At 35.5% G+C, this 49906-nt stretch carries 50 protein-coding genes, 1 pseudogene and 4 other annotated features; of the genes and pseudogenes, 37 read left to right on the top strand and 14 right to left on the bottom strand.

What is annotated here, in order from left to right; genetic code table 11:
• Positions 1-156: 156 nt before the first annotated feature.
• Genes Q0Y84_RS05875 through Q0Y84_RS05855 form a run of 5 tightly spaced genes read left to right on the top strand, consistent with a single transcriptional unit; the run spans position 157 to position 4544 of the window.
• Entirely contained in the window at positions 157-1038 is an 882-nt protein-coding gene (locus Q0Y84_RS05875; RefSeq protein WP_297951608.1) for a hypothetical protein, read from the top strand.
• Between the two features lie 6 nt (positions 1039-1044).
• Positions 1045-1779: an SDR family oxidoreductase gene (locus Q0Y84_RS05870; protein ID WP_297951607.1), complete on the top strand. Its 735-nt coding sequence runs from the start codon at positions 1045-1047 to the stop codon at positions 1777-1779.
• A 10-nt stretch (positions 1780-1789) separates the two neighbouring features.
• A complete protein-coding gene (locus Q0Y84_RS05865) occupies positions 1790-2893 on the top strand; it encodes a beta-ketoacyl-[acyl-carrier-protein] synthase family protein (RefSeq protein ID WP_297951606.1) in 1104 nt (367 codons plus the stop codon).
• Between the two features lie 12 nt (positions 2894-2905).
• Positions 2906-3343, top strand: a complete 438-nt coding sequence (locus Q0Y84_RS05860) for a 3-hydroxyacyl-ACP dehydratase FabZ family protein (RefSeq protein ID WP_297951605.1) — start codon at positions 2906-2908, stop codon at positions 3341-3343.
• Position 3344: 1 nt separating this feature from the next.
• Positions 3345-4544: an MFS transporter gene (locus Q0Y84_RS05855; protein WP_297951604.1), complete on the top strand. Its 1200-nt coding sequence runs from the start codon at positions 3345-3347 to the stop codon at positions 4542-4544.
• Here the strand turns inward: Q0Y84_RS05855 and Q0Y84_RS05850 are convergent.
• From Q0Y84_RS05850 to Q0Y84_RS05830, 5 genes are all read right to left on the bottom strand, one after another.
• Positions 4533-5333: a hypothetical protein gene (locus Q0Y84_RS05850; protein WP_297951603.1), complete on the bottom strand. Its 801-nt coding sequence runs from the start codon at positions 5331-5333 to the stop codon at positions 4533-4535. The genes Q0Y84_RS05855 and Q0Y84_RS05850 overlap by 12 nt on opposite strands.
• A complete protein-coding gene (locus Q0Y84_RS05845) occupies positions 5326-6087 on the bottom strand; it encodes a hypothetical protein (RefSeq protein WP_297951602.1) in 762 nt (253 codons plus the stop codon). The genes Q0Y84_RS05850 and Q0Y84_RS05845 overlap by 8 nt, the downstream gene beginning before the upstream one ends.
• The gene (locus Q0Y84_RS05840) at positions 6077-6331 is read right to left on the bottom strand and encodes an acyl carrier protein (RefSeq protein WP_297951600.1); all 255 of its coding nucleotides are present in this window, start codon (positions 6329-6331) and stop codon (positions 6077-6079) included. The genes Q0Y84_RS05845 and Q0Y84_RS05840 overlap by 11 nt, the downstream gene beginning before the upstream one ends.
• Positions 6332-6402: 71 nt before the next feature.
• Positions 6403-7305, bottom strand: coding sequence for an ACP S-malonyltransferase (locus Q0Y84_RS05835; protein ID WP_297951599.1), 903 nt, complete (start codon positions 7303-7305; stop codon positions 6403-6405).
• Between the two features lie 529 nt (positions 7306-7834).
• Complete coding sequence (locus tag Q0Y84_RS05830; RefSeq protein WP_297951598.1) at positions 7835-8320, bottom strand: hypothetical protein; 486 nt, start codon at positions 8318-8320, stop codon at positions 7835-7837.
• A gap of 102 nt (positions 8321-8422) precedes the next feature.
• Positions 8423-8630 (top strand) — a binding site (T-box leader).
• 40 nt (positions 8631-8670) lie between these two features.
• Here Q0Y84_RS05830 and pheS point away from each other — a divergent pair.
• The 4 genes from pheS (at position 8671) to Q0Y84_RS05810 (ending at position 13671) form a co-directional block, all read left to right on the top strand.
• A complete protein-coding gene (gene pheS / locus Q0Y84_RS05825; RefSeq protein WP_023488239.1) occupies positions 8671-9720 on the top strand; it encodes a phenylalanine--tRNA ligase subunit alpha in 1050 nt (349 codons plus the stop codon).
• A gap of 3 nt (positions 9721-9723) precedes the next feature.
• Positions 9724-12144, top strand: coding sequence for a phenylalanine--tRNA ligase subunit beta (pheT, locus tag Q0Y84_RS05820; RefSeq protein ID WP_297951597.1), 2421 nt, complete (start codon positions 9724-9726; stop codon positions 12142-12144).
• A 78-nt stretch (positions 12145-12222) separates the two neighbouring features.
• Entirely contained in the window at positions 12223-12699 is a 477-nt protein-coding gene (greA, locus tag Q0Y84_RS05815) for a transcription elongation factor GreA (protein ID WP_297951596.1), read from the top strand.
• 60 nt (positions 12700-12759) lie between these two features.
• Entirely contained in the window at positions 12760-13671 is a 912-nt protein-coding gene (locus Q0Y84_RS05810; protein ID WP_297951595.1) for an L-lactate dehydrogenase, read from the top strand.
• A gap of 60 nt (positions 13672-13731) precedes the next feature.
• On the opposite strand, the gene Q0Y84_RS05805 is transcribed toward Q0Y84_RS05810, so the two are convergent.
• From Q0Y84_RS05805 to Q0Y84_RS05795, 3 genes are all read right to left on the bottom strand, one after another.
• Positions 13732-14583: a lipoprotein gene (locus tag Q0Y84_RS05805; protein WP_297951594.1), complete on the bottom strand. Its 852-nt coding sequence runs from the start codon at positions 14581-14583 to the stop codon at positions 13732-13734.
• A 41-nt stretch (positions 14584-14624) separates the two neighbouring features.
• Positions 14625-14863, bottom strand: a binding site (T-box leader).
• Positions 14864-14952: 89 nt separating this feature from the next.
• Complete coding sequence (locus Q0Y84_RS05800; RefSeq protein ID WP_297951593.1) at positions 14953-15129, bottom strand: hypothetical protein; 177 nt, start codon at positions 15127-15129, stop codon at positions 14953-14955.
• 11 nt (positions 15130-15140) lie between these two features.
• A complete protein-coding gene (locus Q0Y84_RS05795) occupies positions 15141-16694 on the bottom strand; it encodes a multicopper oxidase domain-containing protein (protein WP_297951592.1) in 1554 nt (517 codons plus the stop codon).
• A gap of 234 nt (positions 16695-16928) precedes the next feature.
• Here Q0Y84_RS05795 and Q0Y84_RS05790 point away from each other — a divergent pair, with 234 nt between their 5' ends.
• The 3 genes from Q0Y84_RS05790 to Q0Y84_RS05780 all read left to right on the top strand — a co-directional run bounded on the left by Q0Y84_RS05790 (position 16929) and on the right by Q0Y84_RS05780 (position 20997).
• Entirely contained in the window at positions 16929-17744 is an 816-nt protein-coding gene (locus Q0Y84_RS05790) for a Cof-type HAD-IIB family hydrolase (RefSeq protein WP_297951591.1), read from the top strand.
• A gap of 71 nt (positions 17745-17815) precedes the next feature.
• Positions 17816-18071: a binding site (T-box leader), on the top strand.
• Between the two features lie 77 nt (positions 18072-18148).
• On the top strand, positions 18149-19780 hold the full coding sequence (locus Q0Y84_RS05785; RefSeq protein ID WP_297951590.1) for a peptide ABC transporter substrate-binding protein: 1632 nt from the start codon (positions 18149-18151) through the stop codon (positions 19778-19780).
• Positions 19781-19791: 11 nt separating this feature from the next.
• Positions 19792-20997 carry an amidohydrolase family protein gene (locus Q0Y84_RS05780; protein ID WP_297951589.1) on the top strand — a complete coding sequence of 402 codons (1206 nt, stop codon included), beginning with the start codon at positions 19792-19794 and terminating at the stop codon, positions 20995-20997.
• 411 nt (positions 20998-21408) lie between these two features.
• Here the strand turns inward: Q0Y84_RS05780 and Q0Y84_RS05775 are convergent, their stop codons facing one another.
• The gene (locus Q0Y84_RS05775) at positions 21409-22167 is read right to left on the bottom strand and encodes an SLAP domain-containing protein (RefSeq protein ID WP_297951588.1); all 759 of its coding nucleotides are present in this window, start codon (positions 22165-22167) and stop codon (positions 21409-21411) included.
• A gap of 211 nt (positions 22168-22378) precedes the next feature.
• Here Q0Y84_RS05775 and Q0Y84_RS05770 point away from each other — a divergent pair, with 211 nt between their 5' ends.
• The 6 genes from Q0Y84_RS05770 (at position 22379) to Q0Y84_RS05745 (ending at position 27005) form a co-directional block, all read left to right on the top strand.
• Positions 22379-22969, top strand: a complete 591-nt coding sequence (locus tag Q0Y84_RS05770; RefSeq protein ID WP_297951587.1) for a hypothetical protein — start codon at positions 22379-22381, stop codon at positions 22967-22969.
• A gap of 124 nt (positions 22970-23093) precedes the next feature.
• Entirely contained in the window at positions 23094-23714 is a 621-nt protein-coding gene (locus tag Q0Y84_RS05765) for a hypothetical protein (protein ID WP_297951586.1), read from the top strand.
• Positions 23702-24424, top strand: a complete 723-nt coding sequence (locus tag Q0Y84_RS05760) for an NEAT domain-containing protein (RefSeq protein WP_297951585.1) — start codon at positions 23702-23704, stop codon at positions 24422-24424. Before Q0Y84_RS05765 ends, Q0Y84_RS05760 begins: the two co-directional genes overlap by 13 nt.
• On the top strand, positions 24425-25306 hold the full coding sequence (gene isdE / locus Q0Y84_RS05755) for a heme ABC transporter substrate-binding protein IsdE (protein ID WP_297951584.1): 882 nt from the start codon (positions 24425-24427) through the stop codon (positions 25304-25306).
• A gap of 6 nt (positions 25307-25312) precedes the next feature.
• Entirely contained in the window at positions 25313-26239 is a 927-nt protein-coding gene (locus Q0Y84_RS05750; RefSeq protein ID WP_297951583.1) for an iron ABC transporter permease, read from the top strand.
• Positions 26232-27005, top strand: a complete 774-nt coding sequence (locus Q0Y84_RS05745; protein WP_297951582.1) for an ABC transporter ATP-binding protein — start codon at positions 26232-26234, stop codon at positions 27003-27005. The genes Q0Y84_RS05750 and Q0Y84_RS05745 overlap by 8 nt, the downstream gene beginning before the upstream one ends.
• 41 nt (positions 27006-27046) lie before the next feature.
• Here the strand turns inward: Q0Y84_RS05745 and Q0Y84_RS05740 are convergent, their stop codons facing one another.
• Positions 27047-27331: an HU family DNA-binding protein gene (locus Q0Y84_RS05740; RefSeq protein WP_005719832.1), complete on the bottom strand. Its 285-nt coding sequence runs from the start codon at positions 27329-27331 to the stop codon at positions 27047-27049.
• A 372-nt stretch (positions 27332-27703) separates the two neighbouring features.
• Between Q0Y84_RS05740 and Q0Y84_RS05735 the strand changes: the two genes are divergently transcribed.
• From Q0Y84_RS05735 to Q0Y84_RS05715, 5 genes are all read left to right on the top strand, one after another.
• On the top strand, positions 27704-28099 hold the full coding sequence (locus tag Q0Y84_RS05735; RefSeq protein WP_297951579.1) for a MaoC/PaaZ C-terminal domain-containing protein: 396 nt from the start codon (positions 27704-27706) through the stop codon (positions 28097-28099).
• Positions 28086-28808 (top strand): enoyl-ACP reductase FabI, encoded by a 723-nt coding sequence (gene fabI / locus Q0Y84_RS05730; RefSeq protein WP_297951578.1) that lies wholly within the window; start codon positions 28086-28088, stop codon positions 28806-28808. Before Q0Y84_RS05735 ends, fabI begins: the two co-directional genes overlap by 14 nt.
• The gene (locus tag Q0Y84_RS05725; RefSeq protein WP_297951577.1) at positions 28808-29044 is read left to right on the top strand and encodes a hypothetical protein; all 237 of its coding nucleotides are present in this window, start codon (positions 28808-28810) and stop codon (positions 29042-29044) included. Before fabI ends, Q0Y84_RS05725 begins: the two co-directional genes overlap by 1 nt.
• Before the next feature lie 103 nt (positions 29045-29147).
• Positions 29148-29519, top strand: a complete 372-nt coding sequence (locus Q0Y84_RS05720; RefSeq protein ID WP_297951576.1) for a hypothetical protein — start codon at positions 29148-29150, stop codon at positions 29517-29519.
• Between the two features lie 41 nt (positions 29520-29560).
• The gene (locus Q0Y84_RS05715) at positions 29561-29827 is read left to right on the top strand and encodes a hypothetical protein (protein ID WP_297951574.1); all 267 of its coding nucleotides are present in this window, start codon (positions 29561-29563) and stop codon (positions 29825-29827) included.
• Between the two features lie 68 nt (positions 29828-29895).
• Here the strand turns inward: Q0Y84_RS05715 and Q0Y84_RS05710 are convergent, their stop codons facing one another.
• Together Q0Y84_RS05710 and Q0Y84_RS05705 are read right to left on the bottom strand one after the other, a co-directional pair.
• Positions 29896-30819: a BadF/BadG/BcrA/BcrD ATPase family protein gene (locus Q0Y84_RS05710; protein WP_297951573.1), complete on the bottom strand. Its 924-nt coding sequence runs from the start codon at positions 30817-30819 to the stop codon at positions 29896-29898.
• Between the two features lie 100 nt (positions 30820-30919).
• Positions 30920-33520 (bottom strand): YfhO family protein, encoded by a 2601-nt coding sequence (locus tag Q0Y84_RS05705; protein WP_297951609.1) that lies wholly within the window; start codon positions 33518-33520, stop codon positions 30920-30922.
• A gap of 90 nt (positions 33521-33610) precedes the next feature.
• On the opposite strand from Q0Y84_RS05705, the gene Q0Y84_RS05700 reads away from it, so the two are divergent.
• The 14 genes and pseudogenes from Q0Y84_RS05700 to Q0Y84_RS05635 all read left to right on the top strand — a co-directional run bounded on the left by Q0Y84_RS05700 (position 33611) and on the right by Q0Y84_RS05635 (position 48909).
• On the top strand, positions 33611-35719 hold the full coding sequence (locus Q0Y84_RS05700) for a penicillin-binding protein 2 (RefSeq protein WP_297951572.1): 2109 nt from the start codon (positions 33611-33613) through the stop codon (positions 35717-35719).
• A 75-nt stretch (positions 35720-35794) separates the two neighbouring features.
• Positions 35795-35944, top strand: coding sequence for a 50S ribosomal protein L33 (gene rpmG / locus Q0Y84_RS05695; RefSeq protein WP_003548272.1), 150 nt, complete (start codon positions 35795-35797; stop codon positions 35942-35944).
• 54 nt (positions 35945-35998) lie between these two features.
• Positions 35999-36562, top strand: a complete 564-nt coding sequence (locus Q0Y84_RS05690; protein ID WP_297951568.1) for a 5-formyltetrahydrofolate cyclo-ligase — start codon at positions 35999-36001, stop codon at positions 36560-36562.
• Between the two features lie 33 nt (positions 36563-36595).
• Complete coding sequence (locus Q0Y84_RS05685) at positions 36596-37282, top strand: rhomboid family intramembrane serine protease (protein WP_297951567.1); 687 nt, start codon at positions 36596-36598, stop codon at positions 37280-37282.
• Positions 37282-37521 carry a YqgQ family protein gene (locus Q0Y84_RS05680; RefSeq protein ID WP_297951566.1) on the top strand — a complete coding sequence of 80 codons (240 nt, stop codon included), beginning with the start codon at positions 37282-37284 and terminating at the stop codon, positions 37519-37521. The genes Q0Y84_RS05685 and Q0Y84_RS05680 overlap by 1 nt, the downstream gene beginning before the upstream one ends.
• Before the next feature lie 58 nt (positions 37522-37579).
• Positions 37580-37981, top strand: coding sequence for a rhodanese-like domain-containing protein (locus Q0Y84_RS05675; RefSeq protein WP_297951565.1), 402 nt, complete (start codon positions 37580-37582; stop codon positions 37979-37981).
• Between the two features lie 78 nt (positions 37982-38059).
• Complete coding sequence (gene miaA / locus Q0Y84_RS05670; protein WP_297951564.1) at positions 38060-38980, top strand: tRNA (adenosine(37)-N6)-dimethylallyltransferase MiaA; 921 nt, start codon at positions 38060-38062, stop codon at positions 38978-38980.
• Positions 38973-40223, top strand: a complete 1251-nt coding sequence (locus tag Q0Y84_RS05665) for an aminotransferase class V-fold PLP-dependent enzyme (RefSeq protein ID WP_297951563.1) — start codon at positions 38973-38975, stop codon at positions 40221-40223. Before miaA ends, Q0Y84_RS05665 begins: the two co-directional genes overlap by 8 nt.
• Before the next feature lie 136 nt (positions 40224-40359).
• Positions 40360-41697 carry a type I glutamate--ammonia ligase gene (gene glnA, locus Q0Y84_RS05660; RefSeq protein ID WP_297951562.1) on the top strand — a complete coding sequence of 446 codons (1338 nt, stop codon included), beginning with the start codon at positions 40360-40362 and terminating at the stop codon, positions 41695-41697.
• 271 nt (positions 41698-41968) lie between these two features.
• Positions 41969-42880 (top strand): ABC transporter, encoded by a 912-nt coding sequence (locus Q0Y84_RS05655; RefSeq protein ID WP_297951561.1) that lies wholly within the window; start codon positions 41969-41971, stop codon positions 42878-42880.
• A 142-nt stretch (positions 42881-43022) separates the two neighbouring features.
• Positions 43023-44006: a hypothetical protein gene (locus Q0Y84_RS05650; RefSeq protein WP_297951560.1), complete on the top strand. Its 984-nt coding sequence runs from the start codon at positions 43023-43025 to the stop codon at positions 44004-44006.
• A gap of 143 nt (positions 44007-44149) precedes the next feature.
• A complete protein-coding gene (locus Q0Y84_RS05645) occupies positions 44150-45565 on the top strand; it encodes a DHA2 family efflux MFS transporter permease subunit (protein WP_297951559.1) in 1416 nt (471 codons plus the stop codon).
• 320 nt (positions 45566-45885) lie between these two features.
• Positions 45886-46185, top strand: a pseudogene (locus Q0Y84_RS05640) (endonuclease); the annotation flags it as partial.
• A gap of 796 nt (positions 46186-46981) precedes the next feature.
• Positions 46982-47215, top strand: a binding site (T-box leader).
• 59 nt (positions 47216-47274) lie between these two features.
• On the top strand, positions 47275-48909 hold the full coding sequence (locus tag Q0Y84_RS05635; protein ID WP_297951558.1) for a peptide ABC transporter substrate-binding protein: 1635 nt from the start codon (positions 47275-47277) through the stop codon (positions 48907-48909).
• Positions 48910-49016: 107 nt separating this feature from the next.
• On the opposite strand, the gene Q0Y84_RS05630 is transcribed toward Q0Y84_RS05635, so the two are convergent.
• Positions 49017-49418 (bottom strand): substrate-binding domain-containing protein, encoded by a 402-nt coding sequence (locus tag Q0Y84_RS05630; RefSeq protein ID WP_297951557.1) that lies wholly within the window; start codon positions 49416-49418, stop codon positions 49017-49019.
• A 230-nt stretch (positions 49419-49648) separates the two neighbouring features.
• On the bottom strand, positions 49649-49819 hold the full coding sequence (locus Q0Y84_RS12320; RefSeq protein WP_366791528.1) for a hypothetical protein: 171 nt from the start codon (positions 49817-49819) through the stop codon (positions 49649-49651).
• Positions 49820-49906: the final 87 nt, after the last annotated feature.

Below are 49906 nucleotides of genomic sequence, written 5' to 3'. Positions count from 1 at the left end.
GGAACTCCTTTTTCTAATGTTTAAAGAAATAAATTTAAGGAATCATTCATCCTTACACAAACTATTTTACAGTCTCTTGAAAAAAGTAAGAGTAAGACTAGAATAAGATCTGTAATACAAAATTAATTAGTGCTTAAGATACTTCAAGGGGGATTTATGCAGAATAAAACAATATATATTTCAGGTGTCTCAGTACAAAACGCAAATTTAAAGTCCACGAGTCAAGAATGTGATCTTCTTAAATCAAATTATAATAATACCAGATTTTTGAGACGTCATGATAGATTAACTTTGCTATTATTTACTAACTTGTCTGAGCTTTTAAAATTTAAAAAGGTAAGTTCTTTAATATTAGAGACTTATAATAATTCGTTGAATTCAGTTAGGAAGTATGCATTGGAATTAAGAAAAGGTGGTTTTAATTTAGCTAATCCGATTGATTTTGTAAATTTATCTAGTAATACTGCTTTAGGATATGCAGCAAAAGAATTTTCTTTAAGTGGTATGACTCAGCAAGTATCTACTAATGGGTTAGAGTATGCGTATCAAATAGTTAAAGGTGGTATTGTTGATGCCATTGCATCGATAGGGATAGATGAAGCAATACCTGTGAATCATTTAAGTGAAGGTGCTGCTGGATTTATACTATCAGATAAGGGGCAAGAAAATAGCTTTCAGGTAAAAGATATATATACAAGCAATATGATTATTAACTTGAAAAATGAAGAAAACATTATTGCGAATTTGACAAAGAAATTTTTGCTAAAAAATTCTTTGTCAAATTATGGGATAAAAATATATACAAATCAATGTAAATTATCATCAGATTTAGCAGTATTATCAGGTGATAATTTAAAAGTATTATGTAATATATTTTCGAAAATTAATATGTTTTCTGTGAAAACAGGTCAATCTAGAGCGGCATCGTTGTACCAGGGCATAGCATTAATTGTCAAGAATGGTAGAAGCGGAAAATATTTAATAAGTAATGTAAATTCAGATAGAACAATTACTTTAGTTTTTTTGCAAAAGGATTAGTATTGTATGAGCTATTATGATAATAAGACAATTTTAATATCAGGCGCTACAGGTGGAATTGGTAGAGAAGTAGTGAAAAAATTTCTAAATTATAAATGTAATATAATCCTGATACATAGGCATAAAACTTTGAGTTCTGAACATTTTATGGATAGTATTCATGATAAATGTGCTAATATAATTGAGGTAGTTATTGATTTGACAGAACCAACACAACTCAAAGAAATTGAAAATATATTACAAAGTCAACATTTAAGGGTAAATTATATAATCAATTGCATAGGCATATTTGAGCCGTCACTTGTTACAACTATGGATTTGGAAATACTAAAGAAATTAATTAGTGCTAATCTATATGCACCTATAAATTTAGTAAATATAGCATTACCGTTTTTAGAAATGAATAATACTAGTAGAATTATAAATGTTAGTTCAGTAGCGGCAAAAATAGCTAATGTAGGTCAAGGAGCTTATGCCATTTCTAAAAGTGCATTAAACACTTATACTAAATGTTTAGCGCAAGAACTGTCAAGATTTAAAGTTCCTGTAAATTCTATTAGTCCAGGATTTGTAAAAACGTCAATGAGTGAGAAATATGAAGATGAATTTATGAAGCAAGTACCATTAAAAAGATTTGCTACCCCTTTAGAGATAGCAAGCTTTATATTTTATCTAACTTCAGATCAAAGTACATATATTACTGGGGAAAACATAGTAATAGATGGCGGTTTTTCAATATAAGGGGAGAAAAATGGATATTGTAATTAAAGGCATGGGAGTTTGTTCACCTTTAGGCACAAATGATGAATTTTTTTCTAATATTTTTGAGGGGAAGGTAGCTTGGCGGAAAATTACGAAATATGAAAACAAATGGAAAATTCCGCCATTCATTGCTTGTGCATTTAAATCACAGATATCTTTCAAATCTATGATCGATCGGTCACTTAGAATGGCTTGTAAAGATGCAAATATAAATAAGTTAGATGATAAAAGTACTTTAGTGTGTTTTGCTTCAAGTAATGGACTCAATGACGTGTTCCTGAGTGGTTTTGATGATAGAATAACTCAAGATAGTAATCCAATAAAAATGCTAACGAAAATTATTTCTAAATTTTTTTCTAATTTTAAAATTATTTGTTTTAATACAGCCTGTGCATCTGGTGGGGATGCTATTGCATATGCGTGCAGAGAACTGTCATTAAAAAAATATACAAGGGCAATAGTAATAGGCGGTGACGTATTATCACCAATAACGGCTAGCGGTTTTATGTCATTAGGTGCAATGAGCTTGAACGGTTGTAAACCTTTTACGAAAAATCGAGATGGAATGTCCCTTGGTGAAGGAGTAGCAACGTTAATATTGACTAATAATGAGATGGACAAAAGTGGATATGCTTCAATTGTAGGAATTGGGCAAGCAAATGATCACTATCATATAACAGCTCCTAATCCTCAAGGGGTGGCGGTAATAAATACTATGAAGGAGGCAATAGAGGTAGCAGAAATCAAGTCAGATGATATTAGCTATATTAATGCCCATGGTACAGGTACTAAATTAAATGATGCTATGGAACTGACTGCTTTCCATACTTTGTTTGCACATTTACCTTATATAAGTTCATCAAAAGGTCAAGTTGGTCATACATTAGGTGCAGCCGGAGTGATTGAAGCAGCTATTACTGCTGTTGCAATGAAACGACAAATTATTCCGCCGCTTGTAATTGGAAATACCAAAGTAATGGAAAAAAGTAATTTTATAATTAACACAGGAAAAAGAGAGTGCATTAAATATGCTTTGAGTAACTCTATAGGCTTTGGTGGTAATGCTGTAACTATTTGTTTTAGTAAAGCATAATGAAAGGAAAATATGAATAATAGTAGTTTTTTGCAAATTAAAAAGATTCTAAAACAACGATATCCAATGCTATTAGTAGATAAAGTGGTGACTACTGACAGCGTTATGACTACAACAATCAAATATTTTACTAATTCGGATCCTTTTATGAGAGGTCATTTTAAAGATTTTCCTATCTATCCAGCTGTTTTGTTAATAGAATTAATGGCACAGTCTGTTAGTTTTTCTTTGTATGATAGATATGGAAAAATTGATAATATTTGGTTTTTAAGCATACAAAGGTGCCATTACCATGGCTATTTTGTCCCTGGAGATATAGCAGAAACAAAGGCAGAAATTGTTGAAGTAGATGCCAACGGATTAATCAATTGTAAAGGTAAAATAGTAAATCAAAATCATAAAAAAATAGTAGAATGTAATTTTGTGTTGATTAGAAAAGATTTAAAATAATATGTTTTTAAAACGTGAAAAAACAAGCCAAAAATTACTTGTAGGTTACGCAATCTCAGGCTTTGGTGACCAATTTTATACATTTGCTATTCCTTTACTGCTGCTCACACGCTCTAGATCTGCTATTTTGATGGGACTTTTAACGGCCATGGAATACTTACCTACTGCCTTATTTGGATTAGTTATTGGTTCTATATTTGATAAGTATTCCAGAAAAAAAATCATGTTCTTTTCCTTAATCATGCAAGCAGTATTAATCTTGATTATTCCATTATTAATATTGCATGATTTTCCAATAGCTTTGGTTTTATTCATGATTTTTTTTATTGGGACATTTGATTTAATGTCTTGGACTGGGTATCAGATTCTAATTTCAGAGTCTGTTTCTGAAAATGAATTATCAAAGATTTCTGGGACTGTTGGTTTGATCAGTTCAATTCAAAAAACATTTGGACCAGGTATAGCAGCTATTATTGTCAACCTCTTTAACTATCTCGGTGGCTTCATACTAGATGCGATCAGTTTTGGCTATTTAACCTATGTTGTTAAAGATATTGAGACTATAAATAACAAAAACAATGATAAAAAAAAGAAGAGTATACAGCAAACTCTATCACAAGGTCTAAAATTCGTTTTGAAAGAACATGATATCAAATGGTTAATTATTAGCTTTTTTGCTGCCAATGTTGGCTTTCAAGTAGTAATTCCGATGTTAACTTTCTTATTAAAAGTACAGACGCGTGCTTCAATAAATGAAATTAGTATATTTTTTACCATCTCATCAGTTGCTAGCATACTGGGTAACTTCGTTTATTTACGCTTTAGTAAAAAAATAAAGCTAGGCACTCAGTTAATAGTTATTGGATTAATTATTACCGTAGGATTCACTATTATGCTAGCCATTAAATCTTTATTAATATTCACCATGGGATATGCAATAGTATCATTTGGTAGTGTATGGGCTCAAGCTAATTTCTTTACCATTATTCAATTTAAAACACCTGACCAATATAAAGGCATGGTAACCGCTACTTCAACGTCTTTGACAAGAATTACAGGTCCATTAATGGCAGCGCTAAGTGGCATACTAGTAAAAGTATCTCCTTCCTTAATCTTTCTCGTAGCTATTATGTGCTTAGTTGTATCTGTATTAATAACCCTGATTAGTGGTTTACGACAACTAGGTAAGTTAGCCAACTAAAACGAAATCATAGTTCATATATAGGGCACCTATGTAACCGTAAATGCTGATCTTATAAGTGGAACACAAGCTGAAGAAGAGAAGATTATGAGATGGAATAGCTACTAAAATATTGTGTTGTTTTATAAATTTAAAAATAAGAGCAGTCTTCTTTATACCTATTTGTGAGAGATCTTTATAAATAAAAAATAAATTATTTTTTATGAAATATTTATCTTCATTAAGATTGGGAGTATTTTTGTATAATCTCTTGAATTTTTGTAGTGTAAGCTTAAATGGAATATATTTAGGAGAACGTTTATTATTGTAAATAATATCTACAGTTACTGTGGGAATGTTCATGTTATATTCTGGTATAAATTGAGATAAATTAATGCCGACTATTTTGCCATGCAAATAGGACAGCCTATAAAGATCAGTTCTGGAATTTGCACAAACATCAAGGATAGTATGATTAAATCCCTGACGTAATGTATTGTTAAAAGAATATAGCATTAAGCGAAAAATAAGATGATCTGCATAATTTAAGTTAAGATTAGTTCGTATATTTTGTTGATAAACTGTAATTAATTGATCATTTCTTTGCCTTCTTATATCATAGGCAATAACTTGATTATAATTTGTATCTTTTATTAGTGAAATAAAAAAGTCTTTTTTATAACCAGTTAGATCATTTTTTATTTCTGAAAAATGTTTTTTTTGTTTAAACTGTATAAAAAAAGAAGAATTATGTATTTTTTTAAGATCTGAAAGATCTCCTTGTGTAAAGTTAAAATTTTTATTATTCATTTTCGATATGTAAAATTATAAATTTTTGATTATGATTTATATAAAATCCATCGATTGTATAGTTTAGCTTGCGCATAGTTGATAGCACTAAGGGGTATAAGCTGATATTTAATATTATAAACTTTATTTTGCATTTGTTGATAATATTTCGAATGTTTGAGATTTTATCGATACTAATAACATCTTCTTTATAAGAAGATGTTATTAGTATTATGGATCTGTAATTTGAGCTATTTGTATATCTACACGTAGGTGCTAGTGGAATCTTAAAATATAATGCATTAATTGGTAAAACGATATCTTTATAATGATTTAACCACCTATTCTTTTGATATCCGATCAAATTAGATTTTAATTGTATAATATACGACACTGTTCTTTTGAAAGAATCTTGAATATGAGTATAAAGGTACTGGTATCCATGCTGAGCAGAGTCAATTAATAAAGAATTTCTAAATGCTTGCGATAAAAAAGAATATTCTAATAGAATTCCATCTTCATGTAGGCATAAAGATGTCTTATTAATTTCATACCTTATATCAAAGCCTATTGCTCTTTTTTGTTCGTCTTCAAGTATATAAATATAATAAGTTTTGTTTTTAAAAAAGGAAAGATACGTGTGAATCGACACATGCATATCCGGTTGAATTTGTTTTATTAGTGAGCAAATTTGTTTAAGATCAACGATATCTCCTTGACGTATAAAATAAATTTTATTATTAATCTTAAACTTATTAATTTGTTTAAATGGCATATTTTTTCTCTTTTAACCAATTCGTGGTTGCTTCAATAGAAATTATATTATCTAATGTAATGTTTTGATCATTAGGGATATTGAACTCTCTTCTTAATCCAGCGATATATGCCATAGCATCGATAGAATCGAATCCTGTTTCGGTTAATGGACCGAATAAAATAGTATTTGAATTAATTGTACGTAACGTATCATCATCGATTTCAAGATTTTCTTTTAAAATTTCAATTAATTTGTTTTCCATAATAAAACCTTCCTAACTTTTTTACTAACACAACTTGTAGTATATGCTTTCACTAAGCTAATATCAATTATCTACATGAGCATTATATTTTTCTCAAAAATAAATTCTTTCTTTATGTTACTGGTAGTAGGAAGAAATCTAAGTAGGGTTTTCTTAGGTCCAAACTCTATATAGTTATTAATAGATTTTGAACTTGCATTGTCCATAATCGTAGTCCACTTAACAGGAGAGTTTATCTGCTTTATTAATAATTCCTTTATAGTATTTTCATCCTGAGGATAGATCTCACCAGTTACATTTGAATATACAGGAATATGAGGTTGATTAAAGTGTATAGAGTTAATCAAATTCCTATATTCAGGAATTATGTCATTCATATATGGAGAATGAAAGGCACCAGTAACATTTAACGATATAGGTATGGAATTTGCTTGTATAATATCTTTACTGAAAGCTAAAAGTTCAGCTGTATTACCTGAAAATACTGTTTGCAAAGCGGAATTGTAGTTTGCAACGTATACATTAGAATATTTTTTTTGTAATTTATAAATTGAACTATTCATGTTTAAAACAGCTAACATAGAACCATCATGGTTATCTGAGCATTTTTGCATAAGCTCACCTCTCTTTTTTACGATTATTAATAAATCTTTAAAAGAGAGTGCTCCAGAAACAGCTAGTGCAACAAGCTCACCCAAACTATGACCAGCTAAATAATTAGGATGTATTTTATTATTTTTAGACCACAATTTATATAGGATATACTCGTAAACGACTATTGCTATTTGGGAGTACCTAGTATTCTGTAAAAAATCGGTTTCCTTTCCAAAACAAACATTCGCTAAATCTATGCTTGTTACTTTAGAGGCTATTTGAAAATATTTTTTGGCATCTTCACATCTTGTGACTATAGTTTGGAGCATACCAGGGTATTGTGATCCTTGTCCTGTAAATAAACACATTGTTTTTTCCATTATTGCTGTCCTCTTAACATATTGGAATATTAATCTTAATATGATAGTAACTCTTTAGTTGAACTTTTTAAAGTCTCACTAAAGAGTTTTTAACAACAAATTAAAATAATAATGGAGTACTATCATCACGTAGACAAATAGTTTATTAGATTATATACGTAAAAAATTAAGTTTAGTTGTTAGTATATTATAGAAGAGATCACAATACATCTTTTTTAACCGAATTATGTCGAAACCAAAAAATGGTATCTGTCGAGGAATGGCTAAAGTATGTGGCTTATGGCCATAAGTATCATAATGTAAATATATGATATAACAGATAAAAATGTTTAATACAGAGAATATTGGGGAACTTTAGCAGCGACTTTTATGTAAAAAACAACAGATAGATGATACTTTAGTCAACATTGTCAAATCAAATAATGCAAAGATACTTTCATGGTTGATGGAGACCAAAAGAAATTAATTTAGTATAGGTTTGACATAAAAAGCTAAAGCATTCAAAATGTGATTTGTCGTCTTATTTATTTTATTTCAGCTCTTTGTCAGGTAATAATGATAGTCCTTCTTTATTTACAAGCTTTTCTACATAGTCTTTTTGTTCAGGTATCATATTGTAAAAGTCAACGTTATTCATGTACCCGCGAATGCTTAGTAAAAATTGATAATTATTACTATCAGTGAATAAAATATTTAGTTCAGCATCCCCTCTGTTTAGTACATGGTTAATAATTTCATCAATTTTATCAGGACCTAGACTTCTGATGTTTTTATCAGTATATTTTTGGTATTTATCAGCCTCATTTTCAGTAAAATAAAAAATTTTACTATCATAAATACTAATTAAAATCATACTAATAAAAGTGATACTATCAATGTATTTGGGTAACCAACGTGTTTGAAAGTAAACATCAAATTCGTTATCAGTCATGTAGCCATCATTACCGATAGTTACATAATAATCTTGAGTATGCTTTTTCATCCAATTGAGTAAGTTAAGTTCTTGAGTATTCATAATTATTAAATGATACTTTATTTTTCGCATAAGTCAAAACAATCAAGAATTGAATAAAACAAAAAAACTTGCAAGAAACAGGTAAAAGAAATATCATATTAATTAATTACTGAGATCAAGACTAGTAGCAGATATTTTTTCTGAACAGAGAGTCTTCTTTCAAAAGCTGCAAGAGAAGATAGAAAGAACGCTGTGAATTTCATCTTGGGAGTAGGATCTAATCAATTCCGGTATTTCACCGTTAACGAAAACTTAAGTGTGGGCGTATTGCGTCCAAACTAGGGTGGTACCGCGACGCTTCGTCCCTATTGAGGGGGCGGAGCTTTTTTTGTTTTGAAAGGAAAGATTTAATGGACTTATTTGATAAGTTAAAAGAGCTCCACGAAGAAGGGCTTAACCAAATCAACAAGGCTAAAGATGAAAAGACTTTAAACGATGTTAGAGTTGAACTTGTTGGTCGTAAAGGTGAATTAACTAAGATTTTGCACTCAATGCGCGAAGTTGCACCAGAAAACAGACGTGAAGTTGGACAAAAGGTTAACGAATTACGTGACCTGTTCAATGCTCAATTAGACGAAGCTAAGGAAAAGATTGTCAAGGCTGTTTTGGCTAAGAAGCTTGAAGATGAAAAAATTGATGTTACTTTGCCAGGACGTGAAGCACACCTTGGTTCTAAGCACCCAATCAACATCATCTTGGATGATCTTGAAAGCTACTTCATCGGCATGGGATACCGGGTAGTGCAAGGTCCAGAAATTGAAACCGATCACTACTGTTTTGAAATGATGAACATCCCTAAGGATCACCCAGCTCGTGACATGCAAGCTACTTTCTATATTGATAGTGAAGACTTGCTTAGAACCCAAACTTCAGGTGACCAAGCCAGAGTTTTAGAAAAGCATGACTTCTCAAAGGGTCCACTTAAGATGGTTGGTCCAGGTAAGGTATACCGTCGTGATGATGATGATGCTACTCACTCACACCAATTCATGCAAATGGAAGGTTTAGTAGTAGATAAGAACATCACGATGAGTGACTTAAAGGGTACCTTGGAAATGATTTCTAAGCATGTCTTTGGTCAAGATCGTGAAACTCGTTTGCGTCCAAGCTACTTTCCATTTACTGAGCCATCAGTTGAAATGGACGTTTCATGCTTTAACTGTGATGGTAAGGGCTGCCCAATTTGTAAGTACACTGGCTGGATCGAAGTTTTAGGTGCCGGAATGGTTCACCCTAATGTTTTGGAAAATGCTGGCATTGATTCAACTGTTTATGGTGGTTTTGCCTTCGGTGTTGGTCTTGATCGTTTCGCTATTTTGAAATACGGTATCGATGATATTCGTGACTTCTACACCAATGACGTACGTTTCTTAGAACAATTCCGTAAGGAGGAAAGATAATAGATGTTAGTTTCATATAACTGGTTAAAAGATTTTCTTGATTTAGATGGTCAAGATCCATACGAATTAGCAGAAGAAATTACTCGTAGCGGGGTTGAAATTCCTGACCGTATTCACCCAATGGATGGCTTAAAGAAATTAGTTGTCGGTCATGTCCTTGATTGTGAAGGCGTTGAAGGTACTCACTTACATTTAACTCACGTTGATGTCGGCGAAGATGAACCTTTACAAATTGTTTGTGGTGCACCTAATGTTGCTGCAGGCGAAGATGTGATTGTTGCTCTTCATGGTGCTCGCATTGCTGGCAATGAAAAGATCAAGAAGGGTAAGATCCGCGGCATGGAAAGCTACGGCATGATCTGTGGCTTACAAGAAATTGGTTTCAGCGACAGCGTTGTGCCAGAGAAATATGCGGATGGTATTTATGTCTTCTCAGAGGATGCGGAAGTTAAGCCAGGTCAAGATATTTATGAAGCACTTGGCATGGATGACTATATCTTAAACTTTGATATTACACCTAATCGTGCTGATACTTTGGGTATGGAAGGCGCAGCTTATGAAGTTGGCGCAATTATTGACCAAAAGCCAAAGGTTGAAGAAAAGGTGGTTTTAAAAGAAGATGGTCCTGCTTGGACTGACTCACTTGATGCTAAGATTGATGAAAAGCTCGCACCTAAGTTTTACTTAAGAAAGCTTGAAAATGTTAAGATTCAAGATTCACCACTTTGGCTCCAACGTCGTTTATGGAATGCAGGTATTCGTCCAATTAACAACGTAGTTGATGTAACTAACTATGTAATGTTGTTGACTGGTCAACCAATGCACGCTTACGATGCTAAGACTTTTGCAAACGGCAAGTTTGAAGTAAGACTTGCTAATAAGGGTGAAAAGTTGACTTTGCTTAATGAAAAAGAAGTCGAGCTTGATCCAAATGACATCATCATTACTGATGGTGAAAAGCCAGTGATGATGGCTGGTGTAATGGGTGGTCTTAACTCAGAAATTACTTCAGAAACTACTGATGTCATTCTTGAATCTGCCATTTTTGATCCAGCGCTTGTAAGAAAAGCAGCTCTTCGTCACGCTAACCGTACTGAAGCATCCAGCCGCTACGAAAAGGGTGTTAACTGGGATGCGACTGAAAAGGCAATCAATATGGCTGCCCTTCTGCTTAGAAATGATGCTAACGCTACGGTTGATGAAGGCATTCTCAAGGCAACTGATCAAAAACGTGAACCAGTTGTGGTTAAGACTACTGCTTCATATATTAATAAAGTTTTAGGTACAAAATTATCAGTTGATGAAATTGTGAAGATCTTTGATCGTCTCTGCTTCAAGGTCGATGTAGATGGTGACAACTTAGCTGTTCATGTACCAAATAGAAGATGGGATATCTCAATTCCAGCTGACTTGGTTGAAGAAGTTGGTCGTTTGTACGGCTATGACAATCTTGAATCTACTCAACCTGTTTTGCCAGAAACTCACGGTGGCTACTCAGAAAAAGAAGAAATGATGCGCCGGATGAAGGCAATCGTTGAAGGACAAGGCTTGATGGAAGCTATTTCTTACTCATTGACTTCACCTGAAAAGGCAACTCGTTACACTAAAGATCCTAAAGATTTAGTTGAAGTTCAATCTCCACTTAACTCAAGCCGTTCTGCAATGCGGGAGAACTTGATGACTGGTTTGGTTGATGCAGCTAGCTACAACTTTGCTAGAAAACAAACTCAATTAGCATTGTTTGAACAAGGCCGCACTTATGACCATGAAGGTGGCACATTCAATGAACATGAACACTTGGCTGCTCTTTATTCAGGCAATACTTTTGCGGAAAACTGGCAACATTTAACCCAAAAAGTTGATTTCTACTTTGTTAAGGGTCAATTAACTAACTTGTTTGCTGCAATTGGCATTGATCTTGATAAGGTAGTCTACAAGGCTGAAGGTATTCAAGGGATGCACCCAACTAGAACTGCCGGTATTTATATTGATAAGCAATATGTTGGGATGATCGGAATGGTTGCTCATGCAGTAACTCTTTCTGATAAGGCACTTCGCGGCAGTGAACTTTACGGTTACGAAATTGATTTGGATATAATTATTCCAATGTTAACTAAGGGTGTAACTGCCGTTCCAGCACCTAAGTTCCCAGCAATTCAACGTGACTTGTCACTTTTAGTTGATAAGCCAGTTACTAACCAAGAAATTGAGAATGTCATTGAATCTAATGCTGGTAAATACTTAGTTGATCTTAAAGTAATTGATGTTTACGAAGGCAGTCACATTGTAGCTGGCAAGAAGAGTATTTCTTACAACTTGACCTTCTTGAATAGAAAAGATACTTTGACTGATGATGTTGTTAATAACGCCATGGACAAGGTTGTTGCTGCTCTTGAAAATGATCTTGCCATTAAAGTCCGTTAAAGGTTGACATTATTGACGTAAATTAATATTATTGATCAGTGCAAGATAAAGAAAATTAATTTCTGAGGAGTTAAAAATATGCCTGAAAAATCTTATCCAATGACTGCTGAAGGTAAAGAAAAACTTCAAGCAGAATTAAAGAACTTAAAATTAGTTAAGCGTCCAGAAGTTATTGAACGTATTAAGGTTGCGCGTTCATTCGGTGACTTGTCTGAAAACTCCGAATATGACGCAGCTAAGGACGAACAGAGTCACTTGGAAGACAGAATTGCGCAAGTTGAAGAAATGCTTAAGTATGCGCAAGTTGTTGATGCTGACAGTGTTGATCCAAATGAAGTTTCAGTTGGTAAAACTGTTACCTATACTGAAGTTGGTACTGATGATCCTGAAACCTATACTATTGTAGGTAGTGATGAATCAGATCCATTGAACGGTAAAATTTCTAATGATTCACCAATTGCTCAAGCTTTATTGGGTAAAAAGAAGGGTGAAACCGTATCAATTACCACTCCTGGTGGCAAGTTTGACGTTGTAATTAACGAGGTTGAAGCTTAATAATAAAAAGGGGAGGTAGTTAGTAACTATCTTCCTTTTTGCGTTTTGAAAGGATTTTGTATGAGAACAGTAGGTATTATCGGTTTAGGTCATGTTGGAGCAACTGTTGCATATACTTTATTTACCCACAGCATGGTTGATGAACTAATTTTAATTGATAAAAATGAAGCTAAAGTAAATGCTGAATACAATGATTTGCATGATACTTTGGCTAGAAATGATAGCTATGTCAATGTACGAAAGCAAGATTGGGACGGCTTAGAAGATGCGGACATCATTATCACTGCTTTTGGTGATATTGCCGCTTCAGTTAAGACAGGCGATCGTTTTGGTGAATTTGAATTAAATGCTAGAAATGCCAAAGAAGTCGGAGCCGATATTAAAGAATCAGGTTTCCATGGCGTTTTAATCAATATTTCTAATCCATGTGATGCAATTACCCAAATTTTGCAAGAAACTTCTGGTTTAAAGAAGAATCGCGTCTTTGGTACTGGTACTTTCCTTGATACTGCAAGAGTTCAAAGAATAATTGGTGAAAAACTTGGCCAAGATCCACGTAATGTGGAAGGCTTCGTTTTAGGTGAACATGGTTCTTCACAATTTACTGCATGGTCAACTGTTAGAGTTAACAACAAGATTGCTTTCCAATTGTTTGGTGACGAAGAACAAGAAAAAATTAGTGAACAATCAAATAAGAATTCCTTCATTGTGGCTAATGGAAAAGGCTATACTAGCTACGCTATTGCTACCTGTGCTATCCGCTTAGTTCAAGCAGTCTTTAGCGATGCCCATTTATATTGCCCAGTTTCAGTTTATAATCCTGAATACAAGACTTATATTGGTTATCCAGCTATTATTGGCCGTGACGGTGTTGAAGAAGAGATCGAATTGAAGCTTACTTCTGAAGAAAGAGAGAAGTTGCAAGCTGCTGCAGATAAGATCAAAGAACACTTGAAGCAATTGAAAAAATAAGTAATATTCATTATGAAAAATAAGACGAGATTGCATTTTTGCAATTTCCCGTCTTATTTTTTATTTTAGCTTTACGTCCCAAGCCGCAATTTGTTTATTACCGTAGTAGTGCTTGTAAATTTGTTTAGTTTTCTTAGTTTGATATGCTTTGACAACTTCTTGGTAAATTTGTTTATTTTTGTCTTTTGTCCGGGCACAAATAATATTGATCCATTGTTCAGAATCCTTATTCAAAGGTTCTACAAAAATAGTTTGCTTATCGCCTAAATGAGCGGGACCAGCAAAGTCGTTGTTAACCACAGCTGCATCAACATCATCAATGACGCGGCTGGTCTGTTCTGAAGCGACTTCTTTAATCTTGAAATGGTTAGGATTAGCAGTAATATTGGCCACAGAAACAAGTACCTTGCCTTTTTTCAATTTAATTAAACCAGCATTTTTAAGGACAAATAAGGCTCTTGATTCATTAGTAGGATCGCTAGGAACTACAATTGTTGCTCCATCAGGTAATTCATTTAGATGATGATACTTTTTGGAATATAGACGAATAGGGGCAATGTAAGTTTTACCGATAGCTGTAATGCCACCATGATTTGCTTTGTTCCAAGCATTAAGAAAGGCATAGTGTTGAAAAGCATTCAGGTCAACATCACCAGACTTAAGGGCCTTATCAGGTTGATCATAGCCGTCAAAGCTTTTAGTGGTTAAAATGATGCCATATTTTTCTTTAACAGTTTTAGTAACGCTCTTCCAAATAGCAATATCACCTTTGCTGGCACCAACAATTCCGACACTAACTTTAGTTTGACCACTGCTTTTTGGTGTCCAAAAGAAACTAAAGTAGCCAGCTACAATGATTAATAAACCAACAATAGTACTAATAATGATGTGACGTCTTCTTCTTTTTCGCATATTTATCCCTGCCTTTATTAAAATAAAAAAGCACTCATCCTAAAAAGGACGAGTGCTTCGTGTTACCACCTTTAATTTGCTAGTTATTCTCATGACCAGCCTCAACAACTATCTAACAATAGTTTGCATTGTTAACGAGCGCAACCCCGATGCTAGCTAAATATCACCAGCATAATCATTCTGAATCCATCTTCATTGAATCGATCTTTTTTGCTTTTCACCAACCAGCAATTCTCTGATAAAGTTCTTATTCAATTACTCTATTCATCAAGATTTTTTAATTATTGTTAATAACTTATCATCTATTTTTAATTATGTCAAATAATTTTAGGAAGAAATTTAGGTGAGAGATTTTAAGAAAAATGATGCTTATTTTTGCTGATCAATAAAATAGTAAATGAGTGAAACAATGGATTCCGCAAACATCGTTCCAGCCATCCAGTACATACCGAGCATGATGTTACCGGTAAAGGTAAAGTAAGTGGTAATAGCATAAGCAATTACCCATACAATTTTCCAAAATAAATTATTAATTCCTGAACACATTTTTGCCACCTCTATTTTTGACTAGCACCAGAACTACTGTCAACGTCCATACCGCAATTTTCAGTATCCATTCCTGGCATCCAAACGTCTTTTGGCTTGACGCCTCTTTCTTTGGCAAAAGCATCAGTTAAGGTTTTCATATCCATTAGTTTATAAGTCTTCGGGTGTCGTGGATCAAAAATTTCAATTTGGGCCATCATGCCAGCATCCTCATGTTCAATAATGTGGCAGTGATACATGAAAACACCGAGAAGTGGGAATTCAACCCGCAAGCGAACAGTTTCGCCAGGACGAACAGGAATTGTGTCTTTATAGCCATCTTCGTTTGGAAATGGTCTTTTGCCGTTACGTGAAACCACAGTAAAGTGAGTACCGTGAATATGAAATGGGTGTAGCATACCGTGCTCTTTAGTATTGGTATTGGTTACATCCCAATATTCAGCCTGTCCAATTTTTTGCTTCATATCGATGCGTTGCATTGCAAATTGCTTACCATTGATCTTGTTGTGGTCATCCATCGTAATTTTACGAACCGGTAAGCTTTCGTCAACTTTCGGAATTTCTGGTTCAAATAAGGTATTAGGAATAATGCTATTATCTGGTTCAAAATTATGAATGCGGAATTCGATTAACTTGAAATCATCGGTATAAAGATTGACAACATCGCCTTCGTGATAATTCTTGAAGTCGACTACAACTTGAAGTCGCTCACCGGGAGTAACTAAAATTTTGGTCATTTTGATTGGATGTGGTAAAAATGAATCATCACCTGCAATCTGGGTCATGACTAAATCATTATCGAAATGCAGCCGCCATTCACGGCGATTGGAGCCGCCTAAAAAGAGTAAACGAACTTTTTGGGTTGTGACATCAATGTAAGGGCGAACGATACCATTGATTAATGGTGTATCACCAAATACGCCCATTGGGTCGTAATCAGCCCGATAGTCGAGTTGGTTATTCTTGTGGAAAGTTCGATCCTGCAAAATAATTGGAAATTCATCAACGCCATATTTTTTAGGGATTGGTAATTTAGCCTCATTTTTATCAGTGACTACTACTCCCATGGCTAACCCCATCCAGACTTGTGCTGCTGTAGATGGACATGGGTGGGCATGGAGCCAAGTTAAGGCAGCAGGTTGATCCACGGTAAACTCGATTTGCTTTTCTTCACCAGGGTAAACTGGAGCGTGACAACCACCATCGGTAATTGGACCTGGAACTTCCATACCGTGCCAGTGATAGGTGGTCAATTCAGGCAAGCTGTTTTTTAAAGTAACGTGAACTCGTTTCCCGCGACTAATTATCATGGTTTTACCTAATAAAGGCGCATTATAACCCCAAGTTTTAGTCTTAACACCAGGTAAAATTTGGCTTTCACCGGCGATAGATTCAAGCGTGAACCAAACATCGGTATCAGTCTCCTTATCGGGTGCAAGAACGGGTGGTACAGCCAAAGGCTGAGCTTTTACACCTTGAGGAATATGCAATTTTTTGTAATGAAAGTGGTTCTTATCAAAATCTTCATCTTCAATGAAATAATTAGTATATATTTTCTCTACCATGTTTTTTACACCATCCTTTAAACACCATTAAACTAGCATTGTTTTTATTTAATTTCAACTATTACGACTATTGTTATTTAATAAATAAGTATATTATACAGGTAACAATAAAAAATATTTTGGTGATTTGCAATCGGTTACAAACTATTGAAATATTGTTATTTTTAGTCTTGATGTAAGTACTTGCGTGAATAAATTGGCTTAGTTAAACTTAAACATAAAGAGGGTGACCAGATGTATAAAATTATCGCATGTGATTTAGATGAAACATTATTAAATGCGGATACTCATGTTTCAGAGGTGAATAGAAAAGCAATTCAAAAAGCTGTTGCTACTGGAGTCAAATTTGTACCAGCAACGGGTCGAGGTTATATTTCTGTGCAAAATACGTTAAAAGAAATCGGCCTTGAGCAAGCAGCTAATGAATATGTTATTTCATTTAACGGTGCCAGCATTACGCAAAATAAAGGTAATCAACTAATGTATTTTAATGGGCTACCTTATGAATTTGCAGCTGAGTTATATCAATATGGAGTCGAACTAGATATTGCTATGCATGTATATACTCAACAGATGGTATACACATATCATATTGATGATGATGAGCGAGCCTACATGACAGGTCGGCATCAATTTAAAGAAATTGAAAATAAAGATTTATCATTTTTGGCAGGTCAAAAAATTGCCAAAGTACTCTATGAAAGTCTAGATGATAATTATTTACATCGAATCGCGGCTGAATTGGGACCGATCAAACAAGAATTAGATATTTCTTATTCATCTAATCGCTATTTAGAGTTTAACCGCAAGGGTGTCAATAAAGGTGCAGGACTGATTAAATTAGCTGAGCAACTTAAGGTGCCAATTGAAGAAACAATTGCTATTGGTGATAATTTCAATGACTTATCAATGATTCAGGCTGCTGGCGTAGGAGTTGGTGTAGCCAATGTTAATCCTGCTATGAAAGAGCAGTGCGATTACATCACGCAAGCTGATAATAATCATGGTGCAGTGGCAGAAGTGATTGATCATTTTATTTTTAATAATTGAAATAAAAATAAAAAAATAATTGACAGATTAAAAATACATGATATTATTGTTTACAACAAATAAAGAAAAACAAATAAGCTTTGATAAGGAAAGTAACTTAAGAAATGATTTACAGAGAGTCTTCGGTTGGTGGAAGAAGATAATGATGAATTAAGTGAAAATCACCTTTGAGCTGAAAGTGCGATATTAGCATCTTCAGGGTCCGCCCTCTATAGCGGCGACGTATCGCTGATTCTAATTGAATTAGCCGCACGTGCATGAGGTAGAATTTTAGTGAGTATTATTCTACGAATAAATAGGTGGTACCGCGTTGAAGACGCCCTATTAGATCAATTGATCTAATAGGGCGTTTTTTTATTATCATAAGCTTGTTGTCAATTTTTTGACTTATGGGAGAGATAAAAATGAGAAAAACATTGAAGCAATTATTTGGCACGACTGTAGTAGCACTTTTAGGAGTAAGTACTTTATCTGCATGTTCATCAAGCAAGTCAGGTGCTAAAGTACCTAAGCAAGAATTGAACTGGATGACTACCTCAGAAATCCAAACTATGGATCCTTCAAAGATGGTAGATACAACTGGTAGTGAACAAGCATCTAATGTTTTTGAAGGGCTCAATAGGCTGAATAAAGCGGGTAAAGTTGTATCCGGTGTAGCTACTAAAACTAACCAGAGTAAAGATGGTTTGACCTGGACCTTTACTTTAAGAAAGAATGCTAAGTGGTCTAATGGTGATCCAGTGACCGCTGAAGATTTTGTTTATTCTTTAAGACGGACACTTGATCCTAAGACACAATCACAACAGCAAAATGAATGGTCAAATGTAGTTAATGCAGATGATGTTTTAGCTGGGAAAAAAGCCCCATCGACTTTAGGTGTCGAAACTAAGGGAAAATATGAATTGGTAGTTCACCTGAAACATCCCATACCGTATTTTAAAGCTTTGTCAGTTGGTTGGAATCCGCAAAATAAACGTGTAGTTGAAAAATTAGGCAAAAAATATGGGACTGCATCTAAGTATATGGTCTACAATGGTCCATTTGTTCAAAAAGGTTGGACTGGTTCAAGTCTTAACTGGAAGCTAGAAAAGAATAATCAATATTGGGATAAAGATAAAGTTAAATTGCAGACGGTTAATTACAGCGTACAAAAGACGCCTTCAACTGATTACAATCTGTATCAGGCTAACAAATTAGATGGTGCCTATCTTGATGTTCAAGCTTCAAAGAGACTAAAGGGTCAGTCTGGCTATACAGTCTATAAGCTAGACAGAACTGAATACTTGACTTTCAATGTATCCAAGCATCCAGAACTAGCTAATGTCGATTTTAGAAGAGCTGTTTCAATGGCACTTAACCGAGCTCAATTGGCTAAAACTGTTGGTGGTGCTAATACTGTAGCTCGAACTTTTGCTGGACCAAATGAATATGTTGATGGTAAGAATTTTGACCAGTATGTTGAAAGCAAAAATCCAGCTAATAAGTATATGAATTATAACCCTGCAGGCGCTAAGAAACTTTATGATAAAGCGTTAAAAGAATTGGGTAAGAATAAGCTATCCTTTACCCTAATGGGTGACGATGATGATGTTTCTAAAAAGGTTTTAGAGTTTGTGCAAAGCCAATTAGAAGATACCTTTAGCAAAAAAGTTGATGTAACTGTTAGAAGCATGCCGAAGACTACTAGAGTTAAGAAAATGCTCAATGGTGATTTCGAGGCAGTCTTTACTGGTTTGACTTCGGGCTATTTAGATCCTAACTCACAATTGCATACAATGATGACAGGACAAAGTTATAACTTCGGTAAATGGTCTAACAAAGATTTTGACAAGTATATGAATAATTCAGATAAGGAATTAAATCCTGCTAAGCGATTAGAAGATTTATATAATGCAGAACGTGTTTTAACTGATCAACAAGGATTAACGCCATTATTCCATGATGGTCAAGCTTGGATGGTTCGACCAAGTGTTAAAAATGTAGAATTCTTGGGTGGTAATTTCAGCTTTAAGGATGCATCTGTAAGTAATGATTAGGAGAAAAAATAATGACTAAAACAGCTTTTGTAAATTGTAATTTATTCGTTGGTAATGAAGATAATCTAGTAGATAATGCTTGGTTTGTCGTTGATGATGAAACAGGCAAATTAACTGATCAAGGTAAGGGAAAGTGTAGCGCTGACTTTGATAAAAAAGTTGATCTCAAAGGTCAGTATGTAATGAGTGGATTACTTAATTCACATGCACATATGGGACTGGACTCTGATTTAAAGAAAAAATTTCCGACTACTGAGACTTCAACTACCTATGCAGCCTTGCGTGATCTGCGTGAAGCTTTGCAAACTGGCGTGACTTATGTTCGTAGCTGTGGTGTAACATTTGATGTTGATTGTAAGCTGGCACAAATGCGGGAGCAATATCCGTTTGAAGGTCCACAAGTAATGCCTACTGGAATGGCGATGTCAATCGTTGGCGGTCATGGTGATTTTAAAGCAGGTTTAAATGGTGAAGTGAATGGTAGTCATTTGGTTAATGGACCGGAAGATATGCGTAGAGCAGTTCGAGAACAATTTGCCAAAGGCGCTAAAAATGTCAAGTTGATGGCTACCGGTGGAATTATGTCACTTGGAGATGAAGTAGATGATACTGAGCTTTCGCTTGAAGAAATGAAGATGGCAGTAGAAGAAGCTCATTCCAAGCATATGACGGTTTGTGCTCACGCTGAGGGACGACTTGGTATTCATTATGCGGTCGTTGCAGGAGTTGACTCAGTAGAACATGGTTTTTATTTAGATGATAATGATTTGGCTTTGATGAAAAAACAAGGTACATTTTTGTCACCAACATTGACTGCAGGCCGGACAATTGTCGTTCATGGAAAAGATGTTGTACCGGAATTCTCATACCGCAAGATGTGTGCAGTTGTTGATGACTTTTATAATCATGTTGGACATGCAATTAAGGAAGGGGTGAAATTAGCAATGGGTACCGATGCAGGAACATACTTCAATCGCTTTTCTGATACGCCAAATGAATTGGTGGAATTAGTTAGAGCAGGGGCCACAAATTATCAAGCTTTAAGAGCAGGGGGCTTGGGTAGTGCTGAATTGCTTAAGGTTGATCAAGAATATGGTTCACTTGAAGTGGGTAAATATGCGGATTTCTTAGTTTTACGAGAAAATCCACTAGAAAATGTTGCTGCAGTTGGTCAAAAAGATAAACAAGTTTACCAACATGGTTTACGTAAATTCTAAATATTTTTTATTACAAATAAAGCATCCCTGTGAGATTTTCTTGGGGGATGCTTTATTTTGAAGACTAAATTTAAAATAAATTATTTTCCTGAAGCTAAGGAAACGAATTAACTTTTGTTGATAAAGGCTTAAACAGAATAAGAACTCTAGGCATGCAAGCTGGTCAGCCATTACATGGAAATTTGGCGGGATGTCGTAAGCTTAAGAATCGAAAAATGGATCTTAGAATAGTTTTTACTCCGGATAAAGATCATAAAGATTATTGCTATTGGAAAGCGAAGAAGAGATAAAGTCTATAAAGATGCAGAAAGGCGACTCTATAATTAGTTTTGCTTTAATTTTAAAATAACACTTCAATCAAAAAAGGCGAGTGCTCGCTCGCCTTTTTATTTTTATAAAAATATTTTTTAGTTAAAAATTAGCTTTTTTAACATAAGTATTCTTAGAAATACGGTAGAAATTCTTACCGTGTAATTTAATTGCACGACCGTAAGTGTTAACACGATGGCCCTTCTTTAGCACTTTCTTGTTAGCGCGTTTGCCGTTTTTCTTGTAAACATAAGCATTATGCTTTAAAGTTCGCTTAGTTGCTTTGGTAGCTTTAGCCTTTTTAGCTGGCTTAGCGGCATTGGTATTGCTGTCGGTCTTTTCGGTAGTGGTATCTTTTTCAGTAGTATTTGCTACTGAAAAAGATACGTCAGCTTTTTCGTTCATGGTCTTGCCCATTACGTTAAGACCGAATTCTAAGCTACCAGCACCTTCCTTGTAAGCATCAGCTGGGAAAACGTAGTCTAATGATGAACCATCTTTAGCGACATTTTCTTGTTTGCCAGCAACATCATTCAAAGTTAAGCTAGCCACCATTTTAGACATGTCTTGTCCCTTAGTCATTGGTGCTTTAGAGCCGTCAACATGGATGATTACTTCCGTAACTTTGCCATCTTTAACATTAACCTGAGCTGAGTTACCTAAGAACATAGCTGCTTCTGATGGGGTAGTGCTACCAGATTTGGTAATAGTCATGGTGATAGTTTGTAAATCACTGTTTTGAGTTGCAGTAACAGCGCTAACAGGTTGATCAGCAGCGGAAACTACACTGACAGGTGCTAAGACACTAGTACTTGCTAGTAAAGCAAGTGATGTCAAAATGATTTTAGTATCTTTTCTCATAAAAAAGTTCCTCCCACAATTTTTGGATATCGTTTACATTATTGATCAAATAAATATTATAATCAATACTTTTTACGTTATTTAATGTTCATTCAGATAGTAACAAAATAAATAAAATACCCACTTGAAACCGATTGCATAGTTATTTTAGGAAAACTATAATAGAAAAGACTAATAGTAGTATATTAATAGCAAAAAGAGGAAGATCAAAATGAGAATGAATAAAAATTTTTTCAAAATAATTGTTAGTAGTTCAGTTGCATTGACTTTAGCAACTCCTGCAATGACTTTAGCTCAAACTAGCCCAATTGTGATGGCAGCTGAACAAAGCAAGAAGACAGTGGGAATGACAGTCTACAAATATAGCAAAAATCACCGCAGCCATGCCAAGTCAATGGCTCAAGGCTTTGTAGGCAACAAAGTTAAGCTTACTATCAAGCAAAACCATGTAACTAAAATGACGATTCATGTTGATGGTCAAAATAGTCCGATGGGTAAGGGCCAGAATGTTAATAAAATTGTTAAGGCTTTGAAGATCAATGGAGTTAAGGGAAAGAAGACCAACATTTCGGCAGATAATTCGAGTTTTGACTTTGTATTCTCAGGTAAAGCCTTCAAAAATAATGGCTGGGTTAAAATGCAAGTTACCATTGATTTTGGTGGTAAGATGACTGAGCAAGCTTGGGTAAAATATGATAAGGTTAGTGGCTTAGCTACTAGTCAAAAGAAGACTAATAAAAAGCAAAAGAAAGTTAGTAAAAAGACAAACAAAAAAGTTAGTAAAAAAAGCTCACGTAATTAGTGCAGACAAAAAAATCCAAACCATTGATTATGCGGTTTACAAGGCTGATCACAGTGGCATTTCGGCAGCGAATAACTTTTATACTCACCGCGCTAAAATTGAAAAAGTAAAACATGGCTATGTTATGAATTTGAAAGTTGAAGTAAAGCACGGCATGGTAACCAAGTTTGAGCCAATTTCAATTGGAATAGGAATAATTTCTAACCGTCATTTTACTAGACAAGCTGGTAAAGATGTTTGGAGCTATCAAGTTCACTTTAATTCGCTTGATCAATTAAAGAAGCAGGTTGAAGGCAGTTTACGTTTAAGTGTGCCGATTGCTGATATCCATAACCGTTTGTTCAAGGTTTGGTTTGCTTTTGGGGTAAAAGATGTAGCTCATAATGCAGAAACCAGTGCGATTGCTTCTACCGAAAGTGCTGATTCTGTAAGCTCAGCTGATGTGAATAATGATCAAGCTGTAAACGCAAATACTAATGCTGAAAATGGAGAGAATAATTCACCAAGTACTCAGCCAGCAATTAAACAAAGCAGTGCCAATAAAAGTATCCAAGCACCTAAATCACAAACCCAACCTGTAAGTAAAGTGAAGCCAAAAAAGAAAACAATGGCAACAATTGCTGCAGTAGAATATCCATTTTTGCCTGTAATCGCAGGTTTTGCAATATTTGATGCGGCAATTATTGGTTTGGCATTTTATTTAAGAAATCGAATTTTGAAAGGAAAGAAGAAATGCAAAAATTAATTAAGCTTATTTCGTTTCCTTTCATGTTGTTAACTGGTTTATTTATCTTTACTACGGTTGTTTCTGCCCAGGAAATTAACTATCATACCTACAAATACGGTACGCATCAAACTTCGATGGCTGATGGTTATTATGCACGTCCAGCTCAAGTAACAGTGGACAGTAAGCAATATTTAGTCACGATGATTATTCGAACTAAGAAGAGCTTGAGTCCATATCCGGTTCAGGTGTTGACAATTGATGGTCAAGCACCGTTAAATGTAGTGAAAACGCGACATGGTAGTGATTATGATTATCGCTATAGTTTTCGAACTAATAATTTAAAACGCGAGATTTCGAGTCAAATAAAGATTGATGTGCCTCATGTTTACCAAGCTACACATAATATTTCTTTTGCCTTTGATACGAGTCATTTGCCGCAATTGACTCCTAGAAAAAAGAAGCAGGTTGCAGGATCACGTCCAGTTAATAGAACTAATTCTAATCAAGCTAAAAAAGTTGTGCATTCTAACCCTAAGATAGTTACCGCTCAAAATAAGCAAGCAGCTCAGGCTAGTCGACAAATTGCCCAAAATGCTCGCAATCAACGCGATAATCAGCGTCATCAACGTTTGTTTTATTACGTGATTTTAGGCGGTATTCTTAGTGCAATTGTTTTAATTGGCATTGCAGCTTTAATGGTTGTGAATGCTAAGGAAAGAAAAAAATAAATGAAAAAACGTAAAGGATTAATCATTGGTTTAATCATATTTTTACTGGTGATAATCGGAGTGGCAATTGGGGCCAAACGATTTATTGACCAAAAAGTGGCCGATAATCAAAAAATTGTTGCCACTAGTGCCGCGATCACCGAAATTTTTGCCAAGTTAGATATGAATCTGGCAGGTGTGCCTAATACACAAGCTAAATTGCCAGTACGTTATCAAAAGGTTGCTAAAATTGGCAGTCCCATGAAGCCAAGTATTGAAAAAATTGCCTCATTGAATCCTACACGGGTTTATGCAGTTTCAACTTTAAAAGATCAATATGATCAGTCTTTTAAAGAGCAGGGTGTTAAAGTGACCTATTTGAAGCTAGATTCAGTAGCTCAACTAGAAAATACCTTAAGTTCATTAGGCAAGCGATATTACCGGCAAAAGCAAGCTAATGATCAGATTAATTTGATCAATCAGGCTGTTCAAAAGGCCAAGGCTCGAATCCATGGTCGTAAGCCGCGTGTATTAATTCTCATGGGATTACCGGGTGCCAACTATATGATTTTGACTAATCGTTCCTATTTGGGCGATTTGGTTAAAATTGCTGGCGGTGAAAATGTTTATCACTCAGCTAGTCAGATTTATCTATCACCAAGCAATGATTCGTTAGCTACCAAGAATCCTGATGTCATTTTACGATTAGAACATGCCTTACCGAAGGTGACTTTGCCGCAATTTAAGCAGGAGTTTAAAAAGAATTCGGTTTGGAAGTCAATGAAAGCTGTAAAGACAGGTCGAGTTTATGATTTGCAGCAGCCTGACTTTAATGCATCAGCCAATATGAATGTGCCACAAGCTTTGGCTAAATTAAGCAAGTGGCTGTACCCTGGAAAGTGATTTTAAATGAGGAAAAAGGTAATTTGGATCAATTTAATCTTAACCATTTTATTAATCGGTACGATATATTTTGCTTTAATTCACGGGGCCAGTGATTTTTCACTCCAAAAGATGACTAATAGTCAATTGAATATCATGTTTAATATCCGTCTTCCGCGAATTATTTCAGCACTAGTAGCAGGGGCAGCTCTCTCTGTTAGTGGTGCTTTTTTTCAGGCGACTTTGCGTAATCCGATTGCAGAGCCTGGAATTATGGGAATTTCTAGTGCCGCGAGTTTGTTTCAATTGTTAGCAGCGATAATTTTACCGGGAATTTTTGTGGGTAAAATAGTTTTTTCAATTATTGGTGGATTAGGAGCATTTGCGTTGCTGTTGCTTTTTCAAAAAAGGATGACGCCTTACCAGCTAATTATTATTGGGGTAGCGCTAAATGCAGTTTTTACGGGGATGCAAGATGTTTTTACCAATAATCAAAACGGCGGTACTTCACTTGCGACCAGCAGTTGGAGCTCAACTATGTATTTGTTAATTATTGGCGTCATTGGCTTAATTTTGGCAATTGTTTTTATGAACTGGGCTAATTATTTGAAAGTTAATGATGAAGAATTAACGTCACTCGGCGTATCACCTCAGACATTACGCATAGTTTTGATGTTGATTGCAGTACTTCTAGCAGCTACTGCAACGGCCTGTATTGGTGTTCTGGCCTTTATTGGGATTATTGTGCCGCAGATTGCTCGTTTAATTCTGGGCTATGATTATCAAAGAATTGTGTCATTTTCAATGTTTGCTGGTGCTTGGTTTTTATTATTTGTTGACACTATTGGCCGTGTCATTATCGCACCAAATGAGATTGCAGCAAATGTGATTTTGGCAATTATCGGCGGTCCGTTTATGATTTTGATTTTATGGCGGAGGCAAAAAAATGCTTGAATTAAAGCAAGTTAGTTTTTCTTATGGCGCCAAGCAATTATTTGATAATTTCTCGTTAGCCTTGCAAGAGCATCAAATCACGACTTTAATTGGCCCCAATGGTTCTGGAAAGTCGACTTTGTTTCGGCTACTTACACGCGCAATCAAGCCCTCAGCCGGGGAAATTGTGCTAGACCGACAAGATATTTGGCAACTGCCAGTTAAGGATTTTGCTAAAAAAGTAGCGATTGTTCACCAGCAAAATCAGCTCTATGATCAAATGAAAGTGATCGAGCTAATAAAAATGGGCCGACTACCATATCATTCCTTGTTAGGAGATGAAGAAGATGACAATGCCCAGCTTCAAGCAATTATGCAGGAATTGGAAATTGGTGACTTAGCAGATAAGTACATGGCCCAATTGTCTGGCGGTCAGCAGCAACGTGTCTGGCTAGCAACAGCCTTGGCGCAAAAGCCAGAGTATCTTTTTTTAGATGAGCCAACTACATATTTAGATTTACATTTTCAGTATCGTTTTTTGGATTTAGTAAAAAAGCTCAATCGAGAGCAGAATTTAACAATTTGTATGATTTTGCATGATTTGAATCAAGCATTGCAGTACAGTGACCAAGTGATTTTGCTTAATCATGGACAAATTCAAAAACAAGGCAATCCAGAAGAGGTAATTACTGAAGCACTAATTGAAAAAAATTTTGGAATAAAGTGTCAGATTGCTGAGACTCAGCAAGGGAAGTACTTGTTAATGTCAGGTACTGAGGCAAAATAAAAAACCGCGATTAATTCACGGTTTTTTAGTAATAACAACTATTACTTGTTAACTTCATCCTTGAAGCTCTTACCTGGCTTGAATGCTGGAACGTTTGATGCAGCAATTTCAATTTCCTTACCAGTTTGTGGGTTACGACCCTTACGAGCAGCACGGTGACGAAGTTCAAAAGCACCAAAGCCAACTAATTGTACCTTGTTGCCTTCAGCAACATTGCTCTTAACAACGTCGATGTAAGCGTCCAAAATAGTGTTAATGTCTGTCTTAGTAGCATCAGTCTTTGCAGCGATTTGATCTACTAATTGTTTCTTAGAAATAGTTTCCATGAAAAATACCTCTTTTAATATAAACTACGTTTACTTATTTTAACAGTAATCCGCGTATTTACAAGGGAAAACGGCCTCTTTGAAGAAATTTTTTAAAAAAGAAAGAAATTCTATGTATTAGAAGCAAAAAGTATTTTGTTCGCTACCAAAATTAGGAATGAATAATAAATATTTAGTATTAAGAGGTTATTTTTGTCGTTTTCTGTACAAAGTTTTTAAAAAATATTGAAAGCGATATATAATGCAAACAGCCTTATTTAAAACTATACAAAATAGTGGGTCGTTGACAGTTAAAAAATCAATAATATAATTTGCATTACAAATAATATGATATTAGAACTATTTGCAAATCAAAATAAAAAGATGAAGTTAATGGTTTTAAATTCAACTCAAATTAGACAATTAACCGGTCATAAAGCTCCTTTGAATTTATTGGATCGAGTAGATCGGATTGTTCTTGAAAAGAAGATTGTTGGTATTAAGAATGTCAGCTCAAATGAAATATATTTTCAAGGTCATTTCCCTGCTAATCCAGTAATGCCTGGCGTTTTAATTATTGAAACGTGTATGGAGGCCGCACAAGTTTTATTTAAAGATAAAGGACAAATAAAGTTTAAGCAGATTAGAAAAGCACGATTTCGACAAATGGTTAGGCCAGGGGATCAGTTAGTGATCGAAGTTGATAGGAAAGATATGAGCGATTTAAGCTGTGAGACAAAGGCTCTTTTGAATAATACGGAAAGAGATTTTAGTTATGGGTGTAGCTAATAATCGTTCTATTGCCTGGGGGTGTGCCCAAGCAATGGAAGAACAAGGTGTAGAAATTATTTATACTTATCAAAATGAACGTTTGCAAAAATTTATTTCCAAATTGGTTAGTGATGAAGACCATATAATTGAATGTGACGTTGCTAGTGATGAGAGTATTGATCACGCTTTTTCGTTAATTGAGGAACGTTTTGGCAAAATTGACGGCATCGTTCATGCAATTGCCCTTGCTAAAAAGGAAGAATTGGGTGGTTCAATTTTGAATTCCACCCGTGACGGTTTTAATCAAGCCCTCGATGTTTCGGCCTATTCATTTTTAGCCGTTGCTAAGGCGGAGGTTAAAATTTTAAATAATCCAGCTAGCTTAGTTACACTAACTTATATGGGCTCTGACCGTGCTTTGCCTAACTACAATACAATGGGGATTGCTAAGGCTGCGCTTGAGTCGGCAATGCGCTATTTAGCTCGTGATTTGGGACCAAAAGAAATTCGCGTTAATGCAATCTCAGCTGGTGCGATGCGGACTTTAGCTGTTTCAGGGATCCAAGGTCATGCGGATTTACTTAAAATTTCACAAAGTGAAACCGTTGATGGCGTTAATGTTACACAAAAAGAAGTCGGCAATATCTGTGCCTTTTTGATGAGTGATCTAGCTAGTGGCGTAACTGGCGATGTGATTTTTGTTGATAAAGATGTACATTTACGCTAATGAAAACTTTTGCTTATCAAGAAGTTGCTTCGACTCAAGATTTGGCTAAAGATTATCTGAATCAAGCTAATACTGAAATAGCGCTAATAACTGCTAAAAAGCAAACTGCAGCTTATGGTAAAAGAGGTAGGTCTTTTTATTCACCAGCAAATACTGGAATCTATCTTAGTTTAGCTTTTCCAGATTTTACTTTAAGCAAAGAGAAGGGGCTTACTTACATTAACAATAGGCGTTGAGATTGTTAATGTACTTAAGTCATTTTTTGCTAAACACGATTTTCGCTTAAAATGGGTGAACGATATTTATTTGAATATTAATACGTAAAATTTTCCAGAAAATTTGAAAAAGAAAGCGGGAAGTGTTGACTCAGATGAATTTGATCGTCAGAATTTAACTTTTAAGTTGGCTCAAGCAATAATTAAAGCAAGCAAAAACTATGAAACAGAAGATATTTTGCCAGAATATCGCTCTTTATTTAATATTTTGAATAGAGAAGTTGCTTTAAAAGTGGGTAATAAGCAGCTTATGGGTAAAGTGGTTGCAATTGATAATCTAGGCAGATTAGTTATAGCACAAGGAGAAAAACAACTTAGCTTTAGTAGCGGTGAGGTTACTAAGGTGTATCAGTTAAAAACATATTCAGTAGTGCAATTTGTATGGAATAATGTTAAAATAATTGCCATAAATCATTCTACCGAACACGTTTCATAATATAAAACGTGAAAAAGGGATTAGGAAAGGCAGGTATGGTTATGAATTTACTAACTTATAAGGGGTATTACGGCAGTATTGAAACGGAAGACGACATGTTTTTTGGCGAAGTCTTAGGTTTAAATGATACTTTTATTCCATATGAAGGCAGTTCTATGGCGGAAGCGAAGCAAGACTTTAGAAACGAAATTGATGATTATCTTAAAACGTGTCAAGATAATCATGAAAAGCCAGAACTTCCTGACAAGCCTGCAGTTGAATTAGCATGGCGTAAAAAGCAAATGATATCATTGGATTTTTTTGAATAAAAATAAAGCTTGAAACTTTTACAAATTGTAGAAGCTTCAAGCTTTTTTGTAACTATTCAGAAAATAATTTAGCGGTCTTCGTGGTTAGTGAAGTAACGGTAATCTTTACTCTTGTCAAACAAGACAGCACGAGCATTTTCACCGTTAGAGATTGAGAAGATAGCGTCAGGATACTTATTCTTAACTTCATCTTCTACTAAGCCTCTGAGCATTTCATTGTTAGCTAAAACTGAACCAGTTAAAGCGATCTTCATTGGCTTAGGATCTTCGTAACGGTCAAGACCAATAATAATGTCACGAGCTAAAAGATGAGCTTGTTCCTTGATAACCTTGATGGCGTCATCGCTACCTTCGTCTGCAAGGCGAGCAACGTGAACGGCCATTCCAGCAACTTCTGGATTAGACATCTTGTAGAACTTAGCATTACATTCATCCATGTGTTCAACGTTAAATAATTTGGTGAACATTTGAATTAAGGCATTATCTTCGCGTTTGTCCCAACTGAGAAGGGCAGATTGCATAGCTGAACGAGCAATTGCGTAGCCTGAGCCTTCATCACCTAAGATGTTACCGTAACCACCAACAGCGATTAAGTGGCCGTTTTGTAAACCATTATAAACTGAACCGGTACCAGCAATAACTAAAGCACCGTCGTCACCTTCAAGACCAGCATAAAGTGCTAAAAGTGAGTCAGTAATTGCACGAGTAGGTAAGTTGTTAATTCTTGATGAAATAGTTGCAGCAACTTCTGGAGCATTACCAATAACTGAAAGACCAGCAATACCAACAAGAACGCGCATGCAGTCACCATCAACCTTGTCAATTAATTCATTGATAGTGTCAGAAATATTCTTGATGCCGCCTTCGTAGTCGGCGTTAATTTGGCCTGGGCCGCCTTCTGCACGACTAATTTCCTTGCCAGTTTCGTCATATGCGATTGCAGTTGAGTGAGTACCACCTGCATCAACACCAATTTGGTATTTAAGAGCCATGTTGTAAATCTTCTTTCTATTATTAATTTATCCGAATGATAACGTATACATTGTATTATATTTTCATATGCTAGGTCTAGTAAAAATTTCACTGTTAGCGTTAACACCGGCTTCTTTTTCTAATTATCAGCAAAATTATTAAGCTGATCAGGCTAATCAGCAAGCCAAAGATAAAAATCCATGGAATGTAGATTAAGGTGAGTTGATGGTGACCTGACTTTAAGTTAAAGTTCAAGAAAGTATTCATGAATAATATTTTGTTTTTAGGAATAATTTTTCCATTATCTAAAATAAGCCAGTTAAAGTTATTAGGAATTGTTGAAGCTAGTGTCATCTTTTTTGTTGTAGTAAAAGGTTGGGACTTAATAGTTAAAGCAGAACTTTGATTAAACTTAGGCTGTTTTTGCTTAAAAGCGTGCATAATCTGTTCAAGTTTACTAATATTCAAGCGCCATAAATGTACATCATTAAGGTCAAGTTGATCTTTTTTTAGTTCCATCGTAACCTGCAGGCGTTGACCACGTTGACGACTGCCCAAATTGATTAAACGGGTATTGGGATCGCGGACTGCTAGGTTGATATTAGTACCATTAACGGTCATTGAGGCTGTACCGTCATCAATTTCACCGGGCAATTCAAGATAGTAAGAATCATCTGTCGTTGGTCTAAAGTTGAAAATGATTCGTGCAATTTTGTTTCCATTTTTGCGGTGATATTGCAATTGATTATTCTTCAAGTTAACGATATTAATTAACCTAGCTTGAGGCCATTTAACTTGGTGAAAGAGTTGTACTTTTGAATTAGTAACTGCTTGGAAAAATTTGATTTGATTACCTGTAATATTTGAAGGATCAAAAATTACCTTTTTGACTTTATTTGGTGTTAAAAACAATAGTGGCAAGGCAGAATTATTCTTCATTAAATATACCTGCTCAAAATGTTTTTGTAGGTAATAATCGCCAGCATCAATGCGATGATTAGGATTATCGTATTTCATTTGCTTGCCACTTTTAAGCGGCGTGATTTCATCATTAGGTAAAAGATAATATTTAATGCCAAGCAGATCATCCGTTACAGGAGTGCCGCCAAAGTTAGTGTAGGAATTGCTATTATTTAAAAAGCCTAGATTATTCATTAGTTTGAGCACATTTTGATCAGAAATTGAATTAAAGTTACTCAGGCCATAATAGCTACTACTAAAGGGATCATCATCAGAACGATAAAAAGTTTTTTCTGTACGGTAAAAGCCCGAATCGTGTTGATTTTCATATGCTACTGCTTGACTGGTATTGGCAGTAAAATTCTGATAATCGCTATTTTTTTGGTAGGTTAAATTACCTAAAGATAAAACTAGGTTAACGATTAATTCTAGTTCAATTACTAAATAGAAAAATGGTGCCGCAAAGCTATGTTGGCGGTAAATGAAGCCGGTAAATAAGATGCCCAGCGTTAAAAAAGCACCAGTTGCAATTTGAGCATCTTCATTTAAAAAATCAAAGTTCTTTGCATTAAGGACTAAATAAGTGATTAGGCCTAAAGCTAAGAGAGTTAAAATCCCCGTTTGCCAGTAAGCAATCTGCTCATTTTGCTTGAGAGCAATAACCCCCAGATTAAGCATTAAAAAGATCAACACAAAGCTAAAGCGGCCAGGATACCAAACGGGGAATTGACCTAAGTGCCATAATAAAACTAATGGAGTCCAAAACAGGGAAGCAATTAGGAAAATAAGCAAGATGCCATTAGCTAATTTTTGTTGCCAGGCAATTTTTTTACTTAAGAAATATAAGATTGCCAGCAATAAAAATGGCATAGTTAAGTAAATATTAGGCATCCCTGTTTGCATTTCATGGAAATTATAAGCTCCCGGGGCTAACTTAGCTAATTGGTCAACTGGTGGGAATTGCCAGCCTAGACTCCAATTAGCAGCTGTAGTTGCTTTGCCTTGCAACATCTCAACCAAAACAGGAAAAAGCATAAAAGCATCTAAAAAGGAAGCTAAAATGCTTTTTCCTAAATAAATCCCGATAAATTGCCAACGATCTTGCTTGTTAGTGAAAAACAATTTATTCAAAAAATAAAGCAAACCAAAGGCCAAGGTCATAAAACCAGTGTAAAAATTGGTAAACCAGAGTAGGAAGGTGATCAAGATTAATTGATTTTTTTGCTTGGCTAATAAACGATCAATTGCGCTAATTAATAGAGGAAGCAAAATTACAGAGTCGAGCCACATTAAATTGTAATGATTACCAATCACATAACCAGAAAGTGCATAAGCAGAACTAGCTGCTAAAGCGTAAAAAGGATTAATGATCTTTTGCTGCCAATAATAGTAAGCTGCTAGTCCTGCTGCACCGATTTTTAGGGCAATAATAAGCAAAATTGCTTGCGGTAAAAAACTCTGCGGGAATAAAAATAATAGTAGATTAAAGGGACTGCAGAGATAATAGGCATCAGTTGCCAGCATTGAACCGCCTAAACCGTTTGAAAAAGAATAAATCAGGCGCAATGGATGGGTAAACAAATTACGCTGAAAGAAAGCTAGAAAATCCACGTATTGCTGGCCTAAATCAACAGTCAGCACGCCATTTTTAGTGTAGAAAAAATAGCTTAAAAAAATTATGGTTGGTAGTAAGAAACTAAGCCAGTAAAAGATATTTTTGCGGTTAATTGTGATACGGTTTGAATTAAGAAATTTTATCATCATTAAAAAAGATATAAGCTCCCTTATGAATTGTAGAATTGATGTTTACTTTTTGTTAAAATACATCTAGTTTTAGTAAAGGTGATTTACGTGAATTATTTTAGAAAAAATAGTGGGACTGGTTCTAATAAACAGTCCTCAACTCCAATTAGAATGCGAATCATCCTAGGAGTAATTTTAGTTCTATTTGCCATGTTAATTGGGCAATTGGCTTATTTGCAACTAGTTTATGGTTCACGTTTTAAGGCAGAAGTTCAAAAAACTGATTCAACTGTTGTGTCGCATCAAGTACCGCGTGGGGTCATGTATGATGCTAAAGGTCGTGTTTTGGTAGGGAATAAGGCAACTAATGCCATCACTTATACCAAGAGCGCTTCAACGACAACAGAAGATATCTATAAGATTTCAAATGCCTTGAGTAATTATATCAAGATTAGCGATGAAAAGCCGACAAAGCAAATGGTGGCAGATTATTATTTAGCTGATGAGAATAATAATACCAAGGTTTCAGCTGCGTTGCCTAAGTCGGCTAAAATAGATGCTGATGGCAATAAGAAGACTAACTCAGAAGTCTATCAGGCGGAATTGGCTTATGTGGAAAAAATGAATCCTACATTGACCACTAAGCAAAAGACCGCAGCTTTAATTTTTAATAAGATTTCAGGAGCTTACACTCTGTCGACGATTTATATTAAAAATAAGGGTTTAACTGATCGAGAAATTGCTCAAGTAGGTGAACACTTGTCAGAATTACCCGGTGTAGGGATCGGAACAGACTGGCAAAGATCATATCCTAATGGTTCTTCGATTCAAAGTATTATTGGTTCTGTTTCAACTGAAAAGTCAGGTTTACCTAGCGATAGTTTGCAGTACTACTTAAGAAATGGTTACTCACGTAACGATCGTGTAGGTACTTCTTACCTTGAAAAAGAATATGAACCACTTTTGAAGGGGACCAAGTCTACTAATCAGGTAGTTACTAAATCTAACGGTAATATTCAACAGACTAAGACTGTTTATAATGGTCAAGCTGGTGCCAGCTTAATGTTGACGATTGATGCTCAATATCAAAAGCAGGTCCAAGCTGCTTTGAAACGAGTTTATAGCTCAGCTGTTGGTAATGGTGCTGCTAGATATTCTAATGGTGCTTATGCAGTAGCAATGAATCCGCAAACTGGTGCTCTGTTAGCTGTAGCTGGAATTAACCGTAATACCAATACTGGTAAGACAACTGATAACGCCTTAGGTGTAATTAACCAATCATTTGTTATGGGGTCAGTTGTAAAGGGCGCTACTGTTGGTGGTGGTTTGATTAACAAGGTTATTACCCCAGACAATAATACTTTGCCTGATACACCAATTTATTTACCAGGTTCACCAGTTAAGAAATCCGTTTACCCAGTTGGCACTTTTAGTTCACTTGATGCAGAAACTGCCTTGGAAGTTTCAAGTAACATTTACATGATGCACTTAGCAATGAAGTGGGTTAAGGCAAGTTATGTACCTAAGAGCTACATTCACATGCCAAATGATGCCTTTAACATTTTGCGGCGTAATTTTGCCATGTTTGGTTTAGGACAAAAGACCGGTGTTGACCTTCCTGGTGAAGTATCAGGGATTGAAGGTAAATCATTTAATGATAAAGGCAATATCCTTTCCGGTTCTGTTCTTGACTTGGCTTATGGTAACTATGATGCCTATACACCAATTCAATTAGTTCAGTATGTATCAACCATTGCCAATGGTGGTAAGAGATTGCAGCCATATATTGTCCAATCAGTTGGTAAGACCAGCAAGGATGGCAAGAAGGTTTACATCAATTACAATAAAAAACCAAATGTGCAACAGGTAATTCCTTGGACTTTGGCTGAATTAAATGTGGTTAAGCAAGGTTTCTACCGCGTTGTTCACGGAACAAACGGCTGGGGAACTGCTCACCCATTGAAGAATGTTAAACCATCAATTTCTGGTAAGACTGGTACGGCGCAGACTTTCTACTATGATGCTGAACATCCTAATAGAAAGCATAACATTGAGTTAATCAACGCAACCTTTATTGGCTATGCGCCATCTAACAATCCAAAATTAGCGATCGCGGTTGTCTTCCCAGGACTTGATCCTGATGGTGAAGGAACTTATACTTTACAAGTTGCTAAAGCAATGGTTCAAGATTATTTCAAGCTTCATTCAACAAAATAAAGAATAATACTGGTCAAATAGCTTGAAAAATGCTATTCTAGTACAGTCAGAATAAAAGTGTAGGTGGTGAAAAAAATGGCAGATAACATCATTTTAGAATGCACCGAATGTGGCGATAGAAGTTACTTATCTAAGAAGAACAAGCGTAAGCATCCGGAACGTTTATCTTTAAAGAAGTATTGCCCAGTTGAAAGACGCGCAACACTTCACCGTGAAACTAAGTAATAAACCAAGATAGCAGGTTACGTGCCTGCTATTTTTTGTTTTTTAGGCAAAAAAATGAAGAAATCAGAATTAAGAAGAGAACAAATTAATAAGTTAAAAGAATTTGCAGAGACTGAAGAAAAGAAAGCAGAAGATACTGTTTTATTAGAAAAACTAATGGCGACTGATTTAATTAAAGAAAGTCAAAGAATTGGTGTAACTGCCTCATTGCCACTAGAAGTAGATACTTCAGAATTAATTGCTCGCTTGTGGGATATGGGGAAGGATGTTTATTTGGCAAAAGCCAGAAATGACCAAGCTCATACTTTAGATTTTTTGCGCTACACTTATATGAGTAAATTGGTCAAGTCTAAATTTGGCATTGAAGAAGTTGCCGATGAAGCTGCTGAAATCAATAATGACTTAGATTTAATTATTGTGCCAGGTTTGGCTTTTGCTTTAGATTCGCACATTAGAGTCGGCTTTGGCGGCGGTTATTATGATCGTTTTTTAGCTAAACACACTGCTAAAACTGTCGCTTTAGCTAACAGCAAGATGCAATTTGAAACTAGTATTTGGCCGGTTGAAAAAACTGATATTCCGATTCAAACAATTGTTACTCCTGATAAAATTTATTAAAATAAGCACAATGACGAAAATAAGGGGGATTCGATGAATACTGAACGAAAGGTTAACCTCTCACAATCATTTGTGACTTTAGGAATTTTAATTGTTTTACTAGTAGTCTTTTTAGTTGAAGTATTTTTAGGTGGCTCAGAGAATACTAATGTTTTGATGAAAATGGGAGCCATGAATAACTTTGCTGTAGTAGCTGGTCATCAATGGTGGCGTTTATTTACGGCCCAGTTTTTGCATATTGGTATCATGCATTTAGTTTCCAATGCCATCATTATTTACTACATGGGGCAATACATGGAGCCACTAATGGGGCATGTGCGCTTTTTAATAACTTATCTTTTGGCCGGAATTGGTGGTAACTTGATGAGTTTAGCTTTTAGCGCAGATCGTGGACTTAGCGCAGGTGCCTCAACCGCCTTATTTGGCTTGTTTGGAGCGATGACTGCAATCGGCTTGCGGAATATTCATAATCCAATGATTGCCTTTTTAGGGCGGCAAGCCTTTGTTTTAGCCTTAATTAACTTAGCGCTGGATATTTTTGTACCAGGAATCGATATCTGGGGTCATCTTGGCGGCTTGATTGCGGGGTTTTTGTTGGCAATTATTTTAGGCGATCGAGTAATGAAGACTTACAATCCGAAGTGGCGCGTCTTGGCTGCTGCAGTGCTAATTGTTTATGTTGTTTGGACTGTTAGAACAGGAATGATAATTAATTTTTAATGAAAACTCTATATGATGTACAACAATTATTAGAAAAATACGGTATTTTAGTTCATGTGGGCAAAAGAATCTGGGACATTGAATTAATGGCCTTGGAACTTGATAACATTAAGCGCGCTGGTTTAATTGATCAACATGATTATTTGATTGCCAAGATGATTTTAAGTCGAGAGCACCGAATTGAAGTCAAAAATGAACAAAAAAAGGCGGTCAAAGACCCGAAAAATGATAGCCAGTAAATTAGTTTAGCGGTATCATAATAGATGTAAGTTTTTTAGGAAAGGGCAGATTTAGTTTATGTCGAGTTTTTTAATTGTCTTAGATTTAGTTTTATTAGTTATCATTTTAGTCATGGTTGGTTTCTGGGCTTGGAATAAGATTCAGGCAAAATCAATCGGTGGCGAATTGACTAATGAAGAATTTAAAGAAGGCATGCGTAAGGCACAAATTATTGATCTGCGTGAAAAAGAACCGTTTAAACGCAAGCATATTGATGGCGCTCGTAACTTGCCATATACCATGCTTAAGTATCAATATACTGAGCTTAGAAGCGACTTGCCAGTTTATCTTTACTCAGATTCAAAGACCATTACCCTGAGAGCTGCCCGTTTTTTGAAGAAAAAGGGTTTTGTTTCTATCCATTGGCTTAAAGATGGCTTTGAAGCTTGGGATGGTCGAACTAAGAAGTCAAAATATTAGATTAAAAAGACGCATTTGGAGAAGTAACTCTAATGCGCTCTTTTTTTGTATCAAAACGAAGAAAAGAAAGGTGATGGGATGCAGAAAGTACTAGCAATTGTAGGACCAACAGCAATTGGAAAAACTGATTTAGCAATTGATTTGGCTAAAAAATTGAATGGCGAGATTGTCTCCGGCGATTCTATGCAAGTTTACCAAGAAGTAGCGATCGGCACGGCTAAGGCAACTGCCCAAGAGCAAGCTCAAGTGAAACATTACTTGGTTGATACGCAATCTGTGTTTGATGAATATTCCGTTAAAAACTTTGTCGATCAAGCAACTCAAGCAATTGCGGCAATTAGTCAAAAAGGTAAATTGCCAATTATTGCTGGTGGGACCGGCTTTTATGTTAATGCCTTGTTAAATAAAATGCAGCTAGGTGAAAAAACACCTGAAGAGCGAAGCGTTTCGCAGAAATGGGAAAACTATTTAAAAGAAAATGGCGCTCAAAAACTGTGGCGAGTTTTAAATGAGCAAGATCCTCAAGCTGCCAAAAAGATACCAGTAGCTAATAGTCGCCGGACCATGCGTGCTTTAACGGTGATTGAACGCACTGGCAAAAAGTTCTCGCAGCAACAAAAACAAATTGAGCCGCGTTATGATTATTTGATTATTGGGCTAAATTCTGATCGTCAAGAGATTTATCAGCGCATTAATTTGCGGGTTGATCAGATGATGGAACATGGGATGCTCGATGAAGCAAAATTTGTCTATCAAAATAGGGCACGTGAGTATCAAGTACTGCAGGCGATTGCTTATAAGGAATTTTTCCCTTATTTTGAAGGTCAAGAAACGCTAGAACAGTGTATTGAAGACTTAAAGACGGCTTCACGACGTTATGCAAAAAGGCAGTTGACTTATTTTAGAAATAAATTACCAGTGACTTGGTTTGATCCTTTGAATGATCCGGGTTGTGAACAGAAGATATTAGCTAAAGTTAAGGAATGGAAGAATGAATAATTTACCAGAAAAATTACAAAAAATTGTTAAAGAAGTTGATCAGCAGATCGCTCCAAAATTAGCTGAGATTGAAGATCAAATTGTTTATAATACGGCTAAAGTTTTGGCAGCTTATCAAGATCACGATGTGGCCGAAGCTGACTTAAATGGAGCTAATGGCTATGGCGATGATGATATGGGACGAGATAAGCTGGATGAGATTTATGCTCAAGTTTTTCAAACTGAAGCAGCAGTTGTCCGTCCACAGTTTGTTTCTGGAACGCATACTTTGTTTGTTGCTTTGGCTGGCAATTTAAAATATGGCGATACTTTAACTTACTTGACGGGTCAGCCATATGATACTTTGCAAAAGGTAATTGGCTTAACTGATTATAAGCGCGGTACATTGGCTGAACGCGGAATTCATTTTTCTCATGTGCCATTAACTGAAGATGGTCTGATTGATTATGATGAAGCCGAAAAGATCTTAAAGCGTGATCAACCAAAGATTGTGGCAATTCAACGCTCGCGTGGTTATTCTACGCGGAAGACTTTTACAGTTGACCAAATTAAGAAAATGATAGTCTTTGTAAAGCAAGTTAGCCCCAAGAGTATTGTATTTATTGATAATTGCTATGGTGAATTTTCTGAAAAGCATGAACCAACAGAATATGGCGCTGACCTTATGGCAGGCTCATTGATTAAGAATGCCGGTGGTGGTCTAGCTAAGACCGGTGGCTATATTGTTGGTAAAAAGGATTTGGTTGAAAATGCCAAACTTGAGTTAACTGCACCAGGTTGTACGGATGAAGGTGCTACTGTCGGAAATTTGCATGACTTTTACGAAGGATTTTTCTTAGCTCCTAACGTTACCGGAATGGCTGAAAAAGGCATGATTTTTGCGGCTGCTTTATTTGCTAAAATGGGTATGAATGTCACTCCCGCTTGGGATGAAAAGCGTAGTGATATCATTGAAACGATTATTTTTGGCAATCCTAAGCAAATGGTGAAATTTGTGCAAGAAGTGCAAAAGAATTCACCGATCGATTCTTTTGTTACTCCTGAGGCAGTACATATGGAAGGTTATGAAGACAAGATTATTATGGCTGCAGGTAATTTTATTTCTGGTTCAACCATTGAATTTTCAGCAGATGGTCCGATTAGACCACCTTACGCTGTTTATATGCAAGGTGGCTTAACCTATGCACATGACAAGGTTGCAATCATTAATGCGGTTCGTGATACTTTTTTTAACAAAAAGTAAAGTTTAAAAATAATCACTAGACCAATTTGACTTTTTTTAATTGGTCTGCTATTGTATTAGACAGTTCTAGGAGATAAAAACAAATCATAGGACCAAACCAATTTAATATATTTTTGTTTTTATAGGTGGATTAGCTATGAGTAAACAATATACAGCAGAAGAAATTAAACAAGAAGTAGAAGACAAGGACGTTAGATTTTTACGTCTATGCTTCACTGATATTAACGGTACTGAGAAGGCTGTAGAAGTACCTAGGAGCCAATTGGACAAGGTCTTGACTAACGATATTCGTTTTGACGGCTCTTCAATTGATGGTTTTGTTCGTCTTGAAGAAAGTGACATGGTTTTATACCCAGACTTCTCAACTTGGACAGTTTTACCTTGGGGTGACGAACACGGTGGCAAGATTGGTCGTTTAATTTGTTCAGTTCACACCACTGATGGTAAGCCATTTGCTGGTGATCCAAGAAACAACTTGAAGCGTGTTCTTGGTGAAATGAAGGAAGCTGGTTTTGATACTTTCGATATCGGTTTTGAAATGGAATTCCATCTTTTCAAGTTAGATGAAAATGGCAACTGGACTACCGAAGTTCCAGATCACGCTTCATACTTTGATATGACTTCAGATGATGAAGGCGCACGTTGCCGTCGTGATATCGTTGAAACTCTTGAAGGCATGGGCTTTGAAGTTGAAGCAGCTCACCATGAAGTAGGTGATGGTCAACAAGAAATCGACTTTAGATTTGATGATGCGTTGACTACTGCTGATAGATGTCAAACCTTCAAGATGGTAACGCGTGCAATTGCTAGAAAGCATGGTTTGTTTGCTACCTTTATGGCTAAGCCTGTTCAAGGTCAAGCTGGTAACGGGATGCACAACAACATGTCACTCTTTAAGAATGGCAAGAACGTCTTTTATGATAAAGATGGTGAATTCCACCTTTCAAATACTGCACTTTACTTCTTGAATGGTATTTTGGAACATGCTCGTGCAATTACTGCAATTGGCAATCCAACTGTTAACTCATATAAGCGTTTGATTCCAGGCTTCGAAGCCCCAGTTTACATTGCTTGGGCTGCTAAGAACCGTTCACCACTTGTACGTATTCCAAGTGCTGGTGAAATCAATACTCGTTTGGAAATGCGTTCAGCTGATCCAACTGCTAACCCATACTTGCTTCTTGCAGCATGTTTGACTGCTGGTTTGAATGGTATTAAGGAACAAAAGATGCCAATGAAGCCAGTTGAAGAAAACATTTTTGAAATGAGTGAAGAAGAAAGAGCTGAACATGGTATCAAACCATTGCCAACTACTCTTCACAACGCAATTAAGGCATTCAAGAAGGATGATTTAATCAAGAGTTCATTAGGTGAGCACTTAATGCATAGCTTCATTGAATCCAAAGAATTGGAATGGTCCAAGTATTCACAATCAGTTTCAGAGTGGGAACGTCAACGTTACATGAACTGGTAAAAAATAGATAAGTAAATGGAAAATCTCGCGGTAAGTATTGCCACGAGATTTTTTTAAGTATATACTTTTTGAAACGTTATATAATCATAATTAGTATAATTACGATTATATTTGATAGTTTGGACAAAATCTTTACCAAAAATCAAAAATTATAAGCTTCCAGATAGCTGAAAATGCTATATAATATAGACACTAAGCATATTTTACTTCAATATCCCTAAGACGATTAGGGATATTTTTGTGTTAACTGAGAATGTATTGGAGTCGTGTAATGAGGAAAAAGATATTAGCAACTTTTTGTTTAATAGCAACGGCAGCTGGCTTAACGGCTTGCAGTCAGAAAAAGCAAACTAATCATCAAAATATGGAGAAATCTAGTGTTGCTCAAAAACAAGCTCCAACAAGGTTGATTGTCAAAGAGTTAAGTGATAAAGAAAAAGCTAGTGCGATCACGATTTATGGTGCAATGAACTATAAAGGTGCTTGGCAAACTGCCTATAAAGGCGCTGTAAAAAATCACTTGAGTATCAGTGTAAAAAACCGTACCGGGTTTAGTTGGATTAAACAAGGCAGGGGTTTTATCAATGAAGTGACAGGGAATGGCCGTGAGCATAATGCTTTTTATACAAGTAAAGGCGACACGATTTATTTTTATAATGAAAAAAGAAAGTTGGGTTCAGCTAGCTTAGAAGAAATTACATCATATTTGAATAAACGTGATCAATTTACAGTAGTGCAAAAACTAGCAGCTAATACTACCTTAGCAGCATCAGTTACCTCAAATAAATATGGCGTAAAAGGTGATGACGGTCTAGCTTTAGTGCCGGTCAAATTGCGTGGTACTTGGTACAATTACAAGGGGGAAAAGTTGACAATTACTGCTCATACGATTAATGATGAAGAAATTCATCAGATTTCTAATTCAGGTATAGCTGCTACTTCGTTAGCACAAACTAAGAAGTGGGCCAGAGCCAGAATTGAAGATATTAATGGTCTTAATTGTTATCACGTTCAGACATTGAATTCACAAGACTTTGGCTTGCTGTATTCGGTTCAAAAATCTGGTGAAAATACGGCTGTGGTAACTTATAGTGTTGCAACTGGGCATTATACGGCAACTTATTGGAAGTCTACTAAGATTGCCCAAGAACATCGCCATGCCGAATTTAGGACTTTAAACTAAATTATTTGTAAAAAATTTTAATTTAAATGATACCTAGTAAAAGTATAAGTTTGGTAAAATGAATGCGTAAAAAGTTGGCTAATAGAATTTTTTATAATATGATTAGGAAAAGGATAAAATTATTTAGAAAAGGGGAATCCTCTTGAAACGTAAATTAACTGTACTTGTTGCTCTAACAGCTGCTTTAACTTTAGCTGGATGTAGCCAAAGTACACAAGGAAATACGCAATCACAATCAGAGAAGTCTAGTCAGGTTTCTAAGAATAATTCAAGTAAGACCAATTCAGAATCAAGCAGTGAGAAAGAAAACACTGCTAAACTTTCCGCAGATAACATGGACCATAAAACTCAGGCAAGTGCGATCGCAGTTTATGCTGCACAAAAGTATGGTGATACTTGGGAAATTGCCGTTAATGCTGCTAAGAATGGTAATTTAGATGTTGCTTTTAGAACTAAGGTAGCAACTGGCATTACTTCTGATGATTCAGGTTATGTTTATGAAGTTTCTGGCACGGGCAAGAGTAGTAATGCACGTTACATGTTAAATGGTGATGGTGCACAGAAGAAGATTACTATTTTTGTTAAACAAAGAAATCTTGGTACTGTAACTTTACAGGATGTAGTTGATTATATTAATAAAAATAATGACGTTGACTTAGTGCAGAATTTAGCTAAAAATACCAAGTTAGATGCTCAACTTGAAGGTGATGGTAATACTACTAGTGCAACTAAACAAGCTGATGCTAGTGTAATTCCTTCAAGTCTACAGGGAACCTGGTATACTGCAGATACTGGTAATGGTAATATTGATACCTTGACTGTAACCGATAATAAGATTAATGATGAAGCTGGTTTTAGCATGAACGTGAAGGCAAAGAATTCAGGCTCATCTACTAGTTCAGGCTACATGAAGCAGACCACAATCAATGGAATTAAGTTTTACAGTTTCACTAATATGGGCCAAGAACCAGGTCAAGGTAGTACATACTTAGCACCACATACTGAAAATGGACAAAGCGTAATTGTTTCTGCTAACTCTAAAGGAACAACTAATGCGGTTTACTGGAAGAGTGAAGCTTTGGCTAAGAAGAATTCTAATAAGCAATTTAGTGATTTGCAATATTAAAAATTAATAGAAGATCAGATTAGACGATATCACTGAGATATCGTCTTTTTTGTTGTGAAGACGTTTTTATTAAACTTTTACTTACGAAGAAAAATTTTTTCTGTTAAAGTAATCAACGTTGCAGAAAAAAGGAGGAAAATTTAATGGATAATACTCAAAGTGGAATGAAAGCCCGGATCGATGTTAAGCGGCCTTGGCTTGCAATCTTGCCATTAATGCTCGGAGCATTTGTAGGGATGTTTAGTGAAACTTCATTGAACATTGCCTTACCACAATTGATGAAGGCTCTTCAAGTTGGTCAGTCTTCAATTCAATGGCTGGTTACTGGCTACATGCTGGTAATCGGTATTGTCCTGCCACTTTCAAGTTTGTTGACTAAGTGGTTTACGACCAAAAAGTTAGTTCTGTTTGGCCTTGGCGCCTTTATTATCGGTTCACTAATTTCAGGATTCGGTGATGATTTTTCTATTATTTTAGTCGGTAGAATGATTCAGGGAATTGGGACTGGCATCATTTTGCCATTGATGTTTACAATTGCAATGTTGATTTTCCCACCAAACAAGTTGGGAACAGTCAATGGCGTCTTAGCTTTAGTAATTATGTTTGCCCCTGCAATTGGGCCGACTTTAACTGGTTTAATTTTGGCAGCAGGTTCATGGCGTGATATCTTCTTTACTTTTGCTTTGATTTTAGTAATTGCCTTTGTGATTGGTTTGTTTACTTTAACCAATGTTAGTCAAATTACTAAGCCTAAGATTGACTGGCTTTCAATCATTTTATCAGTCTTTGCTTTCTCAGGTTTGATCGCTGGTGCCAGCTTTGCTAGTGAGATGGGGTGGTTGTCATTACCAGTATTAGCCAGCTTGATTATTGGTATTATTGCTTTGGTATTCTACGTAAGAAGACAGCTTAAGCTTAATGTGCCAGTGCTTAATATGCGCGTTTTCAAACACCGCAACTTTACTTTGGGTGCTGTCTTAGTCATGATTGACTTCGGGATCATCTTATCCGCGATGTATTTGTTGCCACAATATTTGCAAAATGGTTTATTGGTAGCCGTTGCTTTAACTGGGATTATCATGCTTCCAGGTGGTTTGATCAATGCCGCTACTAGTGCATTGGCTGGTAGAATGTATGATAGTTTTGGTGCAAAGTGGCCAGCTCGACTTGGTTTTTTAATTGCCTTTGTTGGTGCTGTAATGCTTGCTTTAGTAACTACTCACAGTGCTATTTGGTACGTAATTTTGGCACACATTATCTTGATGATTGGTGCACCACTTGCAATGTCACCATCACAAACCTCAGCTTTGAACTCACTTAAAGGGCTTGAGTCAGCTGACGGTTCTGCTATTTTGAATACAATGCAACAGATTGTTGGTGCATTGGCAACAGCCTTAGCTACTAGTTTCTTAACTGTTGGTAGAAATGCAGTCAGCGGTTCAGCCGCCTTCAAGTTCACTAATGGTGTGCATTATGGCATGTACTTTACCATTGCTTTGACAGTAATTGGTTTTATTGTTGCCTTATTTGTTAAGGATGATGGTAAGTATACTGATTAGAATTGAATATTAAGAAATAGAGAAGAACTTCGGTTCTTCTTTTTTCATGAAAATAATTATACTGGAACGTAGGGTTAATTTAATGAAAAACGCCTTATCCATCCCCGTATTTTAATGCGGGGATGGATAGGGCCAAGCTGACCTAGCAGTCAGCTAGCAATTCGCGGACTTAAAAGGCTTTGGTAATTAGACGATCTCTATCGCTAATAATTGCAAAATTATTAGTGACAAGCATAGTCCGTATCTAAGTAAGTTGGTGTTCTAGTTGGCGCAAGCTAACGAGCCACTAAGCCCAGGACTTCAGTCTAGGTTAGTTGACTCACGCATTAGGAAAAGACATGATGACACATTTTGAACATCAAGAAAAAATCCCTAGTTGGGTATCCGTCCTTGATCAAAAAATGTTGCCTAAAGATTTTACTATGATCAAGGCTCAAAATCGTGAAAACGTTGCGACTGTTCGTACTACAGATATGAAATATGATCCTAAAGTTAATTATATGACCATTTGTGAAGGTTTTATTGTTTCGAAAAATGTGCAAGCAAAGGCGTATAATATCAATACTCATTTTGAGTATGCAGACCATAATCCAGTTAGGTTGGCGTTTGAACTTAAGTAGGTGTCTACGAAATAAATAAGACTAGATCATGAAACTGTAGATTTATGATTAAGTACTTACTAGTACTTACGAAATTCACTTATGGAGTAAAATCTGATAAAAAAGAATTATCATATGAAGGTCATACATTAAATGAACCACGAAAAGACTAGAGCATTATAGTTGAATATTTGGAAGAGTGCAAAGCTCATAGAAATTCTATAGCTGGTAAAAATATTTGGAATATGTTAAAATAGTACATGAAAGTTAAGTAATTCTGAATGCAATTAGTACTCAGAACATAGTGCAAACAAAAACCGTCACTCAAAAGGTACAAAAGAGTAACGGTTTTTATTTTGGATTAATCATAAAACCTAAAGCTTTATGACTTAAATGTGACTACTAGCATTTGTGCCGTTTTTTGCGCGATTTGCGTTTTTTAAGTTTTGGATGCTTAATATTACGCTGGTTGTGACGATTCTGTAGTCTATCCTCGTATAATTTCTTTAGTGCATCAGAAATTAATTCACTAACGATATTCGCAGCAACAGCAATGAAAAAGTTAAGTAATTCCTGCAATGTACTCACCTCCTTATGCAAGAATTTGATATTAAGGAGGTTCAAATGCCGTTTAAGATTATATCAAAGTAACAGAATCAAGCATAGGTTTGACTTTATTTTAAATGAAGTTGCTAATGCGGCTCGTCATGAGATAAAACTAGCTGAATAGCAATTAACGAAAAATGAAAAAATGCTAAAATTATGTTTGACTTTTAAAGAAAATCAGACTATTATTTTAATCAACATAAATATTAATTATTTAGCGATGATAAGGAAAGTAAATTGGCGGTCTTTCTACAGAGAGTTATCACTTGGTGAAAGATAATGATCGACCTACTTTTGAAAATGGCCTTTGAGCTTGAAGTTGCGAAATTTTTAGTGACTTCTGGGTCCGCCCTTTATAGCGGTAACGTATCGCCAGATGGCCGTACGCGATTCAAGGTGGTTTTCCATAAAGATAGGTGGTACCGCGTTACTGAACGCCCTATTAGATCAAGATGATCTAGTAAGGCGTTTTTCTTTTTACCGTTTTTAGCAAAGGAGATTTTTATGAGAATAAGCAAAAAAGTTGTTTCATTTGGGTTAGTAGCACTAGCTGCGGCTACCTTAGCTGCTTGTGGTAAGCAATCAAATAGTAATACTGCTTCGAAAAAGCAGATTTTAAATTGGTCAGAGATTACGCAGCTTTCTACGCAAGATCCTTCTTTAGCAACGGACACTACCAGTTTTCAGGCTCTTCTTAATACTGGGGATGGATTATACCGTCTTGATAAAAACAATAAGCCGCAATTATCACTAGCTACTAAGGCTAAGACTTCTAATCAGGGCAAAATTTATGATTTTTATCTTAGAAAAAACGCAAAATGGTCTAACGGTGATCCATTAACTGCTAAGGATTTTGTATATTCTTATGAACGTACCGTTAACCCAGCAACTAAGTCTCAAATGGCTTTCTATCTTTACCAGATCAAAAATGCGCAAGCAATCAGTAAGGGGCAAAAGTCTCCAGATACCTTGGGTGTTTCTGCTCCTTCTAAATATCATTTGAGAATTCAATTAACTAGACCGCTGCCTTACTTCAAGATTCTATTATCTTGGCCATTATTTTTCCCGCAAAACCAAAAAGTAGTTCAAAAATATGGTAAGTTATACGGTACGCAAGCTAAATACACCGTTTCTTCGGGTCCGTTCACACTTACTAAATGGAATGGCAACAACAAGACTTGGACTTTAGTTAAGAATAAGAATTATTGGGATGCTAAAAACGTTAAGTTAAATAAAGTTAACGAACAGGTTAGCGAATCTACTACGACTAGCTATAATCTTTTTGAAGCAGGTAAGGCAGATGAGACTGGACTTACCGGCGAGCAGGTTGCCGCAAATAAGAATAAAGCAGGCTACCATGCACGTTTGTCTTCGGCAATTAGAAGACTAGAGCTTAACGAAAATAAGGTTCCAGCATTCAAGAATTTGAGGGTGCGCCAAGCCTTTTCCTTAGCAATTAATCGCAAGCAATTAGTAAATAATGTCTTAAAAGATGGCTCAATTCCTGCCAAAGGCTTCGTTCCATCAGGCATGGGCACAAATCCTAAGACAGGAACTTCGTTTGAAGACGATGCTTACGTTAAGAGTGCGGTTTCGTACAATCTTGCTAAGGCTAAGCAATTACTTCGCGCGGGGTATAAAGAATCTAAGACTAATTCAATTAAAATTACCTTGTTAGTTTCTGATGATGATACTTCAAAGCAAACAGCTGAATTTCTTCAAAGTAAGCTAGATCAACTTCCAGGCGTTCAAATTTCTGTTCAAACAATTCCATATACTCAGTTGATTTCACGTCAAACAGCTGGTAATTATCAAGCTACAATAAAAAACTGGCAGGCTGTTTTTGGCGATCCAATCAACTTCTTGGATGTTTTCCAAAAGGGATCAAGCTACCTGAACAACGGCTGGAACAATAATCAATTCAATAAGCTATTGAATGAATCAGAAAACGTATACGGCAATCAACCAGTAAAACGCTGGGCAAGATTAGTAGAAGCCGAGAAAGTATTGATGAAAGATCAAGGAACTATTCCATTAGTTCAAGTTGCTAAGCCACAATTATTAAAGACTACCGTAAAGGGAGTTTCCTTTAACCCTACAGGCGTTCCATACGACTTTAAGAACGTTAGAATTGGGTAGAAAAAAATAAAGCCATTGATCACTTATTAGATACATCTCAAAAGAATTAAGAAATTATTTTTTAAGTCTGATCGATACTGTAAGTTCTTAACTTGTTTTTCTTACAATTAAAGATACAGGAATAAGTATTTTATGCTCCAAAATTTTTTGCCTTTAAGAAGCTGAATTAATTTCTTCCCAGAGGTTTCTGCTAATTTGTCTGTATTCTGTTCAATTGTAGTAAGCTTCAATTTTTTTGCAATTGGTGAGTTATCGAAACCTACAATACTCAATTGTTCAGGTACTTTTATGTTATTAGTCAATGCTGTTTGATAGATATAACTTGCTACATTATCATTAATTGCAAAAATTCCTACTTTTTTGTGTTTGGCTAAAAGATTTTGTATATCTTTTATAATCTTATCCTGTGCAAGATCTAGGTGATAAGAATTAGCGTCTAATGTTAAAACAAAATGGGTTAATAATGGACATACAGAAGTAGCTTTAATTTTTAATGAAAAATACGCCATCAGATATTGTTAACCAATTTTTGATTTGTCGTTCTAAATTAGCTGTCAATTGTGCGTCTGATTATAAATTCTGGAAAAGAGTTGGATCAAATCTATCAAACAACTTAATAAAAAAATTTGGATTAATTATTGCATTTACGGCTTTATGAAACACCTATCTATTAATAAATTTTTATGACAAAAAAGGGATTAAGTAGCAATATATACTACTTAATCCCTTTTGAAAATCACTAATTTATATTTTTTTCGCCCCAAATTACTTCATTATTTCCTAAGGCGGCAAATGTTAAAACTCGATTATGATTTTTGGATTCATCCTGTTGTAAACGAAACTCACCTAGACATTGATGTCCGTTATTATCTTTAATTGTTAAAATAATTTTGTTGTTTTTTTGATTTATCTTCCATGTACGAAACTGTCAAATCTTTTGTGTAAATAGATCTTTCTCGTAAATTGATTTTTTAATTATTTATTTAATCAAAGTAGG

The sequence above is a fragment of the uncultured Lactobacillus sp. genome, from assembly GCF_947367125.1.
GTDB lineage: Bacteria > Bacillota > Bacilli > Lactobacillales > Lactobacillaceae > Lactobacillus.
Note: the sequence above shows the minus strand (reverse complement) of the source record. Positions and strands in the feature narration are given on the sequence as shown.

Excerpts from the sequence above, each read along its gene's own strand:
- Q0Y84_RS05850 (WP_297951603.1), bottom strand. The coding sequence starts at position 5,333 with ATGAATAATAAAAATTTTAACTTTACACAAGGAGATCTTTCAGATCTT.
- Q0Y84_RS05680 (WP_297951566.1), top strand. The coding sequence starts at position 37,282 with ATGAAAACTCTATATGATGTACAACAATTATTAGAAAAATACGGTATT.
- glnA (WP_297951562.1), top strand. The coding sequence starts at position 40,360 with ATGAGTAAACAATATACAGCAGAAGAAATTAAACAAGAAGTAGAAGAC.
- isdE (WP_297951584.1), top strand. The coding sequence starts at position 24,425 with ATGAAAAAACGTAAAGGATTAATCATTGGTTTAATCATATTTTTACTG.
- Q0Y84_RS05760 (WP_297951585.1), top strand. The coding sequence starts at position 23,702 with ATGCAAAAATTAATTAAGCTTATTTCGTTTCCTTTCATGTTGTTAACT.
- rpmG (WP_003548272.1), top strand. The coding sequence starts at position 35,795 with ATGGCAGATAACATCATTTTAGAATGCACCGAATGTGGCGATAGAAGT.
- Q0Y84_RS05765 (WP_297951586.1), top strand. The coding sequence starts at position 23,094 with ATGAATTTGAAAGTTGAAGTAAAGCACGGCATGGTAACCAAGTTTGAG.
- Q0Y84_RS05800 (WP_297951593.1), bottom strand. The coding sequence starts at position 15,129 with ATGTGTTCAGGAATTAATAATTTATTTTGGAAAATTGTATGGGTAATT.
- Q0Y84_RS05665 (WP_297951563.1), top strand. The coding sequence starts at position 38,973 with ATGAATAATTTACCAGAAAAATTACAAAAAATTGTTAAAGAAGTTGAT.
- Q0Y84_RS05835 (WP_297951599.1), bottom strand. The coding sequence starts at position 7,305 with ATGGAAAAAACAATGTGTTTATTTACAGGACAAGGATCACAATACCCT.
- Q0Y84_RS05785 (WP_297951590.1), top strand. The coding sequence starts at position 18,149 with ATGAGAAAAACATTGAAGCAATTATTTGGCACGACTGTAGTAGCACTT.
- Q0Y84_RS05750 (WP_297951583.1), top strand. The coding sequence starts at position 25,313 with ATGAGGAAAAAGGTAATTTGGATCAATTTAATCTTAACCATTTTATTA.
- Q0Y84_RS05865 (WP_297951606.1), top strand. The coding sequence starts at position 1,790 with ATGGATATTGTAATTAAAGGCATGGGAGTTTGTTCACCTTTAGGCACA.
- Q0Y84_RS05635 (WP_297951558.1), top strand. The coding sequence starts at position 47,275 with ATGAGAATAAGCAAAAAAGTTGTTTCATTTGGGTTAGTAGCACTAGCT.
- Q0Y84_RS05870 (WP_297951607.1), top strand. The coding sequence starts at position 1,045 with ATGAGCTATTATGATAATAAGACAATTTTAATATCAGGCGCTACAGGT.
- Q0Y84_RS05855 (WP_297951604.1), top strand. The coding sequence starts at position 3,345 with ATGTTTTTAAAACGTGAAAAAACAAGCCAAAAATTACTTGTAGGTTAC.
- Q0Y84_RS05690 (WP_297951568.1), top strand. The coding sequence starts at position 35,999 with ATGAAGAAATCAGAATTAAGAAGAGAACAAATTAATAAGTTAAAAGAA.
- Q0Y84_RS05860 (WP_297951605.1), top strand. The coding sequence starts at position 2,906 with ATGAATAATAGTAGTTTTTTGCAAATTAAAAAGATTCTAAAACAACGA.
- Q0Y84_RS05805 (WP_297951594.1), bottom strand. The coding sequence starts at position 14,583 with ATGCGAAAAAGAAGAAGACGTCACATCATTATTAGTACTATTGTTGGT.
- Q0Y84_RS05775 (WP_297951588.1), bottom strand. The coding sequence starts at position 22,167 with ATGAGAAAAGATACTAAAATCATTTTGACATCACTTGCTTTACTAGCA.
- Q0Y84_RS05735 (WP_297951579.1), top strand. The coding sequence starts at position 27,704 with ATGGTTTTAAATTCAACTCAAATTAGACAATTAACCGGTCATAAAGCT.
- Q0Y84_RS05725 (WP_297951577.1), top strand. The coding sequence starts at position 28,808 with ATGAAAACTTTTGCTTATCAAGAAGTTGCTTCGACTCAAGATTTGGCT.
- Q0Y84_RS05780 (WP_297951589.1), top strand. The coding sequence starts at position 19,792 with ATGACTAAAACAGCTTTTGTAAATTGTAATTTATTCGTTGGTAATGAA.
- Q0Y84_RS05830 (WP_297951598.1), bottom strand. The coding sequence starts at position 8,320 with ATGAATACTCAAGAACTTAACTTACTCAATTGGATGAAAAAGCATACT.
- Q0Y84_RS05630 (WP_297951557.1), bottom strand. The coding sequence starts at position 49,418 with ATGGCGTATTTTTCATTAAAAATTAAAGCTACTTCTGTATGTCCATTA.
- fabI (WP_297951578.1), top strand. The coding sequence starts at position 28,086 with ATGGGTGTAGCTAATAATCGTTCTATTGCCTGGGGGTGTGCCCAAGCA.
- miaA (WP_297951564.1), top strand. The coding sequence starts at position 38,060 with ATGCAGAAAGTACTAGCAATTGTAGGACCAACAGCAATTGGAAAAACT.
- Q0Y84_RS05810 (WP_297951595.1), top strand. The coding sequence starts at position 12,760 with ATGAGAACAGTAGGTATTATCGGTTTAGGTCATGTTGGAGCAACTGTT.
- Q0Y84_RS05715 (WP_297951574.1), top strand. The coding sequence starts at position 29,561 with ATGAATTTACTAACTTATAAGGGGTATTACGGCAGTATTGAAACGGAA.
- greA (WP_297951596.1), top strand. The coding sequence starts at position 12,223 with ATGCCTGAAAAATCTTATCCAATGACTGCTGAAGGTAAAGAAAAACTT.
- Q0Y84_RS05840 (WP_297951600.1), bottom strand. The coding sequence starts at position 6,331 with ATGGAAAACAAATTAATTGAAATTTTAAAAGAAAATCTTGAAATCGAT.
- Q0Y84_RS05645 (WP_297951559.1), top strand. The coding sequence starts at position 44,150 with ATGGATAATACTCAAAGTGGAATGAAAGCCCGGATCGATGTTAAGCGG.
- Q0Y84_RS05745 (WP_297951582.1), top strand. The coding sequence starts at position 26,232 with ATGCTTGAATTAAAGCAAGTTAGTTTTTCTTATGGCGCCAAGCAATTA.
- Q0Y84_RS05675 (WP_297951565.1), top strand. The coding sequence starts at position 37,580 with ATGTCGAGTTTTTTAATTGTCTTAGATTTAGTTTTATTAGTTATCATT.
- Q0Y84_RS05795 (WP_297951592.1), bottom strand. The coding sequence starts at position 16,694 with ATGGTAGAGAAAATATATACTAATTATTTCATTGAAGATGAAGATTTT.
- Q0Y84_RS05740 (WP_005719832.1), bottom strand. The coding sequence starts at position 27,331 with ATGGAAACTATTTCTAAGAAACAATTAGTAGATCAAATCGCTGCAAAG.
- Q0Y84_RS05875 (WP_297951608.1), top strand. The coding sequence starts at position 157 with ATGCAGAATAAAACAATATATATTTCAGGTGTCTCAGTACAAAACGCA.
- Q0Y84_RS05790 (WP_297951591.1), top strand. The coding sequence starts at position 16,929 with ATGTATAAAATTATCGCATGTGATTTAGATGAAACATTATTAAATGCG.
- Q0Y84_RS05705 (WP_297951609.1), bottom strand. The coding sequence starts at position 33,520 with ATGATAAAATTTCTTAATTCAAACCGTATCACAATTAACCGCAAAAAT.
- pheT (WP_297951597.1), top strand. The coding sequence starts at position 9,724 with ATGTTAGTTTCATATAACTGGTTAAAAGATTTTCTTGATTTAGATGGT.
- Q0Y84_RS05710 (WP_297951573.1), bottom strand. The coding sequence starts at position 30,819 with ATGGCTCTTAAATACCAAATTGGTGTTGATGCAGGTGGTACTCACTCA.
- Q0Y84_RS05845 (WP_297951602.1), bottom strand. The coding sequence starts at position 6,087 with ATGCCATTTAAACAAATTAATAAGTTTAAGATTAATAATAAAATTTAT.
- Q0Y84_RS05770 (WP_297951587.1), top strand. The coding sequence starts at position 22,379 with ATGAGAATGAATAAAAATTTTTTCAAAATAATTGTTAGTAGTTCAGTT.
- pheS (WP_023488239.1), top strand. The coding sequence starts at position 8,671 with ATGGACTTATTTGATAAGTTAAAAGAGCTCCACGAAGAAGGGCTTAAC.
- Q0Y84_RS05655 (WP_297951561.1), top strand. The coding sequence starts at position 41,969 with ATGAGGAAAAAGATATTAGCAACTTTTTGTTTAATAGCAACGGCAGCT.
- Q0Y84_RS05685 (WP_297951567.1), top strand. The coding sequence starts at position 36,596 with ATGAATACTGAACGAAAGGTTAACCTCTCACAATCATTTGTGACTTTA.